General features: G+C 50.3%; 49 protein-coding genes, 1 tRNA gene, 1 other RNA gene, 1 pseudogene and 1 riboswitch (1 of these 53 running past the window's edge). Of the genes and pseudogenes, 31 read left to right on the top strand and 21 right to left on the bottom strand.

The window, feature by feature from the left end; genetic code table 11:
• From AC6R0S_RS00485 to AC6R0S_RS00475, 3 genes are all read left to right on the top strand, one after another.
• Positions 1–78 carry the 3' portion of a hybrid sensor histidine kinase/response regulator gene (locus AC6R0S_RS00485; RefSeq protein WP_500636992.1) on the top strand. The gene continues 2,349 nt to the left of window position 1, outside the view, so 78 of the gene's 2,427 nt are visible here — the last part of the coding sequence; the start codon falls outside the window, past its left edge; it ends in the stop codon at positions 76–78.
• 254 nt (positions 79–332) lie between these two features.
• Positions 333–782 (top strand): L-alanine exporter AlaE, encoded by a 450-nt coding sequence (locus tag AC6R0S_RS00480; protein WP_487902653.1) that lies wholly within the window; start codon positions 333–335, stop codon positions 780–782.
• 145 nt (positions 783–927) lie between these two features.
• Positions 928–1,015: transfer RNA gene (locus AC6R0S_RS00475), tRNA-Ser, on the top strand.
• 177 nt (positions 1,016–1,192) lie between these two features.
• Here AC6R0S_RS00475 and AC6R0S_RS00470 read toward each other — a convergent pair.
• From AC6R0S_RS00470 to AC6R0S_RS00460, 3 genes and pseudogenes are all read right to left on the bottom strand, one after another.
• Positions 1,193–1,309: pseudogene (locus tag AC6R0S_RS00470) on the bottom strand (IS110 family RNA-guided transposase); the annotation flags it as partial.
• Between the two features lie 386 nt (positions 1,310–1,695).
• Positions 1,696–3,927 carry a hypothetical protein gene (locus tag AC6R0S_RS00465; RefSeq protein WP_500636991.1) on the bottom strand — a complete coding sequence of 744 codons (2,232 nt, stop codon included), beginning with the start codon at positions 3,925–3,927 and terminating at the stop codon, positions 1,696–1,698.
• 43 nt (positions 3,928–3,970) lie between these two features.
• Entirely contained in the window at positions 3,971–8,641 is a 4,671-nt protein-coding gene (locus AC6R0S_RS00460) for a hypothetical protein (RefSeq protein ID WP_500636990.1), read from the bottom strand.
• Between the two features lie 127 nt (positions 8,642–8,768).
• Here AC6R0S_RS00460 and AC6R0S_RS00455 point away from each other — a divergent pair, with 127 nt between their 5' ends.
• The 3 genes from AC6R0S_RS00455 to AC6R0S_RS00445 all read left to right on the top strand — a co-directional run bounded on the left by AC6R0S_RS00455 (position 8,769) and on the right by AC6R0S_RS00445 (position 12,412).
• A complete protein-coding gene (locus AC6R0S_RS00455) occupies positions 8,769–9,659 on the top strand; it encodes a WYL domain-containing protein (protein WP_500636989.1) in 891 nt (296 codons plus the stop codon).
• Between the two features lie 315 nt (positions 9,660–9,974).
• Positions 9,975–11,684 (top strand): class I SAM-dependent methyltransferase, encoded by a 1,710-nt coding sequence (locus tag AC6R0S_RS00450; RefSeq protein ID WP_500636988.1) that lies wholly within the window; start codon positions 9,975–9,977, stop codon positions 11,682–11,684.
• A gap of 5 nt (positions 11,685–11,689) precedes the next feature.
• Complete coding sequence (locus AC6R0S_RS00445) at positions 11,690–12,412, top strand: DUF429 domain-containing protein (RefSeq protein ID WP_500636987.1); 723 nt, start codon at positions 11,690–11,692, stop codon at positions 12,410–12,412.
• Between the two features lie 39 nt (positions 12,413–12,451).
• Here the strand turns inward: AC6R0S_RS00445 and AC6R0S_RS00440 are convergent, their stop codons facing one another.
• Together AC6R0S_RS00440 and rrtA are read right to left on the bottom strand one after the other, a co-directional pair.
• Positions 12,452–13,864: a DEAD/DEAH box helicase gene (locus tag AC6R0S_RS00440; protein ID WP_500631945.1), complete on the bottom strand. Its 1,413-nt coding sequence runs from the start codon at positions 13,862–13,864 to the stop codon at positions 12,452–12,454.
• A gap of 183 nt (positions 13,865–14,047) precedes the next feature.
• Positions 14,048–14,656 (bottom strand): rhombosortase, encoded by a 609-nt coding sequence (rrtA, locus tag AC6R0S_RS00435; protein WP_487903431.1) that lies wholly within the window; start codon positions 14,654–14,656, stop codon positions 14,048–14,050.
• Between rrtA and AC6R0S_RS00430 the strand changes: the two genes are divergently transcribed.
• A complete protein-coding gene (locus AC6R0S_RS00430; RefSeq protein WP_500636986.1) occupies positions 14,633–15,253 on the top strand; it encodes a tRNA-uridine aminocarboxypropyltransferase in 621 nt (206 codons plus the stop codon). The genes rrtA and AC6R0S_RS00430 overlap by 24 nt on opposite strands.
• A gap of 77 nt (positions 15,254–15,330) precedes the next feature.
• A riboswitch (purine riboswitch) is annotated at positions 15,331–15,430 on the top strand.
• A 76-nt stretch (positions 15,431–15,506) separates the two neighbouring features.
• Positions 15,507–16,532 (top strand): adenosine deaminase, encoded by a 1,026-nt coding sequence (locus AC6R0S_RS00425; protein ID WP_500636985.1) that lies wholly within the window; start codon positions 15,507–15,509, stop codon positions 16,530–16,532.
• 5 nt (positions 16,533–16,537) lie between these two features.
• On the opposite strand, the gene AC6R0S_RS00420 is transcribed toward AC6R0S_RS00425, so the two are convergent.
• The 4 genes from AC6R0S_RS00420 to AC6R0S_RS00405 all read right to left on the bottom strand — a co-directional run bounded on the left by AC6R0S_RS00420 (position 16,538) and on the right by AC6R0S_RS00405 (position 22,376).
• Entirely contained in the window at positions 16,538–17,842 is a 1,305-nt protein-coding gene (locus tag AC6R0S_RS00420) for an anti-phage deoxyguanosine triphosphatase (RefSeq protein WP_500636984.1), read from the bottom strand.
• Between the two features lie 51 nt (positions 17,843–17,893).
• Entirely contained in the window at positions 17,894–20,389 is a 2,496-nt protein-coding gene (locus tag AC6R0S_RS00415; RefSeq protein WP_500636983.1) for a bifunctional diguanylate cyclase/phosphodiesterase, read from the bottom strand.
• Positions 20,390–20,448: 59 nt separating this feature from the next.
• Positions 20,449–21,048, bottom strand: a complete 600-nt coding sequence (yfbR, locus tag AC6R0S_RS00410) for a 5'-deoxynucleotidase (RefSeq protein WP_500636982.1) — start codon at positions 21,046–21,048, stop codon at positions 20,449–20,451.
• Between the two features lie 113 nt (positions 21,049–21,161).
• Entirely contained in the window at positions 21,162–22,376 is a 1,215-nt protein-coding gene (locus tag AC6R0S_RS00405; RefSeq protein ID WP_334550921.1) for a pyridoxal phosphate-dependent aminotransferase, read from the bottom strand.
• A 221-nt stretch (positions 22,377–22,597) separates the two neighbouring features.
• Here AC6R0S_RS00405 and AC6R0S_RS00400 point away from each other — a divergent pair, with 221 nt between their 5' ends.
• From AC6R0S_RS00400 to AC6R0S_RS00370, 7 genes are all read left to right on the top strand, one after another.
• Positions 22,598–23,926, top strand: a complete 1,329-nt coding sequence (locus tag AC6R0S_RS00400) for an isochorismate synthase (RefSeq protein WP_500636981.1) — start codon at positions 22,598–22,600, stop codon at positions 23,924–23,926.
• Complete coding sequence (gene menD, locus AC6R0S_RS00395) at positions 23,927–25,663, top strand: 2-succinyl-5-enolpyruvyl-6-hydroxy-3-cyclohexene-1-carboxylic-acid synthase (protein ID WP_500636980.1); 1,737 nt, start codon at positions 23,927–23,929, stop codon at positions 25,661–25,663. It begins immediately after the preceding gene.
• Positions 25,653–26,486, top strand: a complete 834-nt coding sequence (menH, locus tag AC6R0S_RS00390) for a 2-succinyl-6-hydroxy-2,4-cyclohexadiene-1-carboxylate synthase (protein WP_500636979.1) — start codon at positions 25,653–25,655, stop codon at positions 26,484–26,486. The genes menD and menH overlap by 11 nt, the downstream gene beginning before the upstream one ends.
• Before the next feature lie 47 nt (positions 26,487–26,533).
• The gene (gene menB / locus AC6R0S_RS00385; RefSeq protein ID WP_334550914.1) at positions 26,534–27,400 is read left to right on the top strand and encodes a 1,4-dihydroxy-2-naphthoyl-CoA synthase; all 867 of its coding nucleotides are present in this window, start codon (positions 26,534–26,536) and stop codon (positions 27,398–27,400) included.
• A gap of 11 nt (positions 27,401–27,411) precedes the next feature.
• Positions 27,412–28,398 (top strand): o-succinylbenzoate synthase, encoded by a 987-nt coding sequence (gene menC / locus AC6R0S_RS00380; RefSeq protein ID WP_500636978.1) that lies wholly within the window; start codon positions 27,412–27,414, stop codon positions 28,396–28,398.
• A 39-nt stretch (positions 28,399–28,437) separates the two neighbouring features.
• Entirely contained in the window at positions 28,438–29,817 is a 1,380-nt protein-coding gene (menE, locus tag AC6R0S_RS00375) for an o-succinylbenzoate--CoA ligase (RefSeq protein ID WP_500636977.1), read from the top strand.
• Between the two features lie 156 nt (positions 29,818–29,973).
• Complete coding sequence (locus AC6R0S_RS00370) at positions 29,974–30,168, top strand: hypothetical protein (RefSeq protein ID WP_334550910.1); 195 nt, start codon at positions 29,974–29,976, stop codon at positions 30,166–30,168.
• 14 nt (positions 30,169–30,182) lie between these two features.
• Here the strand turns inward: AC6R0S_RS00370 and AC6R0S_RS00365 are convergent, their stop codons facing one another.
• From AC6R0S_RS00365 to AC6R0S_RS00355, 3 genes are all read right to left on the bottom strand, one after another.
• Positions 30,183–31,106, bottom strand: coding sequence for a YeiH family protein (locus AC6R0S_RS00365; protein ID WP_500636976.1), 924 nt, complete (start codon positions 31,104–31,106; stop codon positions 30,183–30,185).
• 156 nt (positions 31,107–31,262) lie between these two features.
• A complete protein-coding gene (locus AC6R0S_RS00360) occupies positions 31,263–33,134 on the bottom strand; it encodes an MFS transporter (RefSeq protein ID WP_500636975.1) in 1,872 nt (623 codons plus the stop codon).
• An 18-nt stretch (positions 33,135–33,152) separates the two neighbouring features.
• Positions 33,153–33,743: a TetR/AcrR family transcriptional regulator gene (locus AC6R0S_RS00355; RefSeq protein WP_500631699.1), complete on the bottom strand. Its 591-nt coding sequence runs from the start codon at positions 33,741–33,743 to the stop codon at positions 33,153–33,155.
• Positions 33,744–33,957: 214 nt separating this feature from the next.
• On the opposite strand from AC6R0S_RS00355, the gene AC6R0S_RS00350 reads away from it, so the two are divergent.
• Positions 33,958–34,827, top strand: coding sequence for a Tim44 domain-containing protein (locus AC6R0S_RS00350; RefSeq protein WP_500636974.1), 870 nt, complete (start codon positions 33,958–33,960; stop codon positions 34,825–34,827).
• 131 nt (positions 34,828–34,958) lie between these two features.
• Positions 34,959–35,282: a DUF1244 domain-containing protein gene (locus AC6R0S_RS00345; RefSeq protein ID WP_500636973.1), complete on the top strand. Its 324-nt coding sequence runs from the start codon at positions 34,959–34,961 to the stop codon at positions 35,280–35,282.
• Positions 35,283–35,390: 108 nt separating this feature from the next.
• Here the strand turns inward: AC6R0S_RS00345 and AC6R0S_RS00340 are convergent, their stop codons facing one another.
• From AC6R0S_RS00340 to AC6R0S_RS00325, 4 genes are all read right to left on the bottom strand, one after another.
• Positions 35,391–35,801 (bottom strand): phosphate ABC transporter substrate-binding protein, encoded by a 411-nt coding sequence (locus tag AC6R0S_RS00340; RefSeq protein WP_500636972.1) that lies wholly within the window; start codon positions 35,799–35,801, stop codon positions 35,391–35,393.
• A gap of 10 nt (positions 35,802–35,811) precedes the next feature.
• Positions 35,812–36,933 (bottom strand): hypothetical protein, encoded by a 1,122-nt coding sequence (locus AC6R0S_RS00335; RefSeq protein ID WP_500636971.1) that lies wholly within the window; start codon positions 36,931–36,933, stop codon positions 35,812–35,814.
• A 106-nt stretch (positions 36,934–37,039) separates the two neighbouring features.
• Positions 37,040–38,506, bottom strand: a complete 1,467-nt coding sequence (locus AC6R0S_RS00330; protein WP_500637018.1) for a methyl-accepting chemotaxis protein — start codon at positions 38,504–38,506, stop codon at positions 37,040–37,042.
• Positions 38,507–38,946: 440 nt separating this feature from the next.
• Entirely contained in the window at positions 38,947–40,023 is a 1,077-nt protein-coding gene (locus AC6R0S_RS00325) for a PLP-dependent cysteine synthase family protein (protein ID WP_500636970.1), read from the bottom strand.
• Positions 40,024–40,240: 217 nt separating this feature from the next.
• Between AC6R0S_RS00325 and AC6R0S_RS00320 the strand changes: the two genes are divergently transcribed.
• The gene (locus AC6R0S_RS00320) at positions 40,241–40,705 is read left to right on the top strand and encodes an Lrp/AsnC family transcriptional regulator (protein WP_487903569.1); all 465 of its coding nucleotides are present in this window, start codon (positions 40,241–40,243) and stop codon (positions 40,703–40,705) included.
• Between the two features lie 75 nt (positions 40,706–40,780).
• Here AC6R0S_RS00320 and tesB read toward each other — a convergent pair whose 3' ends face one another.
• On the bottom strand, positions 40,781–41,641 hold the full coding sequence (gene tesB, locus AC6R0S_RS00315) for an acyl-CoA thioesterase II (protein ID WP_334550896.1): 861 nt from the start codon (positions 41,639–41,641) through the stop codon (positions 40,781–40,783).
• A gap of 240 nt (positions 41,642–41,881) precedes the next feature.
• Between tesB and AC6R0S_RS00310 the strand changes: the two genes are divergently transcribed.
• Positions 41,882–42,310: a YbaY family lipoprotein gene (locus AC6R0S_RS00310; protein ID WP_500636969.1), complete on the top strand. Its 429-nt coding sequence runs from the start codon at positions 41,882–41,884 to the stop codon at positions 42,308–42,310.
• Positions 42,311–42,318: 8 nt separating this feature from the next.
• Here AC6R0S_RS00310 and AC6R0S_RS00305 read toward each other — a convergent pair whose 3' ends face one another.
• Positions 42,319–42,621 carry an MGMT family protein gene (locus tag AC6R0S_RS00305; protein ID WP_500632532.1) on the bottom strand — a complete coding sequence of 101 codons (303 nt, stop codon included), beginning with the start codon at positions 42,619–42,621 and terminating at the stop codon, positions 42,319–42,321.
• Positions 42,622–42,672: 51 nt separating this feature from the next.
• Between AC6R0S_RS00305 and AC6R0S_RS00300 the strand changes: the two genes are divergently transcribed.
• The 4 genes from AC6R0S_RS00300 to AC6R0S_RS00285 all read left to right on the top strand — a co-directional run bounded on the left by AC6R0S_RS00300 (position 42,673) and on the right by AC6R0S_RS00285 (position 46,572).
• Positions 42,673–43,410: a VP0952 family biofilm-associated protein gene (locus tag AC6R0S_RS00300; protein ID WP_500636968.1), complete on the top strand. Its 738-nt coding sequence runs from the start codon at positions 42,673–42,675 to the stop codon at positions 43,408–43,410.
• A gap of 157 nt (positions 43,411–43,567) precedes the next feature.
• Positions 43,568–45,607: a GGDEF domain-containing protein gene (locus AC6R0S_RS00295; RefSeq protein WP_500636967.1), complete on the top strand. Its 2,040-nt coding sequence runs from the start codon at positions 43,568–43,570 to the stop codon at positions 45,605–45,607.
• A 142-nt stretch (positions 45,608–45,749) separates the two neighbouring features.
• Positions 45,750–45,846: signal recognition particle sRNA small type (gene ffs / locus AC6R0S_RS00290), an RNA gene on the top strand.
• Between the two features lie 261 nt (positions 45,847–46,107).
• A complete protein-coding gene (locus AC6R0S_RS00285) occupies positions 46,108–46,572 on the top strand; it encodes a GNAT family N-acetyltransferase (RefSeq protein WP_500636966.1) in 465 nt (154 codons plus the stop codon).
• A 41-nt stretch (positions 46,573–46,613) separates the two neighbouring features.
• On the opposite strand, the gene AC6R0S_RS00280 is transcribed toward AC6R0S_RS00285, so the two are convergent.
• Positions 46,614–48,110, bottom strand: a complete 1,497-nt coding sequence (locus AC6R0S_RS00280; protein ID WP_500637017.1) for a phospholipase D family protein — start codon at positions 48,108–48,110, stop codon at positions 46,614–46,616.
• A gap of 736 nt (positions 48,111–48,846) precedes the next feature.
• Here AC6R0S_RS00280 and AC6R0S_RS00275 point away from each other — a divergent pair.
• The 6 genes from AC6R0S_RS00275 (at position 48,847) to AC6R0S_RS00250 (ending at position 54,963) form a co-directional block, all read left to right on the top strand.
• Positions 48,847–50,481 carry an ABC transporter substrate-binding protein gene (locus tag AC6R0S_RS00275; protein WP_334550882.1) on the top strand — a complete coding sequence of 545 codons (1,635 nt, stop codon included), beginning with the start codon at positions 48,847–48,849 and terminating at the stop codon, positions 50,479–50,481.
• 74 nt (positions 50,482–50,555) lie between these two features.
• On the top strand, positions 50,556–51,476 hold the full coding sequence (gene oppB / locus AC6R0S_RS00270; protein WP_334550880.1) for an oligopeptide ABC transporter permease OppB: 921 nt from the start codon (positions 50,556–50,558) through the stop codon (positions 51,474–51,476).
• A gap of 15 nt (positions 51,477–51,491) precedes the next feature.
• Positions 51,492–52,394, top strand: coding sequence for an oligopeptide ABC transporter permease OppC (gene oppC / locus AC6R0S_RS00265; RefSeq protein ID WP_334550879.1), 903 nt, complete (start codon positions 51,492–51,494; stop codon positions 52,392–52,394).
• A 27-nt stretch (positions 52,395–52,421) separates the two neighbouring features.
• Positions 52,422–53,393, top strand: a complete 972-nt coding sequence (locus AC6R0S_RS00260; protein ID WP_334550877.1) for an ABC transporter ATP-binding protein — start codon at positions 52,422–52,424, stop codon at positions 53,391–53,393.
• Entirely contained in the window at positions 53,390–54,385 is a 996-nt protein-coding gene (gene oppF / locus AC6R0S_RS00255) for a murein tripeptide/oligopeptide ABC transporter ATP binding protein OppF (RefSeq protein ID WP_487902387.1), read from the top strand. The genes AC6R0S_RS00260 and oppF overlap by 4 nt, the downstream gene beginning before the upstream one ends.
• A 155-nt stretch (positions 54,386–54,540) precedes the next feature.
• Positions 54,541–54,963, top strand: a complete 423-nt coding sequence (locus AC6R0S_RS00250) for a hypothetical protein (RefSeq protein ID WP_500636965.1) — start codon at positions 54,541–54,543, stop codon at positions 54,961–54,963.
• A 71-nt stretch (positions 54,964–55,034) separates the two neighbouring features.
• Here AC6R0S_RS00250 and AC6R0S_RS00245 read toward each other — a convergent pair whose 3' ends face one another.
• On the bottom strand, positions 55,035–55,628 hold the full coding sequence (locus tag AC6R0S_RS00245; protein WP_500636964.1) for an outer membrane protein: 594 nt from the start codon (positions 55,626–55,628) through the stop codon (positions 55,035–55,037).
• A gap of 142 nt (positions 55,629–55,770) precedes the next feature.
• On the opposite strand from AC6R0S_RS00245, the gene cydH reads away from it, so the two are divergent.
• Together cydH and AC6R0S_RS00235 are read left to right on the top strand one after the other, a co-directional pair.
• Positions 55,771–55,863: a cytochrome bd-I oxidase subunit CydH gene (gene cydH / locus AC6R0S_RS00240; protein ID WP_334550872.1), complete on the top strand. Its 93-nt coding sequence runs from the start codon at positions 55,771–55,773 to the stop codon at positions 55,861–55,863.
• 8 nt (positions 55,864–55,871) lie between these two features.
• Positions 55,872–57,017 carry a patatin-like phospholipase family protein gene (locus AC6R0S_RS00235; protein WP_500636963.1) on the top strand — a complete coding sequence of 382 codons (1,146 nt, stop codon included), beginning with the start codon at positions 55,872–55,874 and terminating at the stop codon, positions 57,015–57,017.
• 104 nt (positions 57,018–57,121) lie between these two features.
• Here AC6R0S_RS00235 and AC6R0S_RS00230 read toward each other — a convergent pair.
• Positions 57,122–57,671: pyruvate kinase (locus AC6R0S_RS00230; protein ID WP_500636962.1), on the bottom strand; the 550-nt coding region annotated here is incomplete at its 5' end.

Genomic DNA, 57,671 nt, shown 5'->3' with positions numbered 1-57,671 from the left:
GGTGACATAGAAGCCAAGCGTACGCCGAGCCAAATCGATTTAGATACTCTCGCCGTTGAAGCGAGTCGGAACCTCTAGAATTGGCTGCCACATTCACCTCAATACTACCTGAATGCTCGTTTTGCTCAGAAAACACACAAAGGTCAAAAAGGCAGTGAAAAATGCTACCTTGCTCACACTATTTGGTGGGTTATTGACCAAGCTCAATTAAATTCGAGATCTAAAACTGCAATTTTACTGCTCTAATAGCGCCATCAACTGGGTGGTGTTTTTATCTTGGTTGTATGTGTTGTTGTTTGTGTGTTGTCTTAGTTTATTGTTTGGTGAGTAAAATGAGGCCTAGAGCGCCGTTTTGTATTCGTCATGCCGCTGCAGATACCTTTGCAATGGTCGTGTTTTGCTTTATTTCCGGAATGATCATTGAGATCTTTATCTCTGGTATGACATTCGAGCAGTCTCTTGCATCAAGAACGCTGTCTATTCCCGTCAACATCGCCATCGCATGGCCTTATGGCGTGTTTCGTGACTTTGTGTTGCGTCAAGGGCGACGACTATCGCCATCAGGTGCAATGAAAAGCGTCTCAGACTTACTGGCTTACGTGCTGTTTCAATCCCCAGTCTATGCCGGCATTCTTCTGGCCGTGGGGGCATCCACCGATCAGATCATGACGGCCGTTGCCTCGAACGCTGTCATCTCATGTGGTATGGGTGTGTTGTACGGCTATTTTCTCGACCTATGCCGCAAGTGGTTCCGCGTTCCGGGTTACTACCAACGCGCGTAATTGCATGAACCTTAACCACTTAACCCAATAAGTAGCCAAACAAACCCAATGACTTGGCTTTTTTTGGGAATGGGTCTTGACCTAAGGTAATAGAATCATTAAATTAGCGCCTCGTTGGTGAGCAACACCAACCACAATTTGATTCGGTGAGTTGTCCGAGTGGCTGAAGGAGCACGCCTGGAAAGTGTGTATACGGCAACGTATCGAGAGTTCGAATCTCTCACTCACCGCCACATTCTAAAAGGTCTGATTTATCAGGCCTTTTTTCATATCTGAAGGTTCTACAAGATAGCAGCAGCCCACACTGGAGCTAACACATGCTATCGAATCATCGCTTACCTTCACGCAAAGCATTGTACCTTTTTAACAGTAGAACTGGTGTCTATACCTTTCGATGGATCATTTGAACTCTTTAGCTTTTTGTCGGCTAAAGCTTTATTCAAAAGGAGTTCACCGTGAACACTGATGTAGCAGATCTGACGAACGTTTTTGGCTAAATCGATGGCGATAACATTGGTAGTAAGCATGGCGGAATCCTCATGTGTTTCAGCACTGAACTAAGTTTACAGTGTGCGGGGGCGGGGGAGTGGATTCCATACATCAAGTTAGAAAAAATAATCCGAGTTAATTATTAATTCAGATCATCTTAATCTATATGATTTATACAAAAAGTCAGTCTAAATGACTGCCCTTGTCGGGTGGATATTTGGATAATAATAGCGTTTTCACTAAACTAGCTTGTTTAATTTAGCCTGACTTTGAAAAGGCATACGTCCACTTTATATACGTTAAAATTTCAGTGCTAGCCTATATCGAGACACAGTTTAATATCACATATCTATATGACCACTTTGTTTAAAGTGCTAATACGCGTCAGTCCCATATCCTTAGCCTTGAATAGGGTTTAAGCGTATTAATTCTCCACCATCAGACGAGCTAATTTAGCAAAAATTGAACTCTTGCTGCTGTCACCGCTCTTCAGCATATCAAGTGTGAACGAGTTGAGGTAGACACCGGTCAGTGGATTGCTGAACACATCCAAAGGTTCGCCCTGAGCATCCCAAATTATTAGCTTCTCTACCAGGTTGGGCCGCGCCATTGAAGGGTTTGCTGGTTGAGAGTCGCTTACCAAGACATAGAGTCCGTAGTCATGTGGCTGCAGGTACATATGGTGATGCTTCATCTTCTGTGACTTGGTCAGCGGATCGTGAATCGAGCGACCAGGCGATATTAGGTAGGGCAGCACGTTCAATTCCGCCTTGGCCGAGCGTGTGATGGTGTAGTCGTTGAACTTAACCCCGTCGTGTTCGGACTGCTTCTTTTCCTGCTCCTGAAAGGAGTACAAGTCCACCACATCAAGGTGGCTTGGGCCGATCAGGCGCGGTACCCGCACACTGTTGTAGGTGGTGAGCAGCACATCCGTAGCGTGGTCATAAAGGTAGAAACTATTGTTATATAGTTTGTTCAATCTCGCCAGTGCCGGATGCTCGACAGCCAGCCACTCCAGATCACCCTCGGTGACCCCAGTATTTGCCACGCTCAGCTGGTTTCCGTCTGACATCAACTCGACGTGCCCAAGCAACGTGGTGCCGTTATCCGTCGAGCGCACTGCAAACGCTGTATAGCGCCCTGCCGCGATGTTCGGCAGCTGGATATAGCACTGTGTGAGCAGGCTCTCTTTGAACCACAGTTCAGTCTTGGTACGACAGATCTTGCTATTTACCAAGTTAACCGCAGACTTCAAGCGGCTTCTGGGCTTTGCCAGGTCGGCACTGTATTGCTCAGGGTTGGCTTTGGACAGCTCATCGATATAGTCGATAGCTTGAAGCAGCTTGCTATCGATGTTCATGCCTTGCAGGACCACGTGTAGTGGTTCTTGTTGCAGCCACCCATGCAGACGATCTAGTTTGAGCTGGGTGTAAGTGTCCCAACGTAAACCAGATTGCTTCCGGTCGGTGTCATACGCTGCAAAGAAGTTGCCATGTTCAGCTGTACCATCACAGAGTTGGCGAATACTGTTACTGGTATCAGCTTCCACCGGGTTAAGCACCATTACCGAGGTATTTGACGGCAATTCGGAGAATCGGGTTTTCTTCGCCTGATCCAACGAGTCTACGGACCACAGCTGATACCCAGGCAGCTGCGTGGCCAGAGCGTTGAAGAAGTAGGCCTCTTGCGTGGCGCTGAAATCTACACCGTTGTTCACTACCAGTAGAGTATTAGCCAGTTCCTGATCTAGGTCGGTAACAAATTGATTGACCTCATGGGTAGCCTGAAATGGGATCGGCGCATGGGGGATCTCTAGTTCGATGAGACGTTCGACCACAGCATTCATCACTACGTTGTAGGTGTAGGCCTGACAATCACCATAGCCGCTGCGCTCGCGGAAAAACTCCAGTTTAGTGTCACGGGCATCGAGCTTGCGTCGGGCTTTTACCCGACCACTATCGGTGTTGAACCATACCTTGTCATCATTCAGAGCTAAGTGCAGCTCTTCAGCGGGTTCGACCAAGAACTTACGCTTGTACAAGGTGAACACGAGCTCACGTTCTTCTGAGGCAAAAACATCAAGTTCGAGAGCCTCCATCACCCCAGTACCACTTTTCTTGGTGACCGGCTGGCTCAGGCGGGCGTTAAGGTACATCACTGCGTTGAAGTACACGGGACACAATGGGAAACGGTCAGCTGCTTGTTCCAGAAGTATCATCTTCAAGTGCAGACCGAACAATCCCTGGATCAAGCGTGCCAGGCTCTGCTCGTTAGCAGTCAGTTGCTGACATACTTGTTCAATACGCGTCGATAGCGACTGGTGAGCCGGCGTGTGTCGTGCCGAGGAAGGTGCCAGGTAAAAATAGACGTGCTGGCCGCTCGGCAGGCGGTGCAACTCATACTTCACGTCGTCTTTGGCATCTAGCCCCAGCGTTTGCCGCAGGTGCACCTTGACCTCACGATGAACGCGTACGTGATAGTCTCGGCTCTTCTCTTTTCGCTCCTTGGTGAAACGCTGCAATCCAAAATCAATCATGTACAGATCAGAGATAGGTGCTAGCAAGCGGCGAATGGTGGCCAACGGCGCTTCTTCAAGCTGGATCAGGTTAGTGCGAGCAACTGGGGTATCGTTCAGTGTTTGTAGGTTGGGGAACATTATTATCCTCAAGGCGTCCTGCAGGCCGCCGGTTATTTGTAGGTTACCGTCCGAGCAGGGTGTCCAGCATCGGGTTGATGTGCAGAGTAGTGTCTAGCTTGGACTTATCCTGACGTCGTTGACGCTCTCGATCCAGCGGCTGATAATATTTGTGATCGGCCTGAAGTAGATTGAGGTAGTGGATGGTATGATCTACATTATCTTGCCACATCAGGTTGTTCGGGTTTTGGCTGTAGGCCGCGTTCAGGTAGACAAATTTGATGCGCTGGTAGCGACCGGCCAACGCTGCTCGCACTTGTTCTTGACCACCTAGGTCTGCAGCTTGGCTGGCGATGTCACGGATCTGACGGATCTTGTTATCGCTTTTCTCTAGGGTGTCTTCCGCCCGCGTCAAATCGTCCAGCTTGGTTGCCCAACGCTTGACGTCAACACAGACCAGATCATCACCTACTTCGATAAAGCGGTCGAAGAATTCGTACACCAGCGGCTCTAGTCTCTCAAAGACTTGCATGTCGTCGAGCGGCAGCACCCCGTAATGAGCCAACACCCTGTCAAACAGGTATTCGCCAACATTGCCTTTGAGTAGCGGCACCAGCTTAGGGTGTGGCACCACTTTGGCAAATGCCGTTTTCTGGATGTCAGCACATTCTCGCATCAGCTCTCCCACCAGGTTTCCTGAGGTGAAGTCGACGTCCTTGCTGTACTGCGGGAAGATGGTCAGCTCAGGGCGGTACTCACGAGCTCCGCCGGCAAAGTCGGACAAGGCCGAGTAGTCAGGATGGGCCAGCCCATCAGGGCCGCGCTTGTGACACAACAAGATGGGCTGATTGCCCTGGTGGCGTGAGATGAACAGCTTGTCATGGATCGACTGCATTTGACGATTGACGGCATACTGGGGATGGGCTTGCAACTTCTCCAGCCAGCGCTCAGGGTTGGCGAAAGAGTCACGATCACGGAACAGGTTGCACAGATCTAGGTATTCAAAGCCACCACAACGCACACGATTCATCCAATCGCTCTTTAGGACACGTTTGTGGACAAAGTCGATTCGGCGGCCATCGTTCAATACTGACTGTTCAAACGTACGGCGCAACTCCGCGCTGTCGAAAGAATGATTTCGGCTAAGCTCTTCACAGAACTTCTTGAGACGGTAGTTGAGCAGGGACATGCTCTCCAGCACCACTTCGTTGCCGGCGTCCTCGCGTAATCCTGCAAACTGGAACGCCACGTTGTGGATTACGTCGCTGGGAAGGAAGATCTTAGTGTTCAGCAAGGTATCACGGCGCTCGACCCGCCCCACCGCCTGGACAATCACCTTGAACAAGCTCATGCCATGCTCGGCCATCAGCAGGCGATAGTTGTCTCCTTGCGCAAAGTTGACACTAAAGTCGGCCATCTTATGATCGGCGATGTCATCGGCCAGGTGCTTTAGCACGCTGACGTAGTTGGGCAGAGTGTTGAGGTTGGCACCGTTGCCCATCACCTCGCTGTAGAACGATGAGTTGATCAGCACTAGGTGCTGGAAGTCGACGTCCAGGCGCGGCACATTTGCATCTTCGATGTCGCCATCATGGTACTTGACGAAGTAGTTGAGGCCGGTACCCGCGCTGTTGTAGGTGCTCATGAACACCAGCACGCTATTGTCGTCCCTGACATAGGTTTCCTGCTTGATATCCTCTACAGTGGCCAGCGGTGAGTCAAAGAACACCAAATGGATCGTGTGACGTCCCTGGAACGGGGTAAATGTCAGGATCTGGTCATGTTGCTTCTCATGTTTTTCGTCGCACTTGGAACTCATACCGTACTGCTTGCGCCATGCGGTCTGATGCTGGCGGTAGGCGCGAGCGAAAGCGTTTTTGAAACCGCCGGAGAGCGACAGGATTAGGCTGTTTTTGCCTTCGTAGGCGGCGAGAAGTAGCGCTTCAAGTTCACGGCAGTGCTGGCGCTGCTTGTAGGGGTTGCTCAGAGCGTACTCCAGTGGTTCACGCAGAGCGCTGAAGATGTCGTTGTACACCGCTTGGAAGGTCTCGCAGCGCTGGTAAGTATCGGTCAGTACCGGTAGCTCGGCATCAAAGACCTTGAAGTGAACATCGCGAATACGGGCTCGCAGTTCGCGAAGCTCCTTGAGCATGCTGATGTCTGACGGCTCGCGCTCGACCACACGATAGCCCAGGTCGTGGGCGTAACGCTGCAGAAAATGACGGCTGAAATTACCGTTTTTGGTGTGGCTAAATCCACTGGTTGCACTCAGGCCGATCACCTTATTCTCAGTGCCAGTCAGTAGGCGCAGCAGCATCGCTTCAGGCAACTCTTTCACTAGATCCATCTCGAAGGCCAGGATCACGGTGCGTTCTGCCCCCTTGTTCACGTAGTTTAGCTCGGTCACCGGAGTCATGGTGAACACAGTCTTCGGCTGCAGATAGGTGTAAAAGTGGTCAATCAGCAAGTTTTCATCGGTGGTGCGGTCGAAGATGTGGCGCACTTCACCGGCAACGTTGTTGGCGGCATCGACAAACTGGCCCAGAGGGGTGTTCTGGCTACTAGCGTTATCCTGGCCACCGTTCTTCACCCAGCGCTTGAAGTGGCGGTTAGTGATCTGGGCGCAGGCGGCTAAGATGGCTGAAATCAGCTGGAACAGGTCGTGCAGTGTGGGGTTTGCGTCGGTGGTGTCGCCCTCGATCTCGTAATACAGCTCCGTGCGGGTGATGTCGTCTTCGCTGTTGCGCATTCGGATGCGCTTTAGCCCCTCTTCGTTGACGTACATCTTGGCATTGAAGCTGAAGACATTGCGGGTGATGGAGATGATGCGCTCTGCAGCGTCACCATTGACTTCAAACGCACCCAGCTGGTCACGGAACATTTCTAGTACTGAGCCCAGAGTCGTTCCTGGTGACAGCTCGCACTTGTCGGTAAGTAGCTCGCGTAGGGCCGTGATGAACTTGACCTTCTCCTGCTCGAAGGTAGTTTGCTCTTCGTGAGGTTTTTCCCGGCGCTCCAAACTAAGAACCGCGTTGTAGATACGCCCGGTGACCGAGAGCACATGCGCCAGGTTGTTTTCCTGTTTGACTAGTTTGACATGGCAGCTGTCTTCGAGACGGGTATAGGCTTCGTGCAGTTCGTCTACCACCACGGTGAAGCGAATGTTGTTGCTGCGGAAAGGGCAATCTGGGTTGCTCTTGAAGTGTTCGTTGCGCAGATAGTTGACCTGCACCGCATGACTTTCAGCAGCGACGGTGCTGATCTGTGGCTTTTCCGGCTTCACCTTGCCACCAATTAGAAGGTCGAAGCCCACCGATTCAAAGCGCATTCCTTCACCTCGCTGACGTGGCGCTAGACGGTAGGTCGATGTGTCGAACTTGTTGGTGGTCATGAGCAGTACAGAAGGGCGGAACTTACAGACCTCAAATGGTAATACTTGTTTGATCAGCTCGAAGTAGACTTCGTGCACGCTCATCTTCGGTGCATTCTTGCCCTCTGCCTCAGCTTGTTCGGTTTTGTGCAGGCGTTCGCGGCGAGCCTGAATGCCGCGGCCAACGTAGTCACGGATTGGATTTTCCGAGCCGCTGGCATCAAACAACGCCTTGCAGGCGGACTCGATAGTGGAACGAAGGCTGTTACGGTAGTTCTTGAGCTGATCTTCCGCCATCTCTTTATCTTGGATCGCGTCTAACGTGCCAAAGGCAGAAAGTCGCTCGATCTGCTCTTCACAACGGTCGATTTGGATCATTAGGTAGTTGAGAGTGCGCATCGCAGACTTGATATAAGAGCTGTCCTTCGCTCCTTCGTACCACTGGTTATAGCGTTTGCGGTTTTTTTTGCCAGAGGCCCAGTCCACGAAGTCGAGGTCAGCGATGTCCTTGCGTGCCAGCACACAGATGAACTCCCCCCCGGCGGCCAGAATTTTGTTTTTTTGACTAAGTTCGAGGTCGATTTGCGACTTCTGTGGCGACATGAACAGCAGATTGGTGAAGCCACCTTCTGGGAACAGGTAGTCAGAAGCCTGGGTTTCGGCGAAGCGTTCGATGTATTCAACGTAACCCTGGATCACGCCGTAGCTCTTACCGAATCCGGTGCCGTCGGAGCTGAAGATCACTTCTGCGCCGTCACGCTCGTGCACATGGTACAGCTTTGAGGCTCGGGCGCGACATTTATTGATGTCGTCGACGAGCTTGGCGGTCGGGGTCTGTTTGGTGATCAGGTCGCTAAGGCCAAGGCTGGCTGGTGCAGCTTTGGCTCGCTCACACTGGCGATAGCGATTGATAACCAGCTGGTTGTGCTCGATGAGAACTTTTTCTACCTGTACCGGCACCAAGAACAAGGCCGCAGAGATCTCTCCGAGCGTATCGGACAGCGGCTGATGCGGGTCGCTCACAGAAAAGTAGTGTAGTACTGCATTCACAGTCTGAGGGTTCAGCGCCCTCTTCAGCGTAGGCAGTGTGACACTGTAGTCATACAGCGCCAGGTCATCCGCGAGCAGGCAGCGAAAGCGTTGCTTGTTGGCGTCACCCGTTGGGCGGCTGGCCTTGGCTAGGATCTTGGCAGCCTCGAGGCGAAATAATAGCGCTGCTGCATCGCGGTGTGACGAATTGAAGTCGATATTCAACTGTTGGCTTAACGCCATGCCTGCATCCAGTCGGGTGTGCTTGACCAACTCCGGAAAGCGTTGGCGAATAATGGTCAGGAGTTTTAAATCTTCTTCAATTGTCCACTTCATGGGTAAATTCACTTAAATTTAGTGCGGTGTTGAATATGGTATTCGAATCATTTGACGCTGTAAATGGTTGGTAATGGATATCGTTTGAATTATAATGTCATTATCTCAAGAACTTATGGAGAACTAGATGTCCACTAGCATGGAAAGAAATCTGCGCTGTATTGATTTCTACTTGGCGTTCTACGGACAGGTTAGCAGGAATGACCTGATGGAATTTGCACAAATCAGTGTGGCTACCGCATCGCGCACTTTTGGTGAGTATGTCCGCCGTTGGCCTCACAATCTGACTTACAAGCGCTCGGAAAAGCTCTATGTCGCCGAATCTGGCTATATTCCGGTGTTCTCGCATGATCCCCTGGCGGGCCTGGACTTAATCTCAACCGGTCTGATAACACGATACATATCGTCGCCGCTTGTTTCTACCAACTTACCCGCAGGAATTGCACCAGTGTTGGATCCGGAACGAGTACGTAGGCTCACATCGGCTGCATGCCGTAGGTCTGCGGTTACTGTTCAGTACTTATCGCTGAGCTCAGGTACGAGTGAGCGCCTTTTAGCGCCAACCCACTTTTTCAACAGTTTGGGTAATTGGTACTGCCGAGCCTTTGACTTTTCAGCAGGTGATTCAGGTGAGTTCCGTATGTTTAGGCTCAGTAGGTTCAAACAGGTATTTAATACTGTTCCTATCCCGTCGCCACTTCCTGTGGACAATGAATGGCTTAGCGAAGTGGTTCTAACTTTGGTTCCTCACCCAAATCATCATCAGCCAGAGGCCATCCGGCTGGATCTCGGCTTGGAAAACAAACCAGTTTTGAATCTACGTATCAGCGCAGCTATGGCCGGGTATTGTCTGCAAGAATGGCGTGTCGATTGTTCGGCCGAAGCTGTACTACCTGCTGCGCAGTTTCCACTGCACCTAGCTAATCGCTATGAGCTGTCCAGTCTAACATCCATGTGCTTAGCACCAGGCTTTGCAACTTCAGATAAAAACACGCATATCAGCCTGAAACCCGTTTAACAAATAAGAGAATTTCGATTTTTATAAACGTTAATAAACATTATCTAGGTCTAAGTAAGGGTAATAATGAGCCGAAAATATGTATCCTGATTTGGTTCTCACACATATTGTGACAGGCCAAGTGATGGCGTTTATGTGAATGATGGGATGAGCATGAGCGACATTATTGAGAGTGAAGTGGAGATGGTACGCCGGATTAAAAGTTTGCTGGATTAATGTGACATAAATCACTAAATCTAACCCATTTCTAAGACTTTATCGCCATATGCAATTGAGCTGTATATCATGATTTCAGAATGATGATCGGCGCCTATTATGTTCCAGACCACCTCTTTTTATGATGCGCACGCAGATGTGCTAGCGAAGCAATACAACTCAGTGTCGTTTGAGTCTGTCCACCAGTCTTGGCGGGCTTATTGGCCGAGTGCGGGCGCGTCTGTGCTTGATGTGGGGGCCGGTTCTGGGCGAGATGCAAAGTGGTGTAGTGCACAAGGGTGTGAGGTGATCGCTGTAGAGCCGAGTGACTTGCTGCGAGATATTGGCAAACACAGCACGGGCCCGAATGTCACTTGGCTGAAAGATTCACTCCCAGGGCTAGAGAACACGCTCACCCTAGGCATGCGTTTTGACCTGATCTTAGTTAGTGCAGTATGGATGCATATACCGAGTAGTAAACGGGAGCGCGCGTTTAGGAAACTCTCATATCTTCTTGCTCCCAATGGCAAGCTTGTGATCAGTTTACGTCATGGTGAGTTCGAAGATGGGCGCCACAGCTTTCCTGTTTCGGTGGACGAAATTAAGCGCTACGCAAACGAACGTGCGCTACAAATTGAGTTGGTCACTGATAGCGATGATTCTCTTCAACGCAGCGGTGTGCATTGGCAAACCGTTGTGCTGTCTCTACCTGATGATCGTTCTGGAAGTCTCAACACCGTTCGCCGTATTGTGATCAATGACAGTAAGTCGGCCACCTACAAATTGGCTTTATTGCGCACACTTTTACGCATTGCTGATGCTCATCCCGGCGCAGTGATGGAGAGAGCCGATGGCAAGATAACGCTACCAGCCGGCTTAGTCGCGCTTTATTGGGTCAGGCAATTTAAGCGACTCATTGATGTCGATATCCAAGGCATGGGGATTCAACAAAACTCCAATAGTAGTAAAGGTCTGGGTTTTGTAAAAGAAGATGGGTGGCACCAACTTAACCATCTAGCGGCGGATGATTTTGCCATTGGTGCGCTCTTTATGGGGGATGACGCCAAAGCCATCCAAAAGCTCTTCTCTCACACACTGGCGACCATCAAATCAGGTCCCGTAACCTTTATTTATCAAGGTAGTAAAGACAATCGCTTGTTTGAGTTATGTTCACCTTCCTCTCGTCGCAAGCGTCAAGACTCAGTGGTATTGGATGGCGCGTTTTTCGCAAGTTACGGTGAGTTTGTGCTTGATGAGAGTTTGTGGGAGTGCTTTCGCTTGTATCACTCATGGATTGAGCCTTTAGTCGTCAACCAATGGGTTAAAGAGATGCAGCGATTCGAGTTAAATCGCCAGCGTGATATAGCGCTACATACCTACCATAATTGTTTGGTCTGGATTGATGCTGCGCATGACACGCGTGATGTACGACAAAGAGTTGAGGAGCTCAAAGGTCAAGGGACGGAGATTGTCAGTGTGTGGAGCGGTAAGCCGCTCGCAGATGCGTATCACGTTGATCATTGCTTGCCTTTTGCGTACTGGCCAAATAATGATAAGTGGAACTTATTGCCGACGACATCAGCGGAAAACCTGAAAAAAAGTGACCGACTGCCAACAGTTAAACGCCTGCATGACTCGAGAGTGCGAATCCTGGATTGGTGGAACGTTGCGTGGGGAAATGATGCACATCGTCAGCGCCGTTTTTTCACTGAAGCCGCATTATCGCTACCCAATTTACCCGCCGCGTGTACCGACTTTGAGGCGGTATTTGAAGCGATGGGGCTTCAAGTGCGAGGGGTAAAAAGCCGTTTACTTGTCTCTGAGTGGTAACCACCATGACTTACACCGGAATTGATGGCTGCAAAGCAGGCTGGTTGGCTTGGGTAGTGACAGAAAATGCACGGCCTAAAATCGTGATTGAAGAAAGTTTGGACGCGCTGGCGGTGCAGATTGGGGAAACTGGAGTGTGGCTGGTGGATATGCCAATCGGTTTTAGCACCCCAGATCAGCCAGATAGGTTATGCGATAAGGCCGCGAGGGCGTTGCTCAAAGGGCGCCGTGCGTCGGTGTTTTCCGTACCTTGTCGTGAGGCGGTCTATAGTGAGAGTTACGAGCGCGCCTGCGAGCAAAATGTGGCGCGGTTGGGCAAAAAGTTCTCGAAACAAACCTGGGGCATTGTTCCTAAAATGCGTGAATTGGATGCTTTTGTTCGATCTCGGCGCAGTGCGTCACTGTCTGTACGTGAAGCGCATCCCGAGCTGGCCTTTGCGGGGCTATCTGGTCAACCGATGGCGTGGAATAAAAAGTGTGTTGAGGGGCATCAAGAGCGGTTAGCGCTGCTAAATCACATTGCCCCTGATTGGATAGCGGTGCTCAACTCAGCGCTGGCGAGCGTGCCGCGTAAAGTGGCGGAGAAAGATGACATTCTCGATGCGTTTGTTCTGATGTGTATTGCGAAGCGACCAGAAGAGTGGGTGAGCGTACCAAACCCTGCCAGCGATTTAGAATCTGGCTTACCGCGTGAGATTGTCTATCTACCGAGCGCCGATGTGAGCTGAGTACCCGTTTCACATCGGCGTCATCTGTTTCACGCCGGTTTATTGCGCTTTTTGTGTGTTGGATGGCTTGTTTGGACGGTTACCTGAACGGTTTGGCTTTCTTGCACCGTTGCCGCTTTTTCCCGCAGGTTTACCACCACGGTTTTCACCGTTCGCCGATTTTGGGCCGAAGTGACGCTTGTTTTTGCTGGCCGGTTTGTGGCCACGTGCGTTGTCTGCTGAGCGTTGTCCGTCGGTGTGTTCCGTTTTCGGTTTCTTCGGCTTTTTCGGTTTCTTTGGCTTAATCGGGCGTGTGTCGAGTTTGGATTCTGGCAGCACGTTCACTGGCGCATAGCCTTCTAAGGCAAGGCGTGGCAACAGCTGTTGAATTAATCGCTCGATGGCAAATAGCTCGCTCGCTTCTGCCGCTTCCACCAAAGAGATGGCACGGCCCACTTCGCCAGCTCGACCTGTACGGCCAATACGGTGAACATAATCTTCGGCCACATTCGGCAGTTCAAAGTTCACCACTTGAGGCAGCTGTGGGATGTCGATGCCGCGCGCCGCAATGTCGGTGGCCACTAGGACGCGAACGTCGCCAGATTTAAAATCCGCTAGTGCTTTGGTGCGCGCACTTTGACTTTTATTGCCGTGAATCGGCGCTGCGGTGATCCCTTGATCATTGAGGTAATACGCTAAGCGGTTAGCACCGTGTTTGGTGCGGCAGAACACCAGAACTTGCTTCCAGTCGCCATCTTGAATCAGTTTAACCAACATCGGCGCTTTCTTGCGCTTGTCGGCCGGGTAGATGCACTGCTCGATGGTGGTTGCGGTTGAGTTAGCAGGCGCGACAGACACTTCAACAGGGTTGTTCACCAAGCCTTTTGCTAAGTCACGAATCTCCGCTGAGAACGTCGCTGAGAAGAGCAGGTTCTGGCGTTTTTCAGGTAGCAGAGCCAAAATCTTGCGGATATCGCGAATAAAGCCCATATCCAGCATGCGGTCTGCTTCATCAAGAACCAGCACTTCCAGTTGATCAAATTTCACCGCGTTCTGTTGGTAAAGATCGAGCAAGCGACCCGGCGTGGCGACCAATACGTCCAACCCTTTGCGCAGCTTCATCATCTGCGGGTTGATTTTGACGCCGCCAAATACCACACCCGAGGTTAGGCGTTGGTAACGGCTGTACTTGAAGACGTTTTCTTGCACTTGCGCCGCCAACTCACGAGTCGGTGTAAGGACGAGCGCACGAATGTGATTGCCTTTGACGCGCGTGCCGTTATCGAGGCGCTCTAGAATTGGCAGTGTAAAGCCTGCGGTTTTACCTGTGCCTGTCTGCGCTGCGGCCATGACATCTTGACCAGCAAGCACCGCTGGAATGGCTTGTTGCTGGATTGGTGATGGCTCACGGTAGCCTTGTTCATCAATGGCTTTAAGCAGCGGAGCAGAAAGACCTAAATCGGTAAAACCCATACGTTGTTCTCTGTTGTGATGTAACCACGCCCCAGCGTGTATGCGGGGGGCGAAAAAGTGGGCCATTCTGCGCCCTTTGTCGCTGAACATCAATAAAATTATTGAGACAAAGGATATAAAGGCCGGGCATCAAGAAGGGGAGTGTAAGACGGCGGATTCGGCCGTGGCTGATTTGAGCTTGACTTATTTTAGCGTGATCGCGTCTTTGTTTTGTTGCGTGAGCAAGTGCATGACAAGCGCTAACAGCAAGCCGGTACCCGCGCCAAAGAGATGCGCATCAATGGCGACAGGAGCTTCAATCAGAGCGCTGGTGGATTCTGGCGCGCCCATGCTTTGCTCCCAAGCAATTTTTGCCAGCAAGCCAAGCACAAGCAGCCCGCTACTTTTTCGCCTTGGTAAATGGCTCTTGCTTGGCAAGTATTCACGTAAGGCGAAGTAGCCAAACAGTCCATGTAAAACGCCAGAGAGGCCAACATAGCCTTGCATCGTCGTCGTTAAGTTAAGTAAACCGACGCCAAGGCTACAGAGAAAAAGGGCTAAAATAAGGTCAAAGGGGCGAGGGCGGAATAGATAGCAAATCACCCACAGACCTGCGAGGTTCATCACAAGGTGGGCAAGGTTGGTATGGGTAAAGTTTCCTGTTACGATCCGCCACCACTGACCTTGTAGGATATCGACCTGGTGCCAAGCGCTCCAAGTCGCGGCGGGTTCAGTTTGTAACACGGCACACACAAGGCTAATGAGCCCCAATAGGATAATTAAGCGGAAATGACGTTTCGGTACTGTACTCAATGTGGGAAATCACTCAAAGCGTGTCTATGCCAATGGATAGTGCCGCTATCCTCTCATGTGGAACTCATCATACTCCAACATAAAGCGGAAACCCACCGACCAATGGGCACCGCGCGCATCTTGACGCTCTCGCTCTCCAATAGTCGCTGTTACGTCGGGGAAGATTTCAGTGAGCATGAGGCGTTCAACACCCTGCTTAGTGAATCCAACGTCGAGCATTGGGTACTGTTTCCCGGTGAAGGTGCGCAGAGCTATGAGCAAGTGAGAACGCGCCTCCAGCAAGCTGAGCCCAAGGTACGTCTGCGCGTGATCCTATTGGATGGCACATGGAAGAAAGCCTATAAAATGTGGCAACTCTCGACCAATTTACACGCTTTTCCTAAAGTCGCGCTCCCCACAGATCTGGTGGGCAACTACCGCATTCGTAAATCGCCCAGCGCCAACAGTTTATCGACGGTGGAGGCAGGCTATCACATCTTGCGTCTACTTGAGCCTCAGCAGGATTTCACCCCACTTATTAATGCGTTTGAGAAGATGATCGATTTTCAGATTGCGCAAATGCCGCCAGGTGTGTTTGAGAAAAACTACCAAGGCTAGGTGTTGCCACGCAGCAAAGGTTGGCAAAGTCTTCTGTCTAGGTATATGCTTAACGCAATCGTTTTCACCGTAAGGCCATCATTGGCGCTGCGGTGCTTCGTATAATCCCACTGATATGGTGTGGGAGTCTCTACCTGGAGCCGTAAATTCCAGATTACGAAGAGATAAGTGCAAGTCGCTTTTCTCTTTGTATGTCTGAAATTCGTCAAGGGAAAAGCGTTTGTTGTGAAAGTGTCATTAAGAGGCGACAAACGTGAATCATACTGCTTTTATTCAAAACCTACCCAAAGTTGAACTCCACCTGCACATTGAAGGCACCTTAGAGCCCGAGATGATGTTTGAGCTGGCCAAGCGCAATCAGATAGATCTGCCCTTTGCGACGCCTGAGGCGGTCAAGCAAGCCTACCAGTTTACCAATCTTCAATCGTTTTTAGACATCTACTACCAAGGCGCCAATGTGCTGATTGAAGAGCAAGATTTCTACGATTTGACGTGGGCTTACTTGCTGCGCTGTGAGCAAGATAATGTGCTGCACACTGAGATCTTTTTTGACCCGCAAACGCACACCGCGAGGGGTATTGCCTTCTCTACCGTGATCAACGGCATCACGCGCGCTTTGGATGACGGCCAGCACAAGCTCGGCATTACTAGCCAAGTGATTATGTGCTTTCTTCGTCATTTGGATGAAGAGAGCGCGATGGACACGCTTGAAGAAGCGATGCCGTTTAAAGAGAAGATCGTTGGCGTAGGGCTAGACTCCTCAGAACTTGGCCATCCGCCAGAAAAGTTTGAACGCGTGTTTGCCAAGGCGCGTGAGGCGGGCTTTTTGACCGTGGCACACGCGGGCGAAGAGGGGCCTGTGGCTAACATCACCAACAGTTTAGATAAGCTGCATGTGGCGCGAATCGATCATGGAGTGCGTTGCAGTGACGATCCAAGCTTAGTCGCCTCCCTTGCACAATCGCGCGTGCCGTTGACGGTCTGCCCGCTATCAAACATCAAGTTAAAGGTATTTGATGAGATGGCGCAGCACAACATTGTGGACCTATTGCGCCAAGGGCTTTGTGTAACGATCAACTCTGACGATCCCAGTTACTTTGGCGGTTACATGAGCGATAACTTTCTTGCGGTTGCCGCCAGCCACGCACTGAGCCGCGATGAACTGGCCATGTTCACTCGCAATGCGATTGAAGCCAGTTTCATTTCACAGCAAGAAAAAGCGCGCCTGAATGCCCAGCTTAGTGACTATATGGAAGCTGGGCAGTCCGAGCGTAGCTAATCGCGTTAATGTGACGAAAACAGCTGTTGGTGCAGGCGCTGAGCGTGGCCATCGGTCATTGAGGAGATGTAGTCGGCTATCACGCGATAGCCGTCTTTGCTCTGTGTCCACTGTTGGCGCACTTCGATAGGCAGCAATCGCTCTGGATCGGCGCTCAGCGCTTCAAAGATATCCATAATGATCTGCTGGCCTTTATATTCGACCACCTGAACGTGGGGCACTTGAATCACATAGTCGCTGACAAAGCGCTTGAGAATATCCAGTGCAAGCGCCATTTGTGGCTCCAAAAAGGCATTGAAAGCCAACAAGTCACAATCGAATGGCGCATCCACCGGCTTGATAGAGACGCTGGTCAGCAGGGCGTTGACCATACCGCCAATGGCATCTTTGCGCTGAAAGTGCGTGCCGGCAAACAGCATTTCAGTGATGGAGTCGATGTGCTGCTCAAACCAGCTCTCACCGCACTCCGACAACTGGCTCGCCGCGCCCTCTATCCATTGATGACGGGTGACCAGACCAAGCACTATGGCATCTTCCAGATCGTGTACGCCGTAGGCAATATCATCGGCCAATTCCATAATGGAGCAATCGAGCGACTTAAAGCGCGTTTTGTGGTGCCCTTGGCCGCTTGACGCTTCACGCAGTTCGCTAAAGCGCGTTTTGTCCGCTTGAGAGAGCGGCTGCAGCATCCAATCAAAGGTGACTTGGTCACAATCGTAATACCCTTTGGCAGGAGACCACTCTTTGGCTTTTAATCGCCGTTGATGAGAGACCGGCGGTGGCGTGTCGGCGGAGCAAGTTTGGCTGAGCGGCGCTGGGTATTTCATCAACCCAAGCAGAGTGCGCCTAGCAAGGTTCATACCAAAATGCTCGGTGTAGGGCTCAAGCTGGGTAACAATACGAAAAGTTTGCGCGTTGCCTTCAAAACCGCCGTGGTCGCGCATCATGTAGTTCAGGGCGACTTCGCCGCCGTGCCCATAAGGCGGGTGGCCAATATCGTGCGCCAAACATAACGAATCAATTAAGCTATCGCTAGGCAGTAGGTCACGAAACTCGGGCTGCTTCTTTTTGATTTGCGCGACAATACCGGTGCCGAGCTGAGCGGCTTCAAGCGAATGGGTGAGACGGGTGCGGTGAAAATCATCAAAGCTGGTGCCATGCACTTGGGTTTTGGCCTGTAAACGCCGAAACGCCGCAGAGTGGAGGATTCTTGCTCGATCGCGCTGGTATGGGCTGCGATGATCGTCACGGCGAATTTTATGTTCATCGTCATGGCGCATCAGCCACGCCGGGTCCAAGTTGAAATCCATCAGCACATCACCTTTCGAACGTTACGTGTTTAAACCTCGAGTATGCCTAGCTTACGATGGATTGCCAATCTGCTTTATCAAATCCTCAATAGACAGGGGTTTTGCATAGAAATACCCCTGACCTAAATTGCAGTCGTACTCGATCAACTGCTGGCTTTGCTCTTGCGTTTCTATCCCTTCGGCGACCACTTTCATCTTATGCGCTTTGCCGATGGCGATGATCGCTTTGACCAGCGCATCACTCTGTTTGTTGACCAGCATTTTATCGACGAAGCTGCGGTCAATCTTGATCTCGTTAATCGGTAGATTACAGAGGTAGCTCAGAGACGAGAATCCAGTCCCAAAGTCATCCAACGAGACTGCAAAACCGCTCTCTCTGACTTGATTAAGGATTGGGGTGACCATTTCTAAGTCATCAATCAGGACGTTCTCGGTAATTTCAACCGTGATGCGGCTGCGGTCGATCCGCTGTTCATCAATAATACGAGTAAGCTGATCGAGGAAGTTTTTCGCCATCAATTGGCTCGGCGAAATGTTAATGGAAAGACCCAGAGCATCCTGCCCATTGGGGAAGTGCGCAATGATGTGCTGACACGCATGGCGAATGACAAACTCGCCAATTTGATGGATAAGACCGATCTCTTCTGCTTTACGTATCAGCTCAATCGGTGACACATGCCCAAGCTCAGGGTTATGCCAACGCAGCAGCGCCTCTACCGATTCAAACTGGCCAGATTGCAGGTTGATCTGCGGTTGGAACACCATATAGAGCTCATTATTCCTGATGGCATTTCTCAGCTCTTTTTCTAGAGTCAGCTCGTACTGGACACGCTTGTTAATTGACTCATCAAAGAACAATACGCGCCCTTTACGGCGGGCTTTTGAGGTATAGAGCGCTGTGTCGGCGCGAGTGATAAGCTCTTCCGGATTTAAGCCATCTTGCGGATAGATAGCGACACCGATACTACAACTGGTGGAGATCACTTTGCCATCCACCACCATTTCTTGTTTAAAAATATCGCGGATTTGATGGGCGATCTCTTCAGCATCGAGCACTGAGCCCAGTTGTGGGAAGCAGAAAACAAATTCATCGCCGCCAAAGCGCGCCACCAGTGAGTGATCATTGAGCATATCGGTAAACTGATGGCCGACATAGGTCAGCAGTTTATCGCCCACAGAGTGGCCAAAGGCGTCGTTGACCTTTTTAAAGTCATCAATGTCGACAAACATGATCGCCGTGAGCGGTGTCTCTTGATTGGCATTGCGAATCGCCTCTTGAATAAACTCAATCAAGAAGGTGCGGTTGGGCAACTCGGTTAAACTGTCGTGCAGGGCTTGATGTTGCAGCTCACTTTTGGCCTCTTGCAACTGGGTAAAGTCACGCGAAATCTGCTTTTGCATGATGCGATAACGTAGCCCAACACGTTTACCGACCACCCAAGAGAGCAAACCTAAAATGCCACAGACCAGAATGCTCGCCAGCAAGACCTGATTGAGCTCTCGCTGATTGCTCTGTGTGATCTGTTGCTCGCGATCCATGAGAAAATCTTCGACGGGCTTGAGGTAAACGCCTGTCCCGACAATCCAATCCCAGTCGGGCAGGTAGGTGACATAGCTGAGCTTGTAGGAATCTTCACTGCCGAGCGGTGTTTGGCTTGAGTGGTAACGGACAAAACCACTGCCTTGGTGGGCGGTATCGACAATGGCTTGAATGTACTGAAAGCCGGTTTTATCGGTAGCGTCTAAGCGTTCAACACCGAGCAGCGCTTTGTTGGGGTGAGAGAGCATCGCCCCTTTGCTGTCCATGATGAAAATGTAGTCGTTGTTGCCGTAGCGATAATCTGAGATGCGTTCAATCAAACGTTGTTTGATGTCTTGCTCGACATCCACCACGTACTCACCGGTACCAATAAACCAATCGTAGGGCTCAAACAGCGCTACATAGCCAATTTTGTCGAACTTTTGATCCAAAGCATTGGGTTTGTTCCAGTGCCAACGGTGGTAGACACGCTGTTGATTGCTGACCATTCGGGAGAGGTCTCGAGTGAGGTACGAACCATTGACATCTTGAAGATCCCACATGTCCGTTCCTTCTAACTGGGGAAGAATCGGATGCATGACATTGGTACCATCGAGCTGATAGACAAAGAAATACCCGCGTCCTTGATTGAATCGAATGGGTCTGAGCGCTTCGGTGATCGCCTTTTTGATGGTCTCTTCGGGTTGGCCTTCATACTGGCGATATAAGTTTTGTGCAATGGCGAGGGCTTCTTCAACGCGCTGTTTAATGTCTTGGCGAAGCAGATCTTCGGTGCGTTTTTTCTCAAACTCAATCTGATCGACAATATTGGTCACGCGATTTTGGATGCTTTTGCGCTGTGTGGTGTAGAAGTTGTCGCGCAGGGAGTTGACGTCTTTTTCGAGCGCAAAGCGATTTTCGTTGACGATTAAGGCCACAATGACAATCGCAAATGTGACCATTAAGGTAAGCGGCACATACTGAATGAACATCAGCAGTTTTTTATCATTAGAGATACCGTCCTGCACTACACACCTCGTCTTAGGGCTTTTTGATTAAGTGTAGACAGAAAGTACTAGCTTACCAGTTAACTTATCTCATCGAGAGAGAGCTCAAAACTCGGGGCGAAGGTGTTGAGGAAGTACTCCATTTCGGGGGTATGGCGCTCTTTTAGCGTCACATCGAGGCGCTTTTTGGCCAAGGCGTATTCATGGTTGCCCGCACTGAGCTCTTCCAAGCATTTGAGATAGGCACAGATGGTGTCGGCTTGCTTAACGATGGCAGCATCGTCACTGTGCGCTTGATGAGAAATTAAATAAGGCGCAAAGTCTTCTTGGAACTCTTCCGGCAGCATGGAGAGCAACTTCTTCTCGGCCGCCGCTTCGATTTTTTTGTACTCTTTGGCGATCTCAGGGTTGTAGTATTTCACTGGAGTCGGTAAATCGCCCGTCAATACTTCACTGGTGTCGTGATACATGCCGAGCAGCGCGACACGTTCTGCGTTGACTTGGCCGCCAAACTTCTTGTTTTTGATAAGCGCCAGCGCGTGGGCGACAAAGGCGACTTGCAAGCTGTGCTCGGAGATGTTTTCAGTCGACACAGAGCGCATGAGCGGCCAGCGCTGAATGAGTTTCATACGGGCCAAATGGGCAAAAAAGTGGCTTTCTTGGGGTTGATTGGATGACATTTCTCTACCTCCTAGAAATGAAAAAAGGACACGAGGTCGTGTCCTTAGCATAAGAAAATTCGGCGGCGATTACTATTGCCGAATCGCTGATTACACCATGTCGCCGAGACGCGTTACTGGCTGTACCCGGAGAGGAATTTCTCAAAGCGGCCAATGGCCAGTTCCAAGTCTTCAACATGGGGCAATGTCACGATGCGGAAGTGATCCGGTTTGGGCCAGTTGAAGCCAGTGCCTTGTACCAGTAGCACCTTCTCTTGGATCAGAAAATCCAACACCATTTTTTGGTCATCTTTGATCTTGTACATCTTGGTATCAATTTTAGGGAACAGGTACATCGCCCCCTTAGGTTTGACGCAAGAGACGCCAGGGATTTGGTTGATCAGCTCCCAAGCGCGGTCGCGCTGCTCCAGCAATCGACCACCCGGTAAGATCAACTCATTGATACTTTGATAGCCACCGAGCGCGGTTTGAATTGCATGCTGCATAGGCACGTTGGCACACAAACGCATCGACGCCAGCATGTCCAGGCCGTTGATGTAGCCTTGAGCAAGGTGTTTTGGCCCGGTCATAAACATCCAGCCGCCACGGAAACCACACACACGGTAGGCTTTGGAGAGGCCATTGAAGGTCATCACCAGCACATCGTCGGTTAAGGTCGCAACGGAGGTGTGCGTCGCGCCATCGTAGAGTACTTTGTCGTAAATCTCATCGGCGAAGATGATCAACTTGTGTTGGCGCGCAATTTCAATCACTTCCAATAGGAAATCACGGCTGTAGACCGCGCCGGTTGGGTTGTTTGGGTTGATCAAAACAATCCCGCGGGTTTTGGGCGTGATCTTCTTCTTGATGTCATCCAGATCGGGGTACCAATCGGCTTGCTCGTCACACAGATAGTGCACCGCTTTACCACCTGACAGTGCGACTGACGCGGTCCATAGTGGGTAGTCCGGTGCTGGCACCAGCATCTCTTCGCCGTTGTTGAGTAGCGCTTGCATCGCCATCACGATCAGTTCCGACACGCCGTTACCGATGTAGACGTCTTCCACATCAAGCGAGCGAATACCTTTACGTTGGTAATGTTGCACGACCGCTTTACGGGCCGAGTAAATGCCTTTGGAATCGCAATAACCTTGTGATGTTGGGAGGTTACGAATCACATCGACCAAGATTTCGTCAGGGGCGTCGAAGCCAAATGGGGCGGGGTTGCCGATATTGAGCTTTAGTATTTTGTGTCCTTCTTCCTCCATGCGCTTAGCATGTTTCAGTACAGGACCCCTAATGTCATAGCAGACATTGTCGAGTTTTGACGACATCCCGATATTTTGCATTGGCAGCAACCTAAAAATAATTGAATTTCTTTATTAAAGTAACTCAATTCAACGTTATTTAGAATAAAAATCTGAATGATTGCGGCTATTTAGTGAGCTTGTAGCACGCGTATTATCACAGGAATTCGCAAAACATTGCTTGCATCCTTGATTTGAGTAGGGTCAATAAATAGAGTAGCGGTATAAAATTGAATAATGATCTCTTTGCATACGAGGCTGATTTGTCCCATTTCCATCAAGCAGTCACTGAACTGATAGAACGCGTCAAGCAAGCAGAAGATGGCACCGCCCGTCTGGTTCAAGCTCTTGAAGACAAACCAGAATGTTCAATGATCGATTGGCTGGATGCTCAGCCACTTTTCCCTAAATTTTACTGGCAATCCCGCGATACTCGTGAAGAGGTGGTGGCGCTCGGTCAGTGGCATACTTTCGTTGACCCGGCTCCCGCTTACGCAATTTTATCGGCAGATCAGCGCGTGTGGGGAGGGCGAGCGTTTGATGGTGATGATGAAAAAAATCGCCGTTGTATGCCGTCGTTTTTCTTTTTACCTCAAGTGGAGTTGATTCGTCTTGATGATCAATGGTCTTTGGCGGTCAACCTTAACCCAGATAAATCGCGCACCTTGATGGCGCTAACCAAATTGCGTTGCGAGGTGGCCAAGCTTAAGCCTTTAAGTGCCAACGTTCAGAGCATGACCCATAGCCCAGAGCAGCCGCAGTGGCATGATTTGGTCGACAAAGTGTTGCACGGTATCGACAACGATCAGTTTAAAAAAGTGGTGCTCGCAAGGCGCACCGATGTGGCGCTAGACCACGCGATCAGCGCCGCGCAACTGCTTAAATCCAGCCATGAGCAAAATCACCATAGCTTCCATTTTATGTTGGCGCTAGACAGCAAACACAGCTTTGTAGGGTCAACACCAGAGCGGCTCTATGCCCGCCAAGAGAATGAGCTTCACACCGAAGCCTTAGCTGGCACGATTGGTCGTGGGCAAAGTGCGACGCAAGATATGGCGCTCGCCAATTGGCTGGCTAATGACAGCAAGAATCTCAACGAAAACCAGTACGTGGTGGATGACATAGTGCAAAGCCTTGCGCCGTTTTCTTCCCATGTTGAGGTGGAGCAAGAGGCGCGTTTGGTTCGGCTTAGAAAAGTGCAGCACCTTAAGCGCACCATTCACGCCACGCTACACTCTGGTATTAACGGTGTGCAGTTGCTTGGCGCTTTGCAGCCAACGGCGGCGGTCGCGGGTTTGCCGCGTCAGGCGTCGATCGATTTTATTCGCCAACACGAGCCGTTTGCGCGCGGTTGGTACGCAGGTTCCATGGGCTTTATTAGCCATCAACGTGCCGAGTTTTGCGTGGCGATCCGTAGCGCTTTGGTCATGGGGGAGACAGTGCAGCTCTTTGCCGGGGCAGGGATTGTGCCCGGCTCTGTGGCTGAGCATGAGTGGCAGGAGCTGGACAAAAAAATGTCGACGCTACTGTCACTGTTTGGCCATCAATCACCGCCTTTTTGTCAACGCTCATCATTAGGAGTGGCTTCGTAAATGCCCCCACAAACCCATACACAAGCGGTGACAAATCGTCTTTGGTCGCGTCTTTTACTGGAAGAATTATCTCGATTTGGCGTGCGTCACGTCTGTGTCGCGCCTGGCTCGCGTTCAACGCCGTTGACCCTAGAAGCCCATGCCAATGCGCATTTTACCCTGCACACCCATTTTGATGAGCGAGGTTTAGGCTTTCTCGCTTTAGGGCTGGCCAAAGCCAGTCAACAACCAGTCGCTATTGTCGTCACCTCTGGGACGGCGGTGGTCAACCTATTGCCTGCGGTTGCTGAGGCCAAGTTAACCGGCGAGCCTTTAGTGGTGCTCAGTGCTGATCGTCCCCCGTCGCTGGTGGATTGCGGCGCGAACCAAGCGATCAATCAAATAGGATTGTTCTCAACCCATGTCACTAACAGCTTAAATCTGCCTATCCCTGCGGGTCGAGAGGTGTATCCTTGGCTGCTGACATCGGTTGATAACCTGATGGCAAGCCAGCAGCGCGAGGGCGGTGCGGTGCACATTAACTGCCCGTTTCCTGAGCCTCTCTATCTCAGCGTTGAGGATGAGCCTGTCTTGGCACAAAGTCTCGATACCTTATGCCCTGAGCTGGCTAAGTGGACGCTATCATCCACACCTTATTCGCAAAAAAGTGCTGCTCAGCACAGTGAGCCTTGCCATGTTCCTAATCTGGCGGGCAAGAAAGGCGTGGTGGTGGTGGGGAGTGTGGAATTACAGGAAGCCAAACAAGCCAAACACTTAGCCGACACATTAGGTTGGCCGGTGTTTTGCGATCCGCAGTCAGGCGTCAGTTCGCCTTGGGCACACTACGATTTATGGCTGCAAAATTCGCGTTTTCGCTCTCAGCTTGCATCTTGCGAGTGCGTCCTACAGTTTGGCTCGCGTCTGGTCTCTAAACGTTTGGTGCAGTGGATAGCCGAGTGCGTTACCCACTCTGGCGCTGAGTATCACTATGTGTCACCTCACCCTGCGCGCAATAACCCGAACCATCTGCAACAGCATCATCACGAGATGGATATTGGCCGTTGGATTGAGAATGTCCAAGCGATCATGCCCGCAGCGGTAAGCCGTAAAATCGGATGGGCGGAGGGCATAATAGAAGCAAGTGAGCAAACTCGCCGCCTAGTGCAGCAGTTCAATATGGATGGGGCTCTCAGCGAAGTCTCCGTGGCCATGTCGTTAGAATTGTTGCCCGATGAAGTATCGCTCTTTATTGGCAACAGTTTGATTGTTCGCTTGGCGGATATGTTTACTGCGTTGACGCCGCGAGAGGTACTGAGTAACCGCGGCGCATCGGGTATTGATGGCTTGATCGCCACCGCAGCAGGTGTTGTGCGTGAGCGTCAAACGCCGACGGTGGTGCTGCTTGGCGATACCTCCGCACTTTATGATTTGAATTCACTTGCCCTGTTCCATCATGAGCCAACGCCGGTGGTGATTGTAATTACCAACAACGATGGCGGCGCGATTTTTGATTTGCTACCGGTCCCTGATAGGGAGAAGCAAGCTCTGTATCAAATGCCGCACGGTTTTCATTTTGAACACGCCGCGGCTCAGTTTGGCCTTGCGTATTGTCAGCCTAAAACGCTGACGGTCTATCAGCACTGTTTAGCCACGCACCTCAAGCAGGGAAGTGGCGCACTCATTATTGAAGTTGTCACGCCCGCGGGTGAGGCGTCGAGTCATATTCGTCAATGTGTCAGTCAGATCCATGCTCTCTAGTCAGTTCTTCCCTGCCGATGATGTTCAGAAAAAAGACAGTATTCAGCAAGCTGATGACGCGCCGCTATTGGTGTTTCTTCACGGCTTTCTTGGTTCGAGTGACGATTGGCGTGAGACGCTCAGCTATCTGAGCGAGTTTGATCGACTTTGCCTCGATCTTCCGGGGCACGGTGAGAGTGTCGGCATCCACACCGAGTCATTTTCGACTTGCTGCGCACAGATCACCAAGAGCGTGTTGGCGAGATTGCAGAGTGAGCAAATCTCTTTGGAGCGACCTATAGTGGTAGTGGGTTATTCGCTTGGCGCTCGCCTTGCCATGATGGGCACGGTGAAGCGCGATTTTGCGCCGCTGAATATCCAAGCCCTACTGCTAGAGGGTGGTAATTTTGGCTTGCAAGACGAAGCACAGTGCCACGAGCGATGGCTCAGTGATGCGCAATGGGCCCGCCGCTTTAGCGAGGAGCCGATTGAGCAGGTATTGAGCGATTGGTATCGCCAGCGCGTATTTAGTTCACTAAAGGATGCGCAAAGACAAACTCTTATCGCCAAGCGCAGTGATAATCTAGGCCCCGCGGTGGCCAAGATGCTATTAGCAACGTCTTTGGCGAAGCAGCCGGACTGCTTAGACGCACTGCGCCAACTCACCCTGCCAATCACCTATGTCTGCGGTGAGCAGGATGAGAAATTTAAACAACTTGCACAGCGCAGCGGGCTCCACCTCTGCTGCGTTGAGAATGCGGGGCACAATGTTCATGTTGAACAGCCCCAACGCTTTGCAGAGCAGGTGCGCGCGCAGTGTATTGCGCTTGCCGCTCGCTCCTAGACATTATGCCCCGCTCGGTTGGGCTACAAGACAAAACAGGAATCATCATGGCTAAAACAGTCGGTATCTCAGAAGAAGAACTCTACGCTCCCGTTCATTGGCGTGATTGCAGCGCCGAATATGAAGACATCCACTACCACAAATCGGACGATGGCATTGCTAAAATCACCATCGCGCGACCTCAGGTGCGCAATGCGTTTCGCCCTTTGACGGTCAAAGAGATGATCCATGCACTCGCGGATGCGCGCTACGATGAGAGTGTTGGGGTGATCATTCTGACTGGGCTAGGCGAAAAAGCGTTCTGTTCAGGCGGCGATCAAAAAATTCGTGGCGACTACGGCGGCTACCAAGATGATTCTGGCACTCACCATCTCAACGTGTTGGACTTTCAGCGCCAGATCCGCACCTGTCCAAAACCCGTGATCGCCTCGGTGGCCGGTTGGGCGGTGGGCGGCGGCCACGTATTGCACATGATGTGTGACCTCACGATTGCCGCAGACAACGCCCAATTTGGTCAAACAGGACCCAAAGTGGGCTCTTTTGATGGCGGTTGGGGCGCCTCTTACATGGCTAGAATTGTTGGGCAAAAGAAAGCGCGTGAAATCTGGTTCTTGTGCCGCTTTTACGACGCCCAAGAAGCGCTCGACATGGGGCTGGTGAATACCGTTGTGCCTCTGGAAGAGTTAGAAAAAGAGACGGTGCGCTGGTGCCGTGAAACCTTGCAACACAGCCCAATGGCGCTGCGCTGTCTAAAAGCGGCGTTAAATGCGGATTGTGATGGTCAGGCGGGTCTTCAAGAGTTGGCAGGTAACGCAACCATGATGTTCTACATGACCGAAGAAGGCCAAGAGGGTCGCAACGCTTTCAATGAGAAGCGTCGCCCTGACTTCAATAAATTCCCACGCAATCCGTAAAGGAGTTGGTGATGAGAACAGCCAAACTGTACCGCTACAAACTGCCAATGGACAGTGGCGTGATCCTGCGCGAGCAACGTTTGACTGTGCGGGAAGGCTTTGTGATTGAGCTTTGCTGTGATGGTCATATTGGTCGTGGTGAAGTCGCACCGTTACCCGGTTTTAGTGTGGAGAGTCTCGATGAGGCCTACGCGCAATTGGTCGAGCAGCTTTCATATTGGCAACTGGGCCAAGAATTGGCGCTGGATGCGCTGCACCCGTCGGTGGCCTTTGGTCTATCGATGGCGCAATTGGAGCTCGACAACGCCTTGCCGGCAGAGGGCTGTTTTCAGGCCGCGCCGCTTTGCTCGGGCGACCCGGATGAGCTGTTGCCCAAACTGGCGGGGATGAGCGGGGAGAAAGTCGCCAAAATCAAAGTTGGCTTGTACGAGCCTATCCGAGATGGCCTCTTGGTGAGTCTATTCCTTGAGTCGATTCCCGATTTGACGCTGCGCCTTGATGCGAACCGAGCATGGAGCGCGGACAAAGCGGCGCAATTTGCTAAGAAAATCGCGCCGTCGCTACGTCAACGTATCGCTTTTATTGAAGAGCCATGTCAAGCGCCGGGGGACAGCTTCTCCTTTGCCATCAACACTGGCATTGCGATTGCCTGGGATGAAACACTGCAACACGCCATGCGCAGCGAGGATTTCTCACTGCATGATCTCAATGGCGCCAAAGCGATCATCATCAAACCGACTTTAATTGGTTCGATTGAACGCTGTAAATCGCTGATTGAGCAAGCGATGTCGCTTGGGATCAAACCGGTGATCAGCTCAAGTATTGAGTCAAGCCTTGGCTTGACGCAACTGGCGCGCCTTGCCCATTGGTTGCTGCCGGAGACGATTCCAGGTTTAGATACCGTCGGATTGTTTACCGCGCAACTTGAGGTCCCTTGGCCGGGCTGTGAGCTGCCGGTTACGCCTCTGTCGTCGCAAAGTCTCATCTGGCAATGTTAATCGCCGCTGTGAGAGGCGAGCACTATGATGGAAGGCTTCATGTTGTCACCAGTTAGACAATGGGCGCAGCAGTGCCCATTGCAACTGGCCTTGCGCACGCCAGAGCGAGACTATACTTGGGCAGAGCTGTCTGATGTGGTCAGTGAAACAGCATCGACTCTCGCTCAGCAAGGTGTGGGACAGGGTGATGTGCTCACCTGCATCGATAAAAACAATTCGGAACTCCTGTTTGTGTTGTTGGCGTGTATGGAGCTAGGGGCCATTTGCGCCATCAGCATGCCCGGTAGTGAGCAGGAGAGGGCGCAAAAGCTTTCTACGTTGTATCCCGCATCCAACGCTGTGAAGCAGTGGTCTTCTCGCCAAGATATTCGCAGTACCCTCCGCTTAGACTTCTCTGCCAACCAGCGACAACGCCAAGAGAATTTTTCTCACAGTTACCACCCAGATAACCTCGCGACGCTAATTTTTACCTCAGGCTCGACTGGGCCTGCTAAGGCCGTCGCCCATACACACGCGCAGCATTTGGCCTCAGCGACGGGTCTATTGACGCACTTTTCTTTTCAGCCTGAAGATTGCTGGCTACTGAGCTTGCCGCTTTATCATGTCTCTGGGATGGCGATTGTCTATCGTTGGTTGGTCAGTGGTGCGCAGCTCAAAATCGGTACGGGTGAGTTGGCGAAAGACATTCAACAGGTGACTCACGCCTCGCTGGTGGCGACGCAGCTTAAACGTTTACTCGATAGCCCACAGCCTTTACAGCTGAGTCGTGTGTTGCTCGGTGGCAGCCATATTCCGCTAGAGCTCAGTCAACAAGCGGCGGATCGCGGTATCGATACCTGGCTGGGGTATGGGTTGACGGAAGCGGCCTCGACCGTGACAGCAAAACGCGTGGATGGCAAAGAGAGCGCCGGTGTGGTGTTACCCCATCGCCGCGTGATGGTGCACGACGGGCGGATTTTGATTGGTGGTGAGACACTCGCGTCAGGGTACTACTTTCAAGGTCAATTGACCCCGCTCCCGACGGTTAGCGTGCCGGGGCAGGGGGATGGGTTTGATAGTAAAGATTTAGGCCAGTGGCAGGACAATGAGCTGTGTATACTTGGCCGCGCCGACAACTTATTTATCTCTGGCGGTGAGAATGTACACTGCGAAGAGATAGAAGCGGCGCTCTGTACCCACAGTGCGATTCGTCAAGCGATTGTGGTGCCCGTTGAGGACGCCGAATATGGCCAGCGGCCTATCGCAGTTATCGATGCCAACGCACTGCCCGATAAAACCGAGCTAGATTTCCACCTAACACCATTATTAGCCAAGTTCAAATGGCCCATCGGTTACTATTTGATGCCCCCTGAATTGACCCAAACAGGCATCAAAGTCTCACGTTATGAGATTAAGAAGTTCCTAGTGGCTAGTTCCTAGAGTAGGGCGCCCTTCCTTCTAGGAACTAGAAACTAGGCACTCGCCTCTCTTCACCCATTAGGTCTTTTGGCAATATCACAGACCAAATCTGAATTTCGTTTTGTTATTCCTCTCTTTCATAATAACCGCTAGTTTAAATGATGATGGGAATAAGCAATGAATGCGATCTTGATCGTCGCGGTGGTGATTCAGATTATTGTCGCGACGCAAAGCGAGGGTGTGATGCGCTCGTTGTGCGAGCTCACGGCTTTCCTGTTGGTCATTGTGTTGGTTTTTCGTCAGCGTCAGCGATTGAGCCCACGTCGCAGAAAGCAAGACAACAAAGTGATGATCGAACCAGAAGATCTCTAACGTCGGTTCGCGCGTTAACTGAGCATTAGCCAAGTCAGTGAACCGCTTGAAATCAACACCCATAAGGTGATGCCAAACAACAAGGGCTTGGGTCCTGCGGCTCTCAATTTTTCTAGCGAAATACCACATCCAATCAAAAACAAACAGACCACTAATGCGCGTTTTGCCAGCGCGAAAAGGCCTTCATAGAGCACCTGAAATTGCGGTAGCGCATCACTCACTCCGATCGCGGCGCAGTAGAACACGATGAAATAGGGAATGGTGACCTTTCTTGCATCGCTGTGAAAAATCCACGCACTCACCAGAGCCACAGGCACTATCCATAACGCACGCGCTAACTTTAGCGTGGTTGCGGTGGTAAGTGCTTCCTCACCGTATGCCGAAGCGGCGCCGACCACCGAAGAGGTGTCATGGATGGCGATGGCGGCCCAAGTTCCGAAGGTGTGTTGGTCGAGGTTGAGGGCGTGCCCAATCAACGGAAACACAAATAAAGCGACCGAGTTAAGCACAAATACGGTTGCCAGTGCCAAGCCAATTTGCTCATCTTTCGCATTGATCGTCGGTGATACGGCGGCGATGGCGCTGCCGCCACAAATCGCGGTGCCTGATGAAATTAAATAGCCGGTGACCGTGTCCAGCTTAAGCTTCTTCGCTAGCCAGCCACCGATGAGCAAGGTGCCAACGATGGTCGTGATAATCAGGCCGATGCCATCCGCGGTGACGCTGATGGCTTGCTGAAATTGAATACCAAAACCCAAGCCAACAATGGAGTAGGCGAGCAGCTTTTTGGTGATTTTTGCAAGCGGGATCGACGCCGGTACCCAGCCCATCGAAGCGATCAAAAAGCCAATCACCAGTGCGGTGGGTGACGAAATCCAGGGCGTTAAACACAGGGCCAGTGCTGCCCAGAAAAGCCAAGTTGAAGAGGATCGGATCATCGTTGCTCTAAGTGCCTACAGAAACGTGTTCAGTGAATAACGAAAGTCTAAAGCAGTTTTGTTGTTAAGTAGATTAGTATGATTTGAACAAGCGTTAAGTTTTTCTTAACGCTTGTCTTCACAGTGAGCGCCTGTATCAAGTCGTGTGCGGGGTGATTATCGCCAATCGCCGCGCAGTTCGAGCACGCGTTGCTTCATCCCTTCGGCGGATGCCTCTTGCGGTGCCACCGGCTCTCCGGCTTCGATTTCAATTCTCGACCAGAATCGACTCGGCAAGCCTTTGCAGGCACTGCCTTTCACGCGACTAAAGTAGCTGCCCCACATGCCTTTCAGAGCGACGGGAATCACAGGGACAGGGCTGCGTTTAAGAATGATGTCCATACCGCGCATAAACGGGCCGATTTCGCCATCAGGCGTCAGTGTGCCCTCAGGGAAAATACAGACGATGTGTCCCTCTGCCAGCGATTGTTCCACTTCGCTGAACGCACGGCGGATAGAGCCTCGGTTTTGCGCGCAAATCGGAATCACGCCCGCCCGCTTTAAAAAGCGTTTTAGCGGAGGAAGATGGGCGTACTCCTCATGCATTACAAAACGAATCAAACGCGGACACACCGCGCTCAGTAGCAGCGCATCCATATAACTGACATGGTTACAGACAATCAGTGCGCCGCCCTGTTCGGGCAGGTGGTGTAAGTTCTTGTGTTTGACGCGATAGGCGCTGTGCGTCAACACCCAAACCAAAAAGCGCACCGCAAAAATCGGCACTTGCAGGAAGAGATAGAGCGCGACCAAGGCATTCAACACCGACAGCAGAATAAACAGCTGCACTATGGTGAGGTTGAGTAAGCTCAGGCACACAATGCCCATCACAGCGCTGCCTACCATAAAGAGTGAGTTGTAAATATTGAGCGCCGCAACGACCTGCGCGCGCTCATTCTCTTTCGAGCGCTGCTGCATTAACGCATACAAAGGCACGATAAAAAGACCGCCAGAGGCGCCTAGCAGTAGAAGATAAACAAACACTGGCCACAGTGCTGAGTGGCTAATAAACGCGTGGAACGTAGAAAATTCGGGCAATTGCTTAGGGACAGCGAGCGCCATTAGTAGACCAAACAGGGTAATCCCGGCACTGCCAAGTGGCACGATGCCAATATCGATGCGATTTTTCGATAGCTTGTCACAAGCCATGGAGCCAACCGCAATGCCGATTGAAAACAGCGCGAGCAGGAAGGAGACCGCGGCTTCATTGCCACTTAAGTGCAGTTTGGTGAAATTTGGGAACTGAGTCAGGTAGGCGGCGCCTAAAAACCAGAACCAACTGATCGCCATTAGGGTTTGAAAGACGGTTCTGTCGCGCTTGGCGATCGCCAGCGTGCGGCGTGTCTGTTGGATAGGCTGCCAACGAAAGGTCAGGTTTGGATCATTGGCTGGGGCAACCGGAATTGATCGGCTCGCGAGATAACCCGCAATCGCAAACACCACGACTGCAACCGCCGCAACGTATTTGGCGTTCTCTGCGGAGGCAATGACACCAGCGCCCAGTGTGCCGAGCAAAATCGCAAGAAAGGTGCCGGTTTCGACCAAGGCATTGCCGTTCACCAGTTCATGTTGTTTAAGCTGAGAAGGTAATAGGGCGTATTTTATCGGTCCGAAAAACGCCGATTGGGTACCCATCAAAAACAGTAACAAGAGCAAAATAACATAGCTTTCGGTAATAAAACCGACAGCGCCAAGGCACATAATGGCAATTTCGGCCAATTTGACTTTACGAATGAAGCCCGCTTTTTCGTATTTGTCCGCCAATACTCCCGCCGATGCCGAGAATAAAAAGAAAGGCAAGATGAATAGGCCTGCAGCGAGGTTGATAAATAAGTTGCTAGAGATGGGGAGCGCGTTTGCGCCCGCGAACGCGACAAACAGCAGCAAAACATTCTTGAAAATGTTGTCGTTAAACGCGCCAAAAAACTGAGTAATAAAATAGGGTAGAAAGCGCTGCTGTCGAAGAAGCGAGGTCTGGGGCTCTGACATGAAGGGGCCTTTTATTGATTACCAGCTTTTAAGATAGCTCGAAAGTAAATTTTCGATAAGCACTTTGCCCTCAATCGGCTCATCAGCAAAAAACTTATCATCGACACTGAGTAAGGTAATGCCGTGAACGCCCGCCCACAAAACGCGACTGGCTTTCACCACCTCTTGATCTGAGCGATGAGGGGCAACGGCTTTCAGCAGATGTTCCAGCATGCTGGTCATACCGTCAATGCGCTGTGCTTGCCATTCGGGCAGCTCTTCCCCGTTCATATTGTGCTCAAAAATGAGCTGCCAACGGTAAGGGTGGCGCGCCGCAAAGTCATGGTAGCAATAGGCAAGCTCATATAAGGCTTTGGTGCTGTGGTTACAACGTTCAACGACCTTTTTTGACTCAAGCGCGAGTTCGTCCAGTGTTTGAGCGACCGCGTGTAAGAGCAGCAGGTTGTAGTTGCCAAACACATTCACCAAGGTGCTCGGAACATAGCCGATTTTGTTCGCCAGCTTACGCAGGCTCAGCTCATGATGAGAGTGAGTCGTGAGGAACTCTTTTACCGTGTCTAAGGTGAGTGCGATCAGCTCTTCGCGAGTGTGGTCGTTGCGTCTGGCCATAAAAAGGGGATGAAAATGAACAATGTTCAATATTCTAATAAGCACCTGTTCGATCCGCAACAAAACAATCACTAAATTGGGGCGTTTCCTTGCGGATAGCTGCAATATTCTGATACATCATAAACCCAGCTTCTGGTTTCTTTATCAAGGATGTCTGGGTATTATGCGATGATAACGAAAACTTCATCCTCAAATGGAAACTCTAAGGAAAAATATGAAACGTTTGTTTTCCCTAGTTGCTCTACTCATGGTCTCTGTCGCCATGACGCCTGTTGCCGAAGCGAAAAAGTTCGGTGGTGGTAAATCTTTCGGTAAAAGCTTTAAAACAGCCCCTGCGCCGAAGCAGCAGCAACAAAACACCAATACGCTGGGTAAAGACCAATCGACCAAAGCACCGAGCTCAAGCAAAAAAGGCTTAATGGGCGGCTTGCTTGGCGGTCTGCTGGCTGGTGGCCTGCTCGCGGCATTTTTCGGTGGCGCGTTCGAGGGCATCCAATTTATGGATATTCTCATTCTCGGTTTGATCGCCTTTGTGATCTTCAAATTTATGCGCGGTATGCTGGGCGCAAAACAGGGCAGCATGAATCAACATCGTCAGCAACCTGCTTTTGGCGGCAGCGCACCCAAGTTCGAACAGCCGAATGTTCACAACTTTGAACAAGCGTCTGCCTCTTCTGCGGGCGGTTTTGGCGCACAGACTGATGTGCCGTACAACACACCACCGGGTTTTGACCAAGCGGCCTTTATCAACGGCGCGCGTGAGCACTACCGCATTTTGCAAGGGGCGTGGAACCACAACCAGTTGGAGACCATTGAAGAGTATGTGTCACCAAGCTTGTTTGAAGACCTAAAAGCAGAGCGTGCGAAGCTAGAGGGCGATCAACACACTGACGTTATGTACGTGGATGCGGAAATCGTGCGAGCGGACTACGACGCGTCAAAAGCGCAACTGAGCCTACAGTTTAGCGGTCGCTACCGTGATGCGGTGGAAGGCGTGGAAGAGAATATCGAAGACATCTGGCACCTAGAGCGTGACTTAACCGTCGACAATGCGCCGTGGTTGATTGTGGGTATCCAAGGATAATATCCTAGGGCAAGAAATAGTATCCTAAGGTAAGAAATAGTAACCTGATGTAAGAAAACGCCCATTTCGATGGGCGTTTTTTTCACCTCTCCATGATTGACTTTAACAACAAAAAACAAGGAAAGAGTAACGTGGCTGAATTTAAGTACCAACACCTCTCACAGGAAGAGCAAGACAAACTCGATGCCGCTGTGTTTCGTCGCTTGCTGTCACACTTAGACGACAATAAAGACGTGCAAAATATCGATCTGATGATCTTGGCGGGTTTTTGCCGCAATTGCTTTAGCAAATGGTACAAAGCCGAGGCGGACAACCAAGGGTTAGCATTGGATATTGATGACGCACGCGAGCGTGTTTACGGCATGACTTACGATGAGTGGAAGCAAAACCATCAACCTAAGGCCACCCCAGAGCAGTTGGCGGCCTTTGAAGCTCGTCAGAATCGCACCAAATAGCGAGTAGTAGCTACAGAGCGAATCAAAGCAGTAGCAAACGTCAGAGACAAAAAAGCCAGCGCAGGTTCCACCTCGCTGGCTTTTGTTTAGATTGTGCTTAGGGGCGGTTTAGAGCTTAAGAAGCACCTTAACATCGCCCGTAACAGCAGACTCATCCACATAGCCAATCGCGCTGGCATTCGAAGAGACTTCCGCAATCACGCCGGCGTAATCCGCCACTTGAACAGGCGCTTCCGCTTTACCCGTGAAGACCAAGCGTGACCAGGCCGATTGCAGCTGAGACTCACTGCGACCCGTGGCGATTTCATGAAAAACAATACGCCCAGCGTCACCATCAGCCAGCTCAACGATACGCGCAGTTGAGCCATTGTCGAGCTTGGTTTTTTTGCCCATAAAGAGCTTTTTCACATCACCTGCTGAAAGTGAGTCCACACCAGCCGGATTACCAATCACGACCATACCTGCTAGCGCATTGAATGAAAGGGCAGAAGCCGCTAATAAAGTGATCAGTTTTTTCATCGCTTCCTCCTTAGAATACAAAGTCTAGACGTGCAGAGTAGACAAGTGTGCTGTCTTCGTAGTCAGAGCTTGAAGGATCATTGGTTGATACTCCACCCGTCGTGTCTTTGTAGTCAACATATGTCACGTCAAATTTTAACGCCATGCTTTGGTAGAAATCCCAACGAGTGCCGACTGAATAAGACATACGCTCGTAATTTAACGCGGATAGTCCGCTTAGCAACGGTCTCTCTTTATCATCTGTTGTTTCTACCCAGCTACTTGCTAGATAAGGCGTGAATTCGTTGATTCGGTAGCCGATAAGACCTGATACTGAACGTGTGTCCGAAAACTTACCATCGAGCTGTACATCAGTTCCTTCAACGTTGACTAGTAAATCACCATTGTCGTATTGAGCACCAATAGAGATGAACTGACCATCTTGCTCGTGTACTTCTAGCACATCTGCTAGGTAGCAACTACTACTTGGGCTTCCTTGTGATGCGCCTTTTGCACATTCAGGGTTAGCTTCAGCTACAAAGTAAGAACCACGAAGCGTGAGATCATTGAAGTTCCAGTTGGCTGATAAGCCCATCATTTTATCAAGTTTAACTTCGCCGATGCTTGAGTCATCTTCGTCTACCGTTGCAATACCTAGCACAGGTTGAAGCAGAAGTGTTGAGTCTTCAAAGTCAATCGGTACGAGCAGTTCTGCACCCGTGTAGCCTTTCAATACGATGTTTTCGTACGTCTCTTGTGATGGACGAATCATCGGGTAGGCGTAGCCCAAATCGACATAGTCAGAGTAGAAGAACAGCGGTAGACGCAGTTTACCTGCACGCGCTGTAAATGAGTCAAAGTCGTAAGAGACGTAAGCCATCTCGAACTTTGGATCGTAATCGTAACGGCTGTTCGCTACGATTTGAGAGACAAACTTGGCTCGATCATTGATTTGGAAATCAAACTGCAAACCGCCAAGGGTTTCTTGTTCCCACTCTAGGTGCTCATCCGTGTAACCGGCGTAGCCCACGGCGTTATCCGCTTTACCCATGCCGACAGAACCAAATCCACTGATGGATAGGTCTTCTAAACTGGCAGCGTTAGCGCCAAATGCGGCGAGTGCCACACAGCTTGCTAGAATCGTTCTTTTCATCCTGAACTCCACTACTTTATGTTGGGGGTTATCATAGTTATTTAATTTTGGGCGAATTTGTCCACACCATCACGCTTACGAGACGGTGTGAGAGACAAAGAGGTCGCTACTTGACCTTAAAGTGACTCGTCAGTTCGGTTAAGTTAGCGGTAATAATGTTGATGTTTTGCGCGACGCTATCGAGCTCACCGACACTGTCTGCCGTGCCTTGAGCCATGTTGCGGATGTTGGCCACTATGGTTTCAATCTCTGCGGATGTGCGTTCTTGCTCTTCTGTGGAAGAGGCAATCAGTTCGTTTTTGTGGCTAATATCCGAGACGTCAGCGGTGATGCGTTGCAAAGATTGCTCAGCAACGAGCGATTTCTCTACGCACGCTTCCGCTTTGTTGGCGCTTTCGCTAATGATGTTGGCAGCGGTTTTGGTCTGTTCCTGTAACTGCTGCAAGACAGATTGAATTTCTTGAGTAGAGGTTTGAGTGCGAGAAGCGAGGGTGCGCACTTCGTCGGCCACCACGGCAAATCCGCGGCCCTGTTCGCCCGCGCGGGCGGCTTCAATGGCGGCGTTAAGCGCCAGTAAGTTGGTTTGCTCAGCAATGGCGCTGATCGCATCCAGAATCGAGCCCGCATTTTGGGTGTTGGCATCGAGTTGTTGAACGACTGTCGAGGCGTTTCTCACGTCTTCCGTCAGCTCTTGAACGGCAGTGATGGTGCTCTTAACCTGCACTTCACCGTTGCTGGCTTGCTCACTGGCGCTGTTGGCTGAGACGGAAGCATCGCTGGCGTTGGAAGCAATCAGCCTTGCAGCTTCAAACAATTGCGCCAGTGAGCGAGAGACTTCTTCGATCGCTTGGTATTGTTTATCTGAGAGGCTAGAGGTCGAATGGCTTGATTCCACTAGAGTGGTGGATATATTGTCCAGCTTGCTGACGTTTTCGATAGTGCGGGTGACGTTTTGCTGCAACTTGTTAACGAATACGTTGAAGGAGTCCACCACAGGTTTCAATTCATCGCGTTTGTCATGTTGAATTCGAACAGTGAGATCGCCATCGCCCTCTGCAATGTCGCGCATGTTTTCGGCCAAGGCACCCAGATCGCGGCGAATACCGCGAGTGACAAATGCGCCCATGACGATGATCAGAGCCAGCGCCACAACACCAAGAACGCTCATGTTGCGACTTGCGGTCACGTTGTCACTTTGTAGCTCCGTCACCGACTGCTCAAACTCATCAATGCGAGCTTGAGAGAAATCGGACATTTGGGTGGTCAGTTGGCTAAGAAGTTGGTTGTTTGCTTCGGCTTTTCTGGCCGCCTCGGACAGATCGAGTTCGCCATCAATCATGCCGAGCGCGACATCATAAGTGCCATTGAAATAGCTCTCTAACGTCGATTTAAGTTGCGCAGTCTGTGATTTCAGTGCTGGCTGCAAAGTGGCTTGCATCTCAAAGTTGCCGACGATTTCCGCGAGCGTGTCACGGTTGATCTCGAGCATCTCTTCATCACCGAGTGTTACGGCGAGATTGAATCGCTCTGCAAGCTGGGAGAGCAGCACAGAGTTCAGGGAGGCCGAGTTCATCACGGGGTAATAAAGCTTATTGATATCACGAACTTGTTCGGTGTTATTGGTGAGGGTTGAGCCACCGATAGAGAGAATGCTCACAAAGCCGAATAGCGACACCAAGCAGAGTGCAAGGACCTTCCCACGAATGGAGAGCGACAGCATAGAAATTTCCTTATTTCAGTATCAACAAAGATGTGTGACAGTGATTGTTTATAGATTTTGTATTGTGGTTAATGATAATAATCACATCTTATCAATACTAAAACAATAACCTAGCCACGTTATTTTGCTATTACTGTGAAGGATAGTCGCTCTTTTGGGACTCTGCTGAGTTTAAAACAAAAGTCGTAGGTTAAAAATTGATTTTTGTATGACTTAATTCGTTTCTGTTTTCATTATTTATAATAAAAACAACGGGTTGATAAATGCGCGTTTTTATCGCCCGTTGTTTGAATTTATCGGATGTTTAGCCCCGTTCCTGTGGTTTCAAATTGTTTAAGTTGCGTGAGGTAAGGCGCTAAATCACCAATGTGATCCTCAACCCATTCTGGTGAAAAGTAAGTATCGAGGTAGCGCTCGCCACTGTCACAGAGTAGCGTGACAATCGCGCCTTGCTCGCCTTTGGCTTTCATTTCGCTGGCGATTTGCAGCGCGCCGAACAGATTGGTGCCTGTAGATGGCCCCACTTTACGCCCCAGAATCCCCTCAAGCCAATGGATGGTCGCGACCGAAGCAGCGTCAGGAATGGTGCGCATTTCATCGATAACGCCGGGAATAAAGCTCGGTTCAACTCTTGGGCGGCCGATCCCTTCTATTTTACTGCCGCAGTCGAGCGTCAATGAAGCATCGCCAGTACGATAAAATTGATGGAACACTGAGTGTTCTGGGTCAACCACGCACAACTTGGTGTTGTGCTGTTGATAGCGAATAAAGCGGCCAATGGTGGCGGAAGTGCCGCCTGTTCCAGGGCTCATAACAATCCAACTGGGGATAGGGTGCGTCTCGAGTGCCATCTGGCTAAAGATCGAGTTAGCAATATTGTTGTTGCCGCGCCAGTCTGTCGCGCGCTCAGCATAAGTGAACTGGTCCATATAATGGCCGTTGAGCTCTTTGGCGAGGCGGTGAGATTCTGCGTAAATCTGGTCGGTGCGTTCGACCAGATGCGCTTTGCCACCATAAAATTCGATTTGTTCTATTTTTTTCCGCGCGGTGCATTTGGGCATCACGGCGATAAAGGGCAGCCCAAGTAGCCGCGCAAAGTACGCCTCTGAGACCGCGGCACTGCCGGAAGAGGATTCAATGATCGGAGTGTCAGGCCCGACCCAACCATTGCATATTGCGTACAGAAACAGTGAACGTGCCAATCGGTGCTTGAGCGAGCCGGTAGGGTGCGTGCTTTCATCTTTTAAGTAGATATCAATGCCGTCAACACACGGCAAATCGAGTTTGATGAGATGAGTATCGGCGCTGCGTTGATAGTCCGCTTCAATTTTGCACACAGCGCTGTTTATCCAATCATGATCTTTACACACGGTATCGCTTCCATTGTTCATGCAATGAAAATAAACTAACTTCAAATAAGGAGAAATGCTTACCTATTTTTCCTTGTTTTCACTGTCAGCGTAGAATGAAATTCTCCCATAACCCATAACCCATAACCCATAACCCATAACCCATAACCCATAACCCATAACCCATAACCCATAACCCATAACCCATAACCCATAACCCATAACCCAAGGCCTCACCATGCAACTAGACCGTATCGATAAAACTCTCCTCAACTTGCTGCAACAAGATGCGACGCTGTCGTTGAACGATCTGGCGGATGCGGTCAATCTAACGACGACACCGTGCTGGAAGCGGCTGAAAAAGTTGGAAGAGAGTGGCGTTATAGAGCGTCGCGTTGCGTTGCTCAACCCTGACAAACTGGAGTTGTCGTTTACGGCGTTTGTGTTAGTGAAAACATCGGATCACTCGCATGGCTGGTATAGCCACTTTGTCGAGACCGTGTCGGAGTTCCCTGAGGTGATGGAGTTCTATCGGATGGCGGGAGAGTATGACTACATGATGAAAGTGCTGGTGAAAGATATGCCGTGTTTTGACCGCTTCTACAAAAAGTTGGTCAACTCGGTGGCGGGTATCTCTAATGTTACGTCGACCTTTGCTATGGAACCCCTGAAATACACCACGGCGTTGCCGATTCAGGGTTAGCGTTAAGATTAACAACGACTGACAGCGCCTGAAAAATAGCGCCGCGCTTGGGTGATGCCAAACACGGCATTGGCGTTATTGAGTAAATCGCATCACACCTTCTTGCACTGCAGTGGCGACCAGGTGTCCCTCACGATTGTATATCTCGCCACGGACTAAGCCTCGGGTATTGCTGGCGGTCGGGCTCTCGATGGCATACAGCAACCAGTCATCCATTTTAAAAGGGCGATGGAACCAAATTGAGTGGTCGATGGTAGCCACTTGAAACTTCGGCGTCATCAAAGAAACACCGTGCGGATGAAGCGCGGTCACGAGGAATCCCCAATCAGAGGCGTATCCAAGCAAGTATTGGTGAATCAGTTGATTGTCGGGCATCTCACCGTTGGCACGAATCCAAAGATACTGCTTGGCGTCGACTTTTTGTGGATTTAACGGATTGACGACGGTGACCGGGCGCATCTCAATCGGCTTCTCCCCACAAAATGCTTTTTTCAGCTTCTCTGGCAAGATGTGTTCGATTTGCGCAGCGAGCTCAGACTCGGATTTAAAGTTTTCAGGCCCCGGAATATTCGGCATGGTGTTTTGATGCTCAAAGCCCGGCGCATCACCATGATAGGAGGCGGTGAGGTAGAAAATCGGTCGACCGTTTTGAATCGCTTTTACACGGCGTGTGCTGAAGCTTCGGCCATCGCGCAGGTTTTCGACATCATAAATGATCGGTTTTTCCGGATCGCCAGGGTAGAGAAAGTAGCTGTGAAATGAGTGCACAGTGCGCGCATCATCCACTGTGTAGCGAGCGGCAGAAAGCGCCTGACCAATCACTTGTCCTCCATAGACTTGCGGTAGGCCAAGGTTTTCACTTTGGCCGCGAAACAATCCTTCTTCTAATTTTTCAAGTTTCAGTAGTTCTAGGAGTTCTTTGAGAGGTTTACTCATTGGCAGATCCTTCCCCTTGTCGAGCGGGTTTCATAGGTACAGGTTGACGATAGCGACTATTTTATCGGTTGAGTGATAAATTTAAACAGCTGTATGAAATTGTAGTCAGACTTTTCTGATTTGCGTTAGGTCGCGGTCAACTCTTTCATCAATAAGCACCACTGTGCACAGCCATCGTTTATACTCAAGACGATTCTCCCGCTTACGTTGGGTTTTTGGCGAACAAATTAAAGAGGCACTATGAAAAAGAATATCACGCATTGGTTTTTAGCATGCACTGCGATACTTGCGCTCGCAGGTTGCCAAGCGGGGCAACCATCGGCGACAGCGCCGAAAATGGAAACAGTCTCCGGTACTCTTGCCTACCGAGAGCGGATCGCACTGCCGAGCGAAGCCTTGGTGACGGTCACGTTGCAAGATGTGTCACTGGCGGATGCGCCGGCTAAAGTGATCGCCAAACAGCAGTTTTTAGCGGATGGGGCACAAGTCCCGCTTGCGTTTGAGCTCAGTTACGATCCAAGCCAAATTGACGCGCGACATACTTATAGCGTCAGCGCAAGAATTGAGGTGGATGGGAAATTACGTTTTATCTCTGATACCGCGTATCGCGTGATTACCGATGAAGCGAAAACGCAGCAAGTGAATCTAATGCTTAAAGGTGTGCGTTAAACATCGTCTTAAGGCTGCCAGCGATAGCGAACCAGTCTTACTCGGCCTTGCGGTGATACCTCAATGCCCTCTTCAATGAGGGCGTTTTTTTGTCGTTCAAACGCTTCGCCTTTCAATGAGAGCTTACCTTGACTATTGATAACCCGAAACCAAGGCAGAGATGATCCCTCCGGCAGTTGGCCCAGCGCTCGGCCGACATGTCTTGCGTAACCTGGGTAACCCGCCATTTTTGCGATCTCTCCGTAGGTAGAGACCTTTCCACATGGAATTTGGTGAATCACAGCAAAGATTTGCGCGAGAAACTGGTCCATAATGCTTTTGTCCTAGTTCGATTTTTTCCATGGAATGGATAAGGAGAGAGGATGGTATTGTCTACATTTCAGTTCTTTGTCGCAACACTGCTCGCGGTGATTTGCGCCCGCGCCATCAGCATGAGTGAAGGAGACATCCCACTGCTCGCGATGCTGATTCCCGCGCTTTGGATATTGCCTCAAGGCGGTATTGTCGGGTTGATATTGATCGGTGCAATGACGGTTTACGGCTTGACGTTGCCTTATCAGCCGATTGCGTTGTCTGTCAGCCAATGGATACTCTTCCCGCTCTTAATGGTGGTGTTCTCAAAACGCAGCAATATGTGGGTGGTGTTAACCACCGCATTGATTGTCGCAGCGCTGCAAGTTGGAATTATGGTCACACAGGCCGGTGGAAAATTAGAGGGCAGTGCCTTTATCACTGTGCTGCAAACCCTCTCAATATCGGTGGTGTGGTGGTCAGCCAATCACTGGAAACCATCGAATAAACATAGTTGGTGGGCGCTTAGTTTGATCTTGCCCCTGTGGATGGCTGAACTCTCCTACGGCGTGCTGGTGGCACTCTCGCTGACGGGTATGATTGCCTCAATGGAAACGCTGACGAAGCTAAAAACACTGCGTTGGGGGAAGTTGCTCTGTTGGACGCTGCCGACCGTCGGATTTGCTGCTTTAGTTGTGTCGCCCAATATTGACGTGCCCAACCCGGTATTTGTGGTGTGGTTTGCCTTGTTAGGCACGGCGTGGATGACCGATTACATCCTTCGCAGTGCGGAAGAAGCAGAGATTTAGTTGCATAGCTCTCACTATAAAATGTTTGGCTAGCAATTACTTGGCGTATGCAACCGAGTGTGCGAGAATCTTGCGTAATTGCAATCTCATGCAAAGGGGTGAGCAGTCTTCACCAGGACTGGTTACTTGGGTTAGTTTTTCGCTAGAGACATGAACAATGTGGTTTAGGTTTTGGCTACGGATGGTCAAACTCGGCCAAGGATTGTGGCTACTGTTGGCGTTGATGGGAGGAGCCCATGCAGCGCAAGAGCAGTATCGGGTCGCGATGGAAGCCGATGACGTCGTCACGAGGACGCTGTTTGATGCAGTGTCGCAGCATTTTTCCATCAAAGTAGAGTATGTACGCTATCCTAGTTTTAGCAACATCTTACAGTCTGTCGAGTCTGGTGAGAGCGATTTCGCGGCCAATGTCACCTATACCCCTGAGCGTGCCCAATACTTCGATTTTTCTGCGCCCACTAACATTGAATACACCTATTTGTTTAGCCCCCAAGCCCGCCGCTTAGGGGATGTTCAAGTCGTGGGCGTGCCCAACGGCACGATTTATGGCGAGCTGATTGAGCGCCACTTTCCTGCGATTACCCTCATCGAATACTCTGGCCATCACGAAGCGGTTCGACTACTGAATGCCGGTGAAGTTGACGGCGTTGTTGACGCCATTAACCAGCTTAAGCCGATGTTGCTTTCCGGTTTTGATGCCGAACTGCTGAACGATCAAATCCCCATTAAACCGGTCTCTATCGTGACAACCAAGGGCCAACACGCGGATCTCCTAGCCGCGATAGAACATTACGTCCATAGCGCTAGCGTACAAAAACTGTTGCGTGAGTCGATTCGACAATACCAATTTAATATTCGCAGAGATGCACTACGAAATGTGGCGAAAGAGAGCGGCCTTGACCTTGATCGCCCACTGAGAGTGAAGTTGGAGAATTTTGGTCAGTACGCGACTTATCATGCCGACGGCAGTGTGTCTGGGATCGCAGCTGACGTTTTGTTTCAAGCGTGTGACATCTTACTGCTTAAATGCCAGCTTGAGAGTCAAGCCAATGAAACTTGGGAAAGCATGTACCAAGATCTGGTCAATCAGGCCATCGATGTACTTGCTCCGGTTGCGGTGCTGGAATCGCGTTGGGGTGAGCTACTCTTTGGTGATTCTTACTACTTCCCTGAAGCGATTTTGGTCAAACGGGAAGGGTACAAGGAGGGCGTCTACAGCAATATTTCTGAATTGATTGCAGAGCGTATTGGCGTGATCAAAGAGGCGGCTTCTGAATCACTGCTGAATGTCTTGCTGCCCAACAAGCGCTTTAAGGTCTACAACAGTAGCCAAGCGTTGGTGACGGCGCTGCTGAATGGCGAAATCGACTACATCCCCATGACGCGTGGCAGCTTCCATGCGCTGCTGCGTGAGAGCAAAGAGGTGTTGCCACTCGAAGAGGACACCGCGATAGCGCCTTTCTACCGTTCAGAGGTAGCGATGGGCTTTGCAAACAATGAACTCGGAGCGCAATTGGTGCCGCTGTTCAATCAGGCGCTGACGATGATCGACGTCGAGAAAATCATCCACAACTATGATAACCAGCCAGACTGGAAAGCCACGCTGCATAACGAGAAAAGCTTAGCCCTGCAGAACCAAGCATTGCTTTTGTTTGTACTGGCGTTCTTGGTCATCGTGGCGTATTTCCTTTATAGCCAATCGAATACGGATAACTTAACGCGCTTGAGAAACCGGCGTGCCATGCAGCGTAAATATCGCCTCGGGCTCAAATCGCGTGACACCTTGGTCTATTTTGATGTCAACGGCTTCAAAGCCATCAATGATACCTATGGGCATGAGATAGGTGATGAGGTGTTAAAAGCGATCGCCAACCAGATCGTTCGCTACTGGCAAGGCAGCGCTTATCGTATCGGTGGTGATGAGTTTATTTTGATTGGCCCGATGGATGAAGGGCAACTGGATATTCTCGCTCAACATGTTGCGGCCTTAACCTATACCTCATGGGACAACAGTGTGTCACTCAACATTACATTGGCTATGGGCGTTTGCCAAGCGAGCGCTCGCTCACTGACGCTTCAGCAAGCCCTGAATCAGGCGGATCAAGCGATGTACAGCCACAAACGCAAGCAGCGAGAGCGCAGCAGCCAAAGCGTAAAAGAGCAAGGCAGCTTGGTTAACTGCTCCGTCAATGGCTGAGCAACCACAATTGCCTAATCATTAGGCAGTTAAGCTACTTTTCGTTGATTTGTCTGGTTAACCGCTTGAAATCAGTCAGGCGATGATTGATAATCCCCACACTTCTTAGCGCACAGTCGCAAGAAAAACGAATCAATGGAGGCTCTGGTCCTCCCGCAACAATAGCTTGTGAACTCGGTCAGGTCCGGAAGGAAGCAGCCGCAGCAAGTGACTTGTGTGCCGGGATGTGGCTGGGGCTTCCACCCTTTTGAAGCCTGCAATATATGTCGCATAACTTGCAGGCTTTTTCATATCTGCACAGCATTGGGTTCTGTGTCGCTAGGCGAAGAATTCATCTCACGTATACAGTATATGACAGTCTTCATCAGTTAGCTCATATTTGCCCCTTTTCTTTTTTCGACGAATTCAACAACCACTTGACCAAAGTAACGATTGACTCACTTTCCCTCACCTCACTATGTGGTCAAATTTACTACCGCACTGCAGAGCAACAGATAGCTATGATTACGATACGAGACTACCAGCACTCAGACGCCCTAGAAATGTGGCAGCTGAAGTTCCAAACGATTAGAACCTTGAATATCAAAGACTACACTTTTGAGCAAGTATCCGCTTGGGCTCCGGATGGCTTTGATATGATGGTTTGGCAAAAGCGCGCCGATGACATGAAACCTTTTGTTGCGGAATTCGAAGGCAAAATAGTCGGCTTTGCAGATTTACAGAAGGATGGGTACATCGACCATTTTTTCTGTCATGCCGAGTATCAAGGCATCGGGGTAGGGCGACGATTAATGGAGCACCTATTTACGAAAGGACGTAGACTAGGCATCAAGCGTTATTATTCTCACGTGAGCATCACCGCCCGTCCGTTTTATGAGCACCTTGGCTTTCGTGTTGTAGCAAAGCAGCAAGTCGATGTACGTGGGCAGCAACTCACCAACTTCATAATGGAAACAAGCGGCTAAGATGGATTGGGCAACGGCCGAAGTGCGAATTTTTTACCCGCTTACAATTGGCTTTCTATCGGCAGCCATCCGCTGATCCAAGCGCCCATTTTTAACCATAGGCTAGCGTCGGGTTCGCTATCGAATTGCACGGACTGCGCGTGATCGATCCAAATCAGTTCGCCCTCTTGCACAGTGACTTGATAGGCCTTCTCATTCAATTTACTGTACAGCTGCGCTAAGGCACGCTCAGCGTACTCAGGTTGTTCGAACAGTACCGCCAACTCGGTATTGAGCTCCGCAGAGCGCGGGTCAAGGTTCATCGAACCGACGGCAATTTTGCTTCGATCGAGCACGATGACTTTGGCATGTAAGCTGGCGTTACTGCTGCCCTTGATACTCCAACTATTGTCGATGTCTGCTGTCGCTTTGACTTCCCAAAGGGTAACGCCGCCTTCAATGAGCGCTTGTCGATATTTCGCGTACCAACCGTGAACGGCGAAAACGTCATTGGACGCGAGACTGTTGGTAATAATCGTCACTTCAATCCCTTTCTCAACTGCTGAAATCAAGGCTTGTGTGCCAGATTCCGTCGGGACAAAGTAGGGGGAAATTAAGACCAACTCACTCTCTGTTTGGCTAAGAAATTGTGTCAATCCGCTTTTTAGCGGCTCGCCTTGTCCTAGCACTTTGTTTGGCGAGTCGTAGATAAGCTGCGCCTTACCCCAGAAAAGCGAGAGTTCTGCGTTAATAAGCTTTTGATAAAGAGGTAACTGGGTAAAGTCGTATTGGCCCTGCGTGAACTGCTCTTCGATTTTAGAGCTTGCGACCCAATCTGAGATGGCTTCAGAGGTGAGCGGTGTGCGATTGGGGTAAATCCACTCCATTGGGATAGCGAAGTCGCTGTTCCAATATTCATCGAACTGCTCACTCACCGCTGCGACGGCTTCACCGTGCATCAACAGATCAAAGTCGCCAAACTCGACATCCGATTGAAATGAAAAGTACTCATTGCCAATGTTTCGCCCGCCAATCACTGACGCGACATTATCTGCCGTGAGTGATTTATTGTGCATGCGGTGGTTAAGACGGTCAAAATCACTGAGGAAGGCCGCGCTGCGCGCTGTGCGATATTGGTGAGGATTGAATAGACGAATCTCGATGTTTGGGTGTGAGTTGATGTAAGCCATGACCTTGTCATCGCGCTTTTGCATGTCGTCTAACAATAGGCGAACTCGGACGCCTCGCTCTGCGGCGATGAACAGTCGCCAACTGAGCAGTTGGCTGGTTTCGTCGTCACGGAAAATATAATACTGGAGATCTAAGCTTGCCTGTGCGGATTCAATCAGCGCCAAGCGAGTCAGGAGAGCGTCGTGGCCATGCTCTAAAGGATAGAATCCTGTCTCTCCCGGCGTCTTTTTCGAAAGGACAGAGAAATAGTGATCTAAGGGTGAGTTATGCTGATATGGCAGGGCGGTGCTGGTGGTCTTCTCATTATGGGTGTCAGGTGACGGGGAAGTACACGCCGTCATGGCGATCATAACTAAGCTAATCAACATCGTTTTAAATAAAGAAGACAAAGCCAGCGCCTGTTCAAAACCGATAGATAGCTTTGAGTGTAAATGAGTCACGCTGGAGAACTTGCTATTTTGCGTTTTTGAGATGGATAAGTATGAGAGGCGTCACATTGGCGGTTTATAAAGCATTCCACGCATTCGTCACGACGATGGATAGTTAAAAAACACACAAAATAAAGCTCTAAATTTATCAATGTAGAGTGGGCTATTGACTGACATGTTGAGCACTAGGAGTGAGTCATTTATCTCGTGAATGATCACTTTTGGCGCAGGTTGACTAAATAGGTGCATCATGGTGATTCGCTTCACAGAACCTCTCATCGGATAAGCGATTTGTAGTTAAGTAGTCGCCACCTTTCATAACTAATGTTAAATTTTCTGCACGCTTTCTAGCAGATGATGCTAGATGCTGGTGTTTATTTAGACTAAAAGGCGCATTAGTCTGTCTGCAGATGTAAAGAAATGCCAACTCTCTGGCAAACGTTTACGTATGCAGAATTATATGCCAATTCATTGATATGATCGTGGAATATTACGGTTGAATGCTACAAATTTATGGCAAATTGCTTCAATGGTTGGTAATGTGTGCCGCAATCTTTGTGGGGTTATTAGGTGATTATTGGTCGAATTTTGGGCTAAAAAAACCTAAATCACTGGCCGTTCAAGTGAAAACTACAAAGACGTCATGGATGCAAAAGAAAAACTTGGAGTTTTACTCATGTACAAGAACAAAATCACACAAGCCCTTCTACTAGGTGCTGGCCTTGCAGTGGCCTCTACCGCAACTTTTGCCGCTGATGTTCCAGCGGGTGTCGAACTAGCAGCAAAACAGGAATTCGTCCGTGGTAACGGTACGGAAGTGGCGTCGCTAGACCCTCATAAAGTTGAAGGTGTGCCTGAGTCTCACGTTCTACGTGATTTGATGGAAGGCCTTGTTATCCAAGATGGCCCGGGTAATACCATCCCAGGTGCTGCTGAATCTTGGTCTACTGAAGACAATCAAACGTTCACATTCAAAATCCGTAAAGATGCGAAATGGTCGAACGGCGATCCTGTCACCGCTTATGATTTTGAATACAGCTTCAAACGCGCTGCTGACCCAATGACTGCGTCTCCTTACGCTTGGTATATCGAATACACCAAGATGAAAAATGCGAAAGACATCATCGCAGGGAAGAAAGACGTGGCTGAGCTGGGTGTGAAAGCCGTGGATGAGCACACGCTCGTGGTTGAAACTGAAGTACCACTGCCATACTTCGTGAAGATGATGGCGCACACCACGATGTACCCAGTACATAAAGCGACGGTTGAGAAGTTCGGCAACGACTGGACGAAACCAGGTAACTTTGTCGGTAACGGTGCGTACGTGTTGTCTGATTGGGTAGTGAACGAGAAGATCGTTCTAGAGCGCAATGCTAACTACTGGGATAACGCCGATACCGTCATTGATAAAGTGACTTACCTGCCTATCGAAAACCAAAACGCGGAAATGAACCGTTTCCTATCGGGTGAAATCCACATGACTTACGAAGTGCCAAATGAGCAGTTCCGTCGTCTTGTGAAAGATTACCCAGATAACGTGGTTGTTTCACCAAACCTATGTACTTACTACTACGGTTTCAACAACCAACGTCCTCCGTTTGACGATGTTCGCGTACGTAAGGCGCTGTCTTACTCGATTGACCGTGACATCATCACTCAAGCGATTCTAGGTCAAGGCCAAAAACCTGCTTACGCATTAACGCACAGCGGCATCACAGGTTTCGCACCTGAAGCGCCAGAGTACGCGACAATGACGCAAAAAGAGCGCGTAGAGAAAGCGAAAGAGCTTCTTGCTGAAGCGGGCTTCGGTCAAGGCAAACCTCTTGATTTCACGTTGCTGTACAACACCAGTGAAAACCACAAGAAGATCGCCGTCGCGGTTCAATCTATGTGGAAAAAATCGCTGGGTGGTTTCGTCAACGTTAAGCTCGAGAACCAAGAGTGGAAAACTTACCTAGACAGCTCTAAGCAAGGCAACTTTGACGTTCGCCGTGCAGGTTGGTGTGCAGACTACAACGAAGCCTCTACCTTCCTAGCGATTGCGATGACTGAAAACGGTTCAAACGACCAGAAATACTCTAGCGAGATTTTTGATAAGGCCATGAACGACGCAGTAAAAGTAGCGAAAACTGAAGAAGAGCGTAACAAGTACTACGCGATCGCAGAAGCTCAGTTGGCACAAGATATGCCAATCGCACCTATCTATCAGTACGTTCAGCCACGTCTAGTAAGCAAACAGCTTGGTGGCTACCCTGATCAAAACCCGCAAGACAATATCTACTCAAAAGACATGTACATTATCAAAAAGTAATCCTTGAGTAAGATATCCAGTGCGCTGATAGCCCGCGTTATTAGCGCACTGTTTTTTTAGATGTGAGATGTTTTATGTTAAAGCTAATTTTCTCTCGAATTTTGGAAGCTATTCCAACCTTACTTGTCCTAATAACCGTATCGTTCTTCTTGATGCGGTTTGCACCGGGTAACCCTTTTTCTTCAGAGAAGACACTGCCTCCTGAAGTGATGCAAAATATCAACGAGAAATATGGCTTGGATAAGCCTCTATTTGAGCAATACACCACCTACTTAGGTAATATTCTTCAAGGCGACTTTGGCCCCTCGTTCAAGTACAAAGATTATACGGTGAATGAGTTGGTGTCTGAGGCGCTACCTGTATCGGCAAAAGTCGGTTTCTATGCCTTTATCTTCACTGTGATTGTCGGAGTGGCGGTCGGCACGCTCGCCGCGTTAAAGCAAAACACCTGGCTCGACTATACGGTGATGTCCACCTCCATGATAGGGGTGGTACTGCCGTCGTTTGTTTTTGCCCCCGTGCTTATCTACATTTTCTCGATTGGTCTGGGGTGGTTCCCAGCGGGCGGCTGGAACGGCGGTGCGATTGAGTACATGGTTTTGCCTGTCCTTGGTATGTCCTTTTTGTACATCGCCACGTTTGCGCGTATTACCCGTGGCTCGATGATTGAAACCTTGAACAGTAACTTTATCCGCACTGCGCGTGCGAAAGGTTTGAGCTACCGTTACATCGTTCTTAAACACGCACTGAAACCTGCGTTGTTGCCTGTCGTCTCTTACATGGGCCCTGCGTTTGTCGGCATCATTACCGGTTCGGTGGTGATCGAGACCATCTTTGGTCTGCCTGGCATTGGTAAGTTGTTCGTCAACGCCGCATTTAACCGCGATTACTCGCTGGTGATGGGAATTACGATTTTGATCGGTTTCCTCTTCATTCTTTTCAACGCAGTGGTAGATATTCTCCTTGCAATGATTGACCCGAAAATTCGCTACTAACAGGGAAGATTGGTTATGTTAACGAAAAAAGAGAACCTCGAAGCGGTCGAGAAGTTTGCAGAGAATTTGGAAGTCGAAGGCCGCAGTTTGTGGCAAGACGCCCGTATTCGTTTTATGCGCAACAAGGCGGCAATGATCAGCCTGTGCATTTTGTTTGTGATGACCTTAGCGGTGATCTTCCTGCCAATGATTGCGCCGTACACATTCGATGATACCGATTGGTACGCGATGCACGTTGGACCAAGTGCTGAGCACTGGTTTGGTACCGACAGTCTAGGTCGTGACCTCTACGTACGTACGCTGATTGGTGGCCGAATCTCACTGATGGTGGGTGTACTCGGCGCCTTGGTGGCGGTTCTGATTGGTACCCTCTATGGCGCAACCTCTGGGTTTATCGGCGGTAAAGTCGATAGAATCATGATGCGTATTTTGGAGATCCTTTACGCGGTGCCATTTATGTTCCTTGTAATCGTATTGGTGACCTTCTTTGGCCGAAATATCATTTTGATTTTCGTCGCGATTGGTGCCATTGCTTGGCTGGATATGGCGCGTATTGTACGTGGTCAAACTTTGAGCCTACGCAGTAAAGAGTTCATTGAAGCGGCGCACGTCTGTGGCGTCAGTAACTGGAAAATCATTACCCGTCATATCGTGCCAAACGTACTGGGTATTGTGGCGGTTTACTCCACACTGTTGATCCCAAGCATGATTCTGACTGAATCTTTCCTTTCATTCCTTGGTCTAGGTGTACAAGAGCCGATGACAAGTTGGGGCGCACTTCTACAAGAAGGCTCGCAAACGATGGAAATCGCTATTTGGCAGCTGACTTTCCCAGCCGCGTTCATGGTGGTGACCTTGTTCTGCTTCAACTACGTTGGTGACGGTCTGCGCGATGCGCTTGATCCTAAAGACAGATAATTAAAGAGAAAGATTAAGGAAGCAATGATGAGCTTATTAGATGTCAAAGATCTGCGCGTCGAATTTACCACGCAAGATGGTATCGTCACCGCAGTTAACGATCTGAACTTCTCACTCAACCAAGGTGAAACACTGGGTATTGTGGGTGAATCTGGTTCAGGTAAATCGCAAACAGTTTTCGCTATCATGGGGCTGCTGGCCAAAAACGGCATCATCTCAGGTAGTGCTAAATTTGAAGGCAAAGAGATTCTCAACTTGCCAGAAAAAGCGCTCAATAAAGTGCGCGCTGAGCAAATTGCGATGATCTTCCAAGATCCTATGACGTCACTGAACCCTTATATGAAGGTCAGTGATCAGTTGATGGAAGTGCTGATGCTGCACAAAGGCATGGGCAAGGCCGAAGCGTTTGAAGAGTCGGTACGCATGTTGGAAGCAGTGAAAATCCCTGAAGCGCGCAAGCGTATCACCATGTATCCGCACGAATTTTCAGGCGGTATGCGTCAGCGTGTGATGATCGCAATGGCGCTATTGTGTCGTCCTAAACTGCTGATCGCTGATGAGCCGACGACCGCTCTGGATGTAACAGTTCAAGCGCAGATCATGGATTTGCTTAACGAGCTAAAACAAGAATTCAACACCGCCATTATCATGATCACGCACGACTTAGGTGTGGTTGCAGGTTCATGTGACAAAGTGCTGGTGATGTACGCAGGCCGTACCATGGAGTACGGTAGCGTGGATGAGATCTTTTACAACCCAAGTCACCCTTATGCAGAGGGTCTGCTCAAAGCGATTCCTCGCCTGGATACCGAAGGGGAGGTGCTGCCCACCATTCCTGGAAACCCGCCAAACTTGCTACGTCTGCCGACCGGCTGTCCGTACCAAGAGCGTTGCCATCGCGTGATGGATCGCTGTAAGCAAGAAGCGCCAATCCTGACGCCATTTGGTCAAGGTCGTCAACGCGCGTGTTTTTCTGATTGGGAGGCTTGGACGAAATGAGTGCAGATAAAAAAGTCATTCTAGACATTTCAGAGTTGAAGGTGCACTTCAATATTGCCGCAAAATCGGCGTGGCCATGGGCCAAACCTTCAACGCTAAAAGCGGTGGATGGTGTTAACGTGCGTTTGTACGAAGGCGAAACGCTCGGCGTAGTGGGCGAATCTGGCTGTGGTAAATCCACCTTCGCCCGTGCCATCATCGGCTTGGTCGAAGCGACTGACGGTGAAGTGGTGTGGCTTGGGCAAGACTTGACCAAGATGAAAGAGGTCCAGCGCCGTGAAACGCGTAAAGAGATCCAGATGATTTTCCAAGATCCGTTGGCGTCGCTTAACCCGCGAATGACCATTGGTGACATCATCGCCGAGCCGCTGGAGACTTTCTACCCAGATCTCTCCAAAGAGGAAGTGAAGCAGCGCGTTAAAGAGATGATGAAGAAGGTCGGTCTGCTGCCTAACGTGATTAACCGCTATCCTCATGAGTTCTCGGGTGGTCAGTGTCAGCGTATCGGTATTGCTCGTGCGCTTATCTTGAATCCGAAGATGATCATCTGTGATGAGCCGGTATCGGCGCTAGATGTATCGATTCAGGCTCAGGTTGTGAACTTGCTTAAAGAGCTGCAAAAAGAGCTGGGTCTGTCACTGGTGTTTATCGCCCACGATTTGTCGGTGGTCAAACACATTTCTGATCGCGTGTTGGTGATGTACTTGGGTAACGCAGTGGAGTTGGGTGAAGCTCACGCGCTGTTTGATAACCCGAAACACCCTTACACACGCGCACTGATGTCGGCGGTGCCGATTCCCGATCCCAAGTTGGAACGTGAGAAGCAGATTGAAATGTTAGAAGGCGATCTGCCATCACCGATCAGTCCGCCGTCTGGTTGTGTGTTCCGCACCCGCTGTCCACAAGCGACTGACGCGTGTGCTAAGACTAAGCCAACCATTCAAGGTAGCGATGTGCACGCAGTATCGTGTTTGCATGTGTCCGTCTCATAATTGACGTATTATGCAAGTAAACTCCCAATGCCAGTCTGATGACTGGCATTGTTGTCTCTAGCCCTTTGTTATTAGGTTCTGACGTTTTCCTGACACCTGATAGGCACTTTTGACGATAATTTCCTGCAGAACTTAAACCGCTAAGGAACTCATCAATGAACAAGAGAAGCGTTAGCATGGTAGGGGGCACGTTGGCAGTATTGCTTGGCTCGTCCGCAGCCATAGCAAACCCGGACAAAACCCCAATTTCGGTCGGTATGGCCTACGATCAAGAGCTCAGTGCGGTATTGGAGCTCGATAATCAATACCGTTTCACCCTCGGCAATGATGGTGCTGCATTTGACTACCTGATCACTTCTGGTCGTTTTGATGGCAACGCCCCAGTCTCTTGGTATGTCGGTGTTGGTGGTTGGAGCGAGTGGGATCACAAAGAGTTTGGCGTGCGCGTGCCACTGGGCTTGAAATGGGATCTGGGCAAAGGTTGGGATCTTTACGGCCAACTCCACCCAGAGCTTGACCTATACAGTGGTCCTGAACTGCAAATTGGCGGCGCACTCGGCATTAAGTACAACTTTTAAGCGCTCCAATTAGACTCTCTACGCCACCGCTTTGTCGGTGGCGTTTTTATGCCTGCTCGATATTGAGAATCCTAGAATCGCCACGTGAGCCCGATGTTGGCGGAAAATTGATTCATCCAATCGGTCTTAAAGCGAATGATGCACTGTTCGCTGCCATCGCTGGGTAGATTGCATATCCCGCTGGTGTCATTGTCCACCACAGTCCCGAGCCAGCGTACTTGCGTGTTAACAGAAAGTTGCGAGTTGAGCTGGTAATCAAAGCCACCAAAGATCGATGCGGAAAACCCAGTGTGATCATCCACCCATTGGGCATCCATGTAGGACGCGCCCAAACCGACGCCAACGTAGCTCGACAGCCCCGGATTCAGTGGATAGTAAATACTGCTCTGAAAGTGAAGATAGTGAGTGGTCGCTCGCTCTGAAATCTTTTCTACATCGGTCGACTGCGTGGCGTAAAAAAGGCCGATGCGTCCCTTATCTAACGTATGTTCTAGGCTAAAAGCGTAGCTCTCTGACGGTTTGAGGTCGTAGGTTTGTCCGTTTTGATCTTCTAACTCGCCGCCCAGTGTCACACCTAGCCAAGGGGTGAGGAAAGTCTCGGCGTAGCTGATAGAGGGGAGGGCGCAAAGTAAAAGCAAGGGAGTGAGCAGGCGCAGACAAGTCATGAGCGGTTCCTTATCGAGAATCTAATCGCAGTGGGATAAGGCAATTGTGACGCTAACGCCATAATTAAACACAAAAAAGATGTGGTATTTGAAGATACTTCACAGAGGTGTTATTACTTTGTTAAACAACAAGGAGATGTCTATGGAACACGATCTCAAATTTGCCCTCATCATCGTCGCGACCGTCTTTACCGTGTTAATTGGCTATGGACTTATCGCGATCAATGCGGCTTAACCGCCATCATGAACAACAGCGGATGCATTACTAATGCTGCTGTCGAGTTAGACGAATCCCGACTCGCCAAATATACCGGTGGCAAAAACGCTTTGGTTGCCCAAGGGGGCGGCCAAAGAGGTATCTTCACTGCCGGTGTACTTGATGCTTTTCTTCTCTCCAATTTTGACCCGTTTGATACCTTCTATGGCACCTCTGCTGGTGCGTTGAACTTGTGTGCTTACCTTTGCCGTCAACGCGGAATCGGTCGCTCTTTCATCTTGGATTTGACCACGGATCCGCAGTTCTTCAATCTTTTCGGTTACATCCGCCGCAAACAGTACCTTGGGCTAGATTGGTCGCTGGATAAAATCAGTGATTACCCCTACCGATTGGATGTCGACTTAGGGCGCAAAGTGCTGGGTAAGCGTGATGCCTATGCGGCGGTCACGGATACGCATCATCTTCTCGATCACTATTTGCCCATGTTAAAAGACGATTGGAAAAAGGTGCTGATTGCCACCTGCGCGATTCCAAGGCTCTACCCCAATACAGTGGCATTTGATCATGGAGAATACGTGGATGGCGGGGTGTCGGCGTCGATCCCGGTGCAAGAAGCGTGGCGCAAGGGCGCTCGATGCATTGTCGTGATCCGCACTGAAGGGGATGATCTTGCCGTGGAGCCCACTCCTCTTACACAAACAGAGAAAGTTGAGTGGTTTCGTGACTCTTTCAATCTGATTCAAGAGCAGTGGCAGCAAAAGCTGTCGCAATGGAAGTTGGATTGGGGCGCGTTTTTGTCGGAAAAGGTGCAGAAAAACAAACAGCTGCAAATCCAAAAACAAGGCTTTGAGGCGCTCAATGGCGGGCGTTGGCTGTTTGGCGCCGACGATGTGTACCGTTTGAGTCATTTGTTGGGCGATAAGTTTGACTCACATTTAGCCGATATGTTGATGGTGCACTATCAAACCTACGCCTTGACGCAAGATTTCCTTCATTCGCCACCGGATGATTGTTTTATTGTGCAAATTAAGCCCGATAAACCTCTGCAATCGAGTTCGCTGATGAGCGAGAAATCCGCGTTAGAACACGATTATCAACTCGGTCTAGAGGCAGGTTATCGATTCGTCGAGACCTTCGCCCGATGCAGCGATCAGCGCTTGTTCAGTGGTTAGAGGTGCAGGCGAGTTAAGCGAGAAGAGGTTTAAAGTCGGCCAGTAAACCGGCTCAGCAAATAAACAATCAATAGGGAGCTTTGCTCCCTATTGGCGTTCTTTGGCTAGGCTTTCAAGATTCGCATGCAGTTGGTCGAGCCCACCACATCCATCACGTCACCGAGCGTGATCAACACTAAGTCGCCTTCATCGAGTAACCCTTTTTCTTTGAGCGTATTGACCGCGGCTTGAGCGGTGTTAAAGCCTGTGTCGCCTTTGTAGTCAAAGAAAATCGGGAACACGCCACGGTAAAGGGCGCTGCGATTTAACGTATCTTCGTTGCGAGAGAGAGCAAAGATGGGCAGCCCTGAGCTTGGACGAGACATCATCAGTGCGGTGCGGCCAGATTCAGTCAGGGTAATGATGCCTTTAACGCCTTTGGTATGATTGGCGGCGAACATGGTGCTCATCGCGACCGCTTCTTCGGCGGATTCAAATTCTGAATCGACTTGGAATTGACTGCGATTGATGGAGGCCACGCGCTCGGCACCCAAACAGACTTCGGCCATCGAAATCACGGTCTCAAGAGGGTATTTACCTGCTGCGGTTTCACCCGAGAGCATCACCGCATCGGTGCCATCCAGTACCGCGTTGGCCACATCCATGACTTCCGCT

This window comes from Vibrio sp. R15-SG3-ISO1B, assembly GCF_059833835.1.
This window is presented reverse-complemented; position numbering and strand designations above follow the sequence as displayed.

Bases quoted from the DNA above. Each gene is read 5' to 3' on its own strand.
- AC6R0S_RS00350 (WP_500636974.1), top strand. From the start codon at position 33,958: ATGAAACGTTTGTTTTCCCTAGTTGCTCTACTCATGGTCTCTGTCGCC.
- tesB (WP_334550896.1), bottom strand. From the start codon at position 41,641: ATGAGTAAACCTCTCAAAGAACTCCTAGAACTACTGAAACTTGAAAAA.
- AC6R0S_RS00320 (WP_487903569.1), top strand. From the start codon at position 40,241: ATGCAACTAGACCGTATCGATAAAACTCTCCTCAACTTGCTGCAACAA.
- AC6R0S_RS00480 (WP_487902653.1), top strand. From the start codon at position 333: ATGAGGCCTAGAGCGCCGTTTTGTATTCGTCATGCCGCTGCAGATACC.
- AC6R0S_RS00235 (WP_500636963.1), top strand. From the start codon at position 55,872: ATGAACAACAGCGGATGCATTACTAATGCTGCTGTCGAGTTAGACGAA.
- AC6R0S_RS00275 (WP_334550882.1), top strand. From the start codon at position 48,847: ATGTACAAGAACAAAATCACACAAGCCCTTCTACTAGGTGCTGGCCTT.
- AC6R0S_RS00370 (WP_334550910.1), top strand. From the start codon at position 29,974: ATGAATGCGATCTTGATCGTCGCGGTGGTGATTCAGATTATTGTCGCG.
- AC6R0S_RS00445 (WP_500636987.1), top strand. From the start codon at position 11,690: ATGACTTACACCGGAATTGATGGCTGCAAAGCAGGCTGGTTGGCTTGG.
- AC6R0S_RS00465 (WP_500636991.1), bottom strand. From the start codon at position 3,927: ATGTTCCCCAACCTACAAACACTGAACGATACCCCAGTTGCTCGCACT.
- AC6R0S_RS00335 (WP_500636971.1), bottom strand. From the start codon at position 36,933: ATGAAAAGAACGATTCTAGCAAGCTGTGTGGCACTCGCCGCATTTGGC.
- AC6R0S_RS00420 (WP_500636984.1), bottom strand. From the start codon at position 17,842: ATGGATTTCAACTTGGACCCGGCGTGGCTGATGCGCCATGACGATGAA.
- AC6R0S_RS00340 (WP_500636972.1), bottom strand. From the start codon at position 35,801: ATGAAAAAACTGATCACTTTATTAGCGGCTTCTGCCCTTTCATTCAAT.
- oppC (WP_334550879.1), top strand. From the start codon at position 51,492: ATGTTAACGAAAAAAGAGAACCTCGAAGCGGTCGAGAAGTTTGCAGAG.
- AC6R0S_RS00310 (WP_500636969.1), top strand. From the start codon at position 41,882: ATGAAAAAGAATATCACGCATTGGTTTTTAGCATGCACTGCGATACTT.
- AC6R0S_RS00365 (WP_500636976.1), bottom strand. From the start codon at position 31,106: ATGATCCGATCCTCTTCAACTTGGCTTTTCTGGGCAGCACTGGCCCTG.
- cydH (WP_334550872.1), top strand. From the start codon at position 55,771: ATGGAACACGATCTCAAATTTGCCCTCATCATCGTCGCGACCGTCTTT.
- oppF (WP_487902387.1), top strand. From the start codon at position 53,390: ATGAGTGCAGATAAAAAAGTCATTCTAGACATTTCAGAGTTGAAGGTG.
- AC6R0S_RS00280 (WP_500637017.1), bottom strand. From the start codon at position 48,110: ATGTTGATTAGCTTAGTTATGATCGCCATGACGGCGTGTACTTCCCCG.
- AC6R0S_RS00245 (WP_500636964.1), bottom strand. From the start codon at position 55,628: ATGACTTGTCTGCGCCTGCTCACTCCCTTGCTTTTACTTTGCGCCCTC.
- AC6R0S_RS00260 (WP_334550877.1), top strand. From the start codon at position 52,422: ATGAGCTTATTAGATGTCAAAGATCTGCGCGTCGAATTTACCACGCAA.
- AC6R0S_RS00430 (WP_500636986.1), top strand. From the start codon at position 14,633: ATGACGTTTCGGTACTGTACTCAATGTGGGAAATCACTCAAAGCGTGT.
- AC6R0S_RS00305 (WP_500632532.1), bottom strand. From the start codon at position 42,621: ATGGACCAGTTTCTCGCGCAAATCTTTGCTGTGATTCACCAAATTCCA.
- menB (WP_334550914.1), top strand. From the start codon at position 26,534: ATGGCTAAAACAGTCGGTATCTCAGAAGAAGAACTCTACGCTCCCGTT.
- AC6R0S_RS00360 (WP_500636975.1), bottom strand. From the start codon at position 33,134: ATGTCAGAGCCCCAGACCTCGCTTCTTCGACAGCAGCGCTTTCTACCC.
- AC6R0S_RS00285 (WP_500636966.1), top strand. From the start codon at position 46,108: ATGATTACGATACGAGACTACCAGCACTCAGACGCCCTAGAAATGTGG.
- AC6R0S_RS00440 (WP_500631945.1), bottom strand. From the start codon at position 13,864: ATGGGTTTTACCGATTTAGGTCTTTCTGCTCCGCTGCTTAAAGCCATT.
- AC6R0S_RS00450 (WP_500636988.1), top strand. From the start codon at position 9,975: ATGTTCCAGACCACCTCTTTTTATGATGCGCACGCAGATGTGCTAGCG.
- AC6R0S_RS00295 (WP_500636967.1), top strand. From the start codon at position 43,568: ATGTGGTTTAGGTTTTGGCTACGGATGGTCAAACTCGGCCAAGGATTG.
- oppB (WP_334550880.1), top strand. From the start codon at position 50,556: ATGTTAAAGCTAATTTTCTCTCGAATTTTGGAAGCTATTCCAACCTTA.
- AC6R0S_RS00355 (WP_500631699.1), bottom strand. From the start codon at position 33,743: ATGGCCAGACGCAACGACCACACTCGCGAAGAGCTGATCGCACTCACC.
- yfbR (WP_500636982.1), bottom strand. From the start codon at position 21,048: ATGTCATCCAATCAACCCCAAGAAAGCCACTTTTTTGCCCATTTGGCC.
- menE (WP_500636977.1), top strand. From the start codon at position 28,438: ATGTTGTCACCAGTTAGACAATGGGCGCAGCAGTGCCCATTGCAACTG.
- AC6R0S_RS00300 (WP_500636968.1), top strand. From the start codon at position 42,673: ATGGTATTGTCTACATTTCAGTTCTTTGTCGCAACACTGCTCGCGGTG.
- menH (WP_500636979.1), top strand. From the start codon at position 25,653: ATGCTCTCTAGTCAGTTCTTCCCTGCCGATGATGTTCAGAAAAAAGAC.
- menD (WP_500636980.1), top strand. From the start codon at position 23,927: ATGCCCCCACAAACCCATACACAAGCGGTGACAAATCGTCTTTGGTCG.
- AC6R0S_RS00455 (WP_500636989.1), top strand. From the start codon at position 8,769: ATGTCCACTAGCATGGAAAGAAATCTGCGCTGTATTGATTTCTACTTG.
- AC6R0S_RS00330 (WP_500637018.1), bottom strand. From the start codon at position 38,506: ATGAACTCGGCCTCCCTGAACTCTGTGCTGCTCTCCCAGCTTGCAGAG.
- AC6R0S_RS00405 (WP_334550921.1), bottom strand. From the start codon at position 22,376: ATGCAAAATATCGGGATGTCGTCAAAACTCGACAATGTCTGCTATGAC.
- AC6R0S_RS00460 (WP_500636990.1), bottom strand. From the start codon at position 8,641: ATGAAGTGGACAATTGAAGAAGATTTAAAACTCCTGACCATTATTCGC.
- AC6R0S_RS00250 (WP_500636965.1), top strand. From the start codon at position 54,541: ATGAACAAGAGAAGCGTTAGCATGGTAGGGGGCACGTTGGCAGTATTG.
- menC (WP_500636978.1), top strand. From the start codon at position 27,412: ATGAGAACAGCCAAACTGTACCGCTACAAACTGCCAATGGACAGTGGC.